General features: G+C 48.4%; 31 protein-coding genes and 1 pseudogene (1 of these 32 cut by a window edge). 6 read left to right on the top strand and 26 right to left on the bottom strand.

Features of this window, described 5'->3' with window-relative positions:
- Both NDA02_RS19525 and NDA02_RS19520 read left to right on the top strand, forming a co-directional pair.
- Positions 1 to 149 (top strand): annotated as a pseudogene (locus NDA02_RS19525) (IS5/IS1182 family transposase); the annotation flags it as partial.
- A gap of 202 nt (positions 150 to 351) precedes the next feature.
- Positions 352 to 1056, top strand: a complete 705-nt coding sequence (locus NDA02_RS19520; protein ID WP_190793572.1) for a GntR family transcriptional regulator — start codon at positions 352 to 354, stop codon at positions 1054 to 1056.
- A 17-nt stretch (positions 1057 to 1073) separates the two neighbouring features.
- Here the strand turns inward: NDA02_RS19520 and NDA02_RS19515 are convergent, their stop codons facing one another.
- Genes NDA02_RS19515 through NDA02_RS19505 form a run of 3 tightly spaced genes read right to left on the bottom strand, consistent with a single transcriptional unit; the run spans position 1074 to position 5662 of the window.
- Positions 1074 to 3551 (bottom strand): ATP-binding cassette domain-containing protein, encoded by a 2478-nt coding sequence (locus tag NDA02_RS19515; RefSeq protein WP_190793573.1) that lies wholly within the window; start codon positions 3549 to 3551, stop codon positions 1074 to 1076.
- A 3-nt stretch (positions 3552 to 3554) separates the two neighbouring features.
- Positions 3555 to 4424 carry a branched-chain amino acid ABC transporter permease gene (locus NDA02_RS19510; RefSeq protein ID WP_190793574.1) on the bottom strand — a complete coding sequence of 290 codons (870 nt, stop codon included), beginning with the start codon at positions 4422 to 4424 and terminating at the stop codon, positions 3555 to 3557.
- 14 nt (positions 4425 to 4438) lie between these two features.
- Positions 4439 to 5662, bottom strand: a complete 1224-nt coding sequence (locus NDA02_RS19505) for an ABC transporter substrate-binding protein (RefSeq protein ID WP_190793575.1) — start codon at positions 5660 to 5662, stop codon at positions 4439 to 4441.
- Positions 5663 to 5883: 221 nt separating this feature from the next.
- On the opposite strand from NDA02_RS19505, the gene NDA02_RS19500 reads away from it, so the two are divergent.
- Positions 5884 to 6819, top strand: coding sequence for a 2-oxoglutarate and iron-dependent oxygenase domain-containing protein (locus NDA02_RS19500; protein ID WP_348248041.1), 936 nt, complete (start codon positions 5884 to 5886; stop codon positions 6817 to 6819).
- 56 nt (positions 6820 to 6875) lie between these two features.
- Positions 6876 to 8123 carry an amidohydrolase family protein gene (locus tag NDA02_RS19495; protein WP_348255674.1) on the top strand — a complete coding sequence of 416 codons (1248 nt, stop codon included), beginning with the start codon at positions 6876 to 6878 and terminating at the stop codon, positions 8121 to 8123.
- Positions 8124 to 8334: 211 nt separating this feature from the next.
- On the opposite strand, the gene NDA02_RS19490 is transcribed toward NDA02_RS19495, so the two are convergent.
- From NDA02_RS19490 to NDA02_RS19475, 4 genes are all read right to left on the bottom strand, one after another.
- The gene (locus tag NDA02_RS19490; RefSeq protein ID WP_348255673.1) at positions 8335 to 9087 is read right to left on the bottom strand and encodes a DevA family ABC transporter ATP-binding protein; all 753 of its coding nucleotides are present in this window, start codon (positions 9085 to 9087) and stop codon (positions 8335 to 8337) included.
- A gap of 39 nt (positions 9088 to 9126) precedes the next feature.
- Positions 9127 to 10284 carry an ABC transporter permease DevC gene (gene devC, locus NDA02_RS19485; RefSeq protein ID WP_348248038.1) on the bottom strand — a complete coding sequence of 386 codons (1158 nt, stop codon included), beginning with the start codon at positions 10282 to 10284 and terminating at the stop codon, positions 9127 to 9129.
- Positions 10281 to 11468: an ABC exporter membrane fusion protein gene (locus NDA02_RS19480; RefSeq protein ID WP_190790634.1), complete on the bottom strand. Its 1188-nt coding sequence runs from the start codon at positions 11466 to 11468 to the stop codon at positions 10281 to 10283. The genes devC and NDA02_RS19480 overlap by 4 nt, the downstream gene beginning before the upstream one ends.
- Positions 11469 to 11566: 98 nt before the next feature.
- Positions 11567 to 13552 (bottom strand): alpha/beta fold hydrolase, encoded by a 1986-nt coding sequence (locus NDA02_RS19475; RefSeq protein WP_206755039.1) that lies wholly within the window; start codon positions 13550 to 13552, stop codon positions 11567 to 11569.
- Positions 13553 to 13972: 420 nt separating this feature from the next.
- Here NDA02_RS19475 and NDA02_RS19470 point away from each other — a divergent pair, with 420 nt between their 5' ends.
- A complete protein-coding gene (locus NDA02_RS19470; RefSeq protein ID WP_348248035.1) occupies positions 13973 to 14227 on the top strand; it encodes a hypothetical protein in 255 nt (84 codons plus the stop codon).
- 28 nt (positions 14228 to 14255) lie between these two features.
- Here the strand turns inward: NDA02_RS19470 and NDA02_RS19465 are convergent, their stop codons facing one another.
- Entirely contained in the window at positions 14256 to 15176 is a 921-nt protein-coding gene (locus NDA02_RS19465) for a LysR family transcriptional regulator (RefSeq protein ID WP_348255671.1), read from the bottom strand.
- Positions 15177 to 15239: 63 nt separating this feature from the next.
- Between NDA02_RS19465 and NDA02_RS19460 the strand changes: the two genes are divergently transcribed.
- Positions 15240 to 15806: an NAD(P)H-dependent oxidoreductase gene (locus tag NDA02_RS19460; protein WP_348255670.1), complete on the top strand. Its 567-nt coding sequence runs from the start codon at positions 15240 to 15242 to the stop codon at positions 15804 to 15806.
- Between the two features lie 244 nt (positions 15807 to 16050).
- On the opposite strand, the gene NDA02_RS19455 is transcribed toward NDA02_RS19460, so the two are convergent.
- The 18 genes from NDA02_RS19455 to NDA02_RS19370 form a co-directional block, all read right to left on the bottom strand.
- Positions 16051 to 16536: a hypothetical protein gene (locus NDA02_RS19455; RefSeq protein ID WP_348255669.1), complete on the bottom strand. Its 486-nt coding sequence runs from the start codon at positions 16534 to 16536 to the stop codon at positions 16051 to 16053.
- A gap of 101 nt (positions 16537 to 16637) precedes the next feature.
- Positions 16638 to 16862, bottom strand: a complete 225-nt coding sequence (locus tag NDA02_RS19450) for a tetratricopeptide repeat protein (RefSeq protein WP_348255668.1) — start codon at positions 16860 to 16862, stop codon at positions 16638 to 16640.
- 82 nt (positions 16863 to 16944) lie between these two features.
- Complete coding sequence (locus NDA02_RS19445) at positions 16945 to 17724, bottom strand: alpha/beta hydrolase (RefSeq protein ID WP_348255667.1); 780 nt, start codon at positions 17722 to 17724, stop codon at positions 16945 to 16947.
- Between the two features lie 67 nt (positions 17725 to 17791).
- Positions 17792 to 19495: a hypothetical protein gene (locus NDA02_RS19440; RefSeq protein ID WP_348255666.1), complete on the bottom strand. Its 1704-nt coding sequence runs from the start codon at positions 19493 to 19495 to the stop codon at positions 17792 to 17794.
- A 135-nt stretch (positions 19496 to 19630) separates the two neighbouring features.
- Positions 19631 to 21094, bottom strand: coding sequence for a hypothetical protein (locus NDA02_RS19435; protein ID WP_190791292.1), 1464 nt, complete (start codon positions 21092 to 21094; stop codon positions 19631 to 19633).
- 120 nt (positions 21095 to 21214) lie between these two features.
- Positions 21215 to 22582 (bottom strand): hypothetical protein, encoded by a 1368-nt coding sequence (locus NDA02_RS19430; RefSeq protein WP_348255664.1) that lies wholly within the window; start codon positions 22580 to 22582, stop codon positions 21215 to 21217.
- Between the two features lie 477 nt (positions 22583 to 23059).
- Positions 23060 to 24535 (bottom strand): calcium-binding protein, encoded by a 1476-nt coding sequence (locus NDA02_RS19425; protein ID WP_190791294.1) that lies wholly within the window; start codon positions 24533 to 24535, stop codon positions 23060 to 23062.
- Positions 24536 to 24723: 188 nt separating this feature from the next.
- Entirely contained in the window at positions 24724 to 26082 is a 1359-nt protein-coding gene (locus NDA02_RS19420; protein WP_190791295.1) for a hypothetical protein, read from the bottom strand.
- Between the two features lie 121 nt (positions 26083 to 26203).
- Positions 26204 to 26953, bottom strand: coding sequence for a DUF6585 family protein (locus NDA02_RS19415; protein ID WP_190791296.1), 750 nt, complete (start codon positions 26951 to 26953; stop codon positions 26204 to 26206).
- 43 nt (positions 26954 to 26996) lie between these two features.
- Positions 26997 to 27335 (bottom strand): hypothetical protein, encoded by a 339-nt coding sequence (locus NDA02_RS19410; RefSeq protein ID WP_190791297.1) that lies wholly within the window; start codon positions 27333 to 27335, stop codon positions 26997 to 26999.
- A gap of 64 nt (positions 27336 to 27399) precedes the next feature.
- Positions 27400 to 28752, bottom strand: a complete 1353-nt coding sequence (locus tag NDA02_RS19405; protein WP_348255663.1) for a hypothetical protein — start codon at positions 28750 to 28752, stop codon at positions 27400 to 27402.
- A 137-nt stretch (positions 28753 to 28889) separates the two neighbouring features.
- A complete protein-coding gene (locus NDA02_RS19400; RefSeq protein WP_190791227.1) occupies positions 28890 to 29165 on the bottom strand; it encodes a hypothetical protein in 276 nt (91 codons plus the stop codon).
- A gap of 170 nt (positions 29166 to 29335) precedes the next feature.
- Complete coding sequence (locus tag NDA02_RS19395; RefSeq protein WP_190791228.1) at positions 29336 to 30088, bottom strand: GNAT family N-acetyltransferase; 753 nt, start codon at positions 30086 to 30088, stop codon at positions 29336 to 29338.
- Between the two features lie 28 nt (positions 30089 to 30116).
- Positions 30117 to 31202 carry a class I SAM-dependent methyltransferase gene (locus NDA02_RS19390; RefSeq protein ID WP_190791229.1) on the bottom strand — a complete coding sequence of 362 codons (1086 nt, stop codon included), beginning with the start codon at positions 31200 to 31202 and terminating at the stop codon, positions 30117 to 30119.
- Positions 31203 to 31329: 127 nt separating this feature from the next.
- Complete coding sequence (locus NDA02_RS19385; RefSeq protein ID WP_190791230.1) at positions 31330 to 34122, bottom strand: ATP-binding protein; 2793 nt, start codon at positions 34120 to 34122, stop codon at positions 31330 to 31332.
- Between the two features lie 34 nt (positions 34123 to 34156).
- Positions 34157 to 40201: an AAA family ATPase gene (locus NDA02_RS19380; RefSeq protein WP_348255662.1), complete on the bottom strand. Its 6045-nt coding sequence runs from the start codon at positions 40199 to 40201 to the stop codon at positions 34157 to 34159.
- 42 nt (positions 40202 to 40243) lie between these two features.
- Complete coding sequence (locus NDA02_RS19375) at positions 40244 to 45175, bottom strand: PAS domain S-box protein (protein WP_348255660.1); 4932 nt, start codon at positions 45173 to 45175, stop codon at positions 40244 to 40246.
- Between the two features lie 138 nt (positions 45176 to 45313).
- On the bottom strand, positions 45314 to 49659 hold the 3' portion of the coding sequence (locus tag NDA02_RS19370) for a PAS domain-containing protein (protein WP_190790276.1). 706 nt of this gene lie beyond the right edge of the window; 4346 of the gene's 5052 nt are visible here — the last part of the coding sequence; its start codon lies off the right edge, out of view; it ends in the stop codon at positions 45314 to 45316.

Raw genomic sequence — 49659 nt, 5'->3', positions numbered from 1 at the left:
AATCGCGAGTGGTCTGTGAAAATGCGTTTGCTGGAGTCAAGCGTTACAATGCGGTGAGCGCTATCTATCGCAATCGAAAAGCGGAGTTTGATGATCACCTTATGCTAACCGCAACAGGATTATGGAACTTCTACCTGACTGCGGCATAGGAAGAACTTGAAAGGTCGCATTGGCTAGCTCTGTTCTTATTTCCCGACAACTCTAATAATTGCTTTTTGGGTTACAGCTATTTTATCTGAATGTAATGGAGATTCTATTAACTGTTGATGTGTGAACGTTCTTCGCCACTCTACCTTCGCAGCAATAAACAAGAAACTTCTGGAAGTTAATCTATTCAAGTAAGGTAATTCAATGGCTGGTAAAACTTCCAAACACACAAAACAAGGAAGTAGCGTTCAACGAATTTATGATCAGCTGAAGCAAATGGCGATCAATTATCGGTTTCGTCCAGGAGAACCTTTAAATGAGGTTGAGCTGGCTACATCGCTGGGTGTTAGTCGCACACCGCTCAGAGAAGTCCTCAATCGCTTAGTCGCAGAAGACCTCCTTGACTTTGTGCCTCGTCGAGGTTTTCTGGGAAGATCGCTCAATACTAAACTCATTTATGACCTCTACGAAATGCGCTGTGGCTTAGAGGTTATTAGCACTAAATTGGCGATCGAACGCGCAACAGAGGATGAGATAACTGGCTTAGCTAACTTTTGGGAGGGTGTATCGGATAAGTTTGATACCTATACACCTGCCGAATGCGTTCATTTTGATGAACAGTTTCACGAGCAATTGGCACTTCTCTCACGCAATACTGAACTACTTCATACTTTACAAAGTATCAATACGCGAATCCATTTCATTCGTCAGATTTTTATGGAAGATTTTGACAAACGCAATGATACCTGTAAGCATCATCGGGAAATTTTGAAAGCAATAAAAGAACACGAGATTGAGATGGCGGCAAAATGCATGTCTTCTCATGTTGAAGTTCGCCGCGAACAGGTTGTTAATGTTATCAAAGAAGGAATTGCTCGATTGTATATGGGGTGGTTTTGTGAGTTTTAGTGATGGATACCTACTCATTAACCGCCTAAATAGGCGTGAGCGATCGCGGGATCTTGTTGCATTTCGGTTGCGCTACCAGATTGAATAATTCGACCCCCTTCAAGTAGATAAGCGTAATCGGCTACTGAGAGTGCTAGTTTTGCCATTTGATCAACGAGCAGAATGGTCATCCCTTCATCTCGTAGTTCTGCTAGCGTTTCATATAGTGCAGACACAAGTTTAGGAGCTAATCCCAGCGACGGTTCATCTAGCAGTAACACTTTAGGACGAGCCATTAAGCCACGGGCGATCGCCAGCATTTGCTGTTCTCCTCCAGAGAGTAATCCGGCTCGTTGATGTTGTCGTTCCTGTAGACGTGGAAAACGTTTGAGAACAGCTTGGATATCAGCTTGAATTGCCTCTTGATCGTGACGACGATATGCTCCTAATCGAATATTGTCATAGACGCTTAACTCGGTAAAAATTTGTCGTCCTTCTGGAACTAACACAATTCCTTGATCGGTCATGTGATGAGCAGGAATTTTTCTGAGATCAGTTCCAGCAAATTTCACGTCGCCTGACCAGGGTTGAAGTAGCCCGCAAATACTCTTCAGGAGGGTGCTTTTACCAGTACCATTGGCACCGATCACTGCCACTAATTCTCCAGTATTCACCGTGAGCGAAATTTGATCGAGAACTTGCAGCGAACCGTAGCCACTCACAAGATTTTGAATTTGTAAAACTGGATTGGATTCAGGGTGAGTAGAACGAGGTAAAGACAGATCAGAAACACCTAAGTAGGCGGCTAACACTCGCTTATCTTGTTGAACTAACTTGGGTTCTCCGGCACAAATTAATTGCCCACCATCCAGAACCAGAACGCGATCGGAGAGACTCATGACCAACTCCATATCATGTTCAATCAGAATCACTTTAATGCCAGTGCTGGCAATCCGTCGAATTAACTTTGCTAGCGATTTTTTATCTTCAGAACTCAATCCGGCAGCGGGTTCATCCAGCAGTAGAACCTGGGGAGATGTTGCCAGAGCGCGAGCAATTTCCACCAGACGGCGATCGACAAAGGGTAGGTTTGCTGCTTCTAAATAAACGTTTCCCTGATAACCCACAAATGCCAATAACTCCAGCAAATCCTTCTCGGGTTGTCGTAATCGCCCAATGCCCACTAGCGCTGTGAGCGGGTTGCCTAATTTGCGGCTGAAGCGTGCAGCTCTCAGGTTGTCTAACACAGAAAGGGAGTTGAACAATCGAGTGGATTGAAAGGTACGGGTTACCCCCACATGGGCAATCGCCAAACTTGATTGATTCGTTAAATCAATTGTTCCCAGCGTAATGTTGCCGCTCTGCGTTCGGTAGAAACCGCTAATTAAGTTCAACAGAGTTGTTTTGCCTGCGCCATTTGGACCGATGACGGCTGTAATGGTGCCAGGTTCAGCGGTTAAATCAACATTTTGTAATGCTTGCAAACCACCAAAGCGAATGCCGACCTGGTTAACCTCGAGTCTGGAACGCTCTTGGTGATGCCCGATTAATGCCGGAATATCGTTAGGAGGAGTGCTAAGAGGATAAACAGGAGCAGTACGTTTGAAGCGATCGGTAAAAAGACTGACTAATCCATTGGGAGCAATCCACAGCGTTAGAATCAGGAGTGATCCAAAGACGATGAGTTGATAGTCGGCAAAATCATGTAGAAATTCAGGAAGAACAACGAGAATAACGGCTCCAAAAATTGCCCCTTCTGCGGTATTCAAGCCACCTAGAATAACAACGAGCAGAAATAAAATAGAACGGTAGAAAGTAAAACTATCAGGACTAATAAAGCCTACAGCAGACGCAAAGAAAACACCTGCAATTCCTGTCAGTGCAGCAGATATCGCGAATGCGACTACCCGAATTTGCAACACGTTTAATCCAACCGAGGCGGCTGCAATTTCGTCATCTTTAACGGCTTGAAAAGCCTTACCCCAGGAGTGTTGTTTCAAAAGGGTAAATGTGACGACGGCCAGGGCAGCACAGGCGATCGCCAGCACCACAACCAAGCGCAGACTCGGTTGCAATCCCAACAGCGATGGCTTGGGTACTGAAATGCCACCAAATCCACCCGTAAGAGACACCCATTCAATTAACACTCGTTCGACAATGATTCCGAAGGCGATTGTTACCATTGCTAGATAAGGACCCGTTACCCGTAATGCAGGAGCCGCCAGTGCAACCCCCGTGACGGCGGCTGTAATTCCCGCTAAACCCAGCGCTAACCAGAAGTTCCACCCCGCCTTGGTGATGAGCAAGGAACCCGTATAGGCACCGATGGCAAAAAATCCAGCATGTCCGATCGAAACTTGTCCAGACAAGCCAATCAGCACATTTAGCCCTACGCCCACCATGGTGGTGATGGCAATCATGGCTAACAGAAATAAGTAGTATGTGTTGGGTGCGGCGATCGCTCCGACAATTGCAACTGCCAACAACCCAATTCCCAACCCGCGACGAATCCCCATTCCCTATACCTTCTTCACTTGCATCCGTCCGAATAGTCCGTTTGGTCTGAGTGCCAATGCCAGAATGACCACCGCAAACCCAACAATTTCGCGATAACTACCGCCCAGCGTCCCGGCTGCTACTGATTCGACCACACCATAAAACACGCCTGCCAGCATCACTCCCCAGGGATTCGCCAAACCTCCAATAATTGCGGCTGCAAAAGCTTTTAAGCCAAGCAACGTGCCCATCGTGGCAGAGACATTGGCAACCGGGGCAATCAAGATTCCGGCGATACCTGCTAAAACAGTGGAAACGGCAAAGGAGAAGGCAATCATCTTCTCCACAGGAATGCCCATAATGCGAGCGGTGTCGTGATTTTCACTGACCGCTTGAAAGGCTTTGCCTAACAGCGTTTGAGTAAACATTACGCGTACTAAAAGTGCCACTGCAAATCCAATGACGGGCGTCAGTAGCTCAATGGGAAAGATGCCAAAACCCAAAATCATCACGGGATCGGTCGCTAAGGCAGAGGGATAAGCCCGCACTTCCTTACCAAAGGTGACCATTGCCACGTTATCGGCAATGATGCCAATGGCGATCGTGGTCAATAACCAGGAGTTAGAGCCACCCTTGGCAAACGGACGAACGATAAAGCGCTCGATTAATAACCCAACTCCAGCACAAAGGAGTAGCGTCAACAGGGCAGCAATCCAAAAATTCCAGCCCCAGGTGATGTTGAGCATGTAGCAGAGAACAGCTCCCAGCATGACGGATGCCCCCTGGGAGAAATTCATGGTGTTAGAAACGGCATAGGTGACTTGAAACCCCAGAGCAATCAAGCCATACATGCTTCCGATCGCAATTCCCGACAAAATAAGTTGTTGCAGCATATTAAATGAAAGCTTTATGCGCTGACGGGAACAATTTCCTTCCCTTTCCACTGCACCAGAATGTAGTCGTCCTCATTCAGGGCATCATGATTTTCTGGCGTAAAGGAGCGATTGTAGGTTTTGATCAATCCCTCGTAAGTTGGCAAGCTGTAGAACGCCTCCCGAACTTTGGGGCCTTCCGTACTGCCAGCCGTTTCGATCGCCAGCGCTGTCAAATGCATTGCATCGTACGCATTTGCTGTACCGACCGGGGCGAGAATTTCACCAGGGCTATTCAACTTGTATTTGTCTTTGAGCGCGGCCATCACTTTCTGACCTGTAGCATTCTGTTCCCCGAAGAAGCTATGGGTTTGCACAAACACTACTTTGCTGGCTGCTTTGCCTGCTAATTCGGGAAAGCGTCCACCAGAAATACCCCAGTGAGACACCACCGGAACATCCCAGCCAATTCGGGTTAATGACTTCATCACCTGTGCACCGGGTGCCGCGTTCCCTACCAGCAATACAGCTCCTACCCCAGCATCTTTGAGGCGTGCCAGTTGGGCTGACATGTCAGTGTCGGTGTCATTAAACTTTTCAATTGCACCAACTTCTACGCCGTATTCAGGTGCCCACTGCTTAAAGCCTGCTTCGTTCGATTCTCCCCAGGGGTTATTGACCAGCATCAAACCGACTTTGGGTTTACCGTAGGCTTCGCTGACATGCTTGATCAAGAAGCGATCGACAATGTTATCGTTGGCAGACACCCGGAACGCAAAGTTGGGATCGTGACCATTCTGAGTAATTTTGGTTGCTGCAGCCCACACTCCCATATAGGGCACTTGCAATTCGTGGATAACGGGCATCATTGCGATAGAGACAGGGGAGTCAATGCCACCAAACACAGCAGCAACCTTCTCCTGCTCAATTAACTCACGTGCTGCCGCAACGCCTCTGGCTGGGGTAGACTCATCATCTCGCGTTACCAGTTCTAAGGAACGCCCTCCCAGAATGCCACCCTTTTGATTGATTTCATCAATCGCGATCGCCAATCCACGGATAATTGACTCACCAGATAGGGCGGAACCTCCGGTAATGGCGGCAACCAAACCAATCTTGATCGGCTCTGAAGACGCTTCAGCAGTGCTGGATGGCTTAGACGAACACCCGGTAAGCTTGGATGTTGCGATCGCCACGCCCATCCCCAATGCTCCACGCAAAACATCGCGACGACGTAGCCCAAATCGATAAAACGACATGGATAACCTTCCTGCTTTTATTGAATGAAATGTGAACTGCGTTTCAACTCAGAAGCAACAGTAATACAGTCTTGTATACAAGCTTGTGTTCAGTAATACCAAATTTTGAATGAATCTGTTGTACTCATGAGCATGGAGTTTTTTTGCGCGTGGAATGGTAGGGGAGCCAGGGAGAGAGTATGGTCAGCCACAAATCGGTAGAGCAGGAGAGTAGGGCTGCAATGCAAGCAACTGAACAAATTCCGGTCATTGATTTCGCAGCGTACCAATCGGGTGATCGCTCCACGCGTCAACAGGTTGCAGATCAAATTCGTCATGCCTGCACCAACGTTGGCTTTTTGTATCTAAAGAACCACGGGGTGTCACAATCCTTGATCGATCGCCTGTTCGCTGAATCCAAACAGTTTTTTGATCTGCCGACTGAGGTGAAAAATCAGATTCCCTGGGACAGTCCAGAATGCAACTGTGGATATATCGGGATGCAAATGCAACATCTTGATCCTAGTGACGCAGGCGATTTGATGGAAGCCTACAATATTGGGCTGTTGCAGCCGCGTGCTAACGAAAAATGGCTGCCAAATCAACTCACCTTGAATCAGGCCCTATTGGAGTTTTATAGAGTAAGCACAGCTGTCTGTCAGCAAATTATGGGAGCCTTTGCCCTCTCCTTGGGGTTGCCAGAATCCTTTTTTGAGCCAACCCATGACCAGCATTACAGCACTGTGCGACTGCTCCACTATCCACCTGCTCCTGCAACAGTCATCCCTGGACAAATTCGAGCCGGAGCCCATTCCGACTATGGCACGATTACGCTTCTATTTCAGGATGACGTGGGTGGATTGGAGATTCTCCACGATGGGGTTTGGCTTCCAGCTCCCTATATTCCCGGTACGGCTATTGTGAATACAGGGGATTTGATGGAACGCTGGACAAATGATGCTTTTCGCTCAACCAAGCATCGAGTGGTCGTTCCACCTGAACCAGCAGCACGGCGATCGCGCTATTCTGCAACATTTTTCTATCGCCCCAACATTGATGCAGAAATCGTTTGTCTAGAACCCTGTTGCCAACCGGGACATGCGCCTCTCTATCCCCCTACAACGACTCGTGAACATTTGATCAATTGCCTGCAAGCTTCTTATCAAGTCGAGTCATAGCAGATCAAGAAAAGACCTCTATTTGCAATCATTGCTCTTTCAATCGGTGTGCATTAATGGATCTAAAAATCACTAACGCTACTCTTCCGGAGCAAACTGGAATTTGGGATATCGGCATTACGGGCGATCGCATCACCGCCATTGCACCAACCCTTTCCGACCCGTCAACCCAAACATTAGATGCCCAGGGAAATTTACTCATCCCAGGGCTAGTAGATGGACACATTCACCTCGATAAAGCCCTTATTCTCGATCGCTATCCGGCGTTAGATGGGACGTTCGACGAAGCCCTGCGTGAAACGCTGAGGTTGAAGCAAGCATTTACGGTTGAGGATATTCAAAACCGGGCAAGCCGACTGATTGAACGGGCGATCGCTTTTGGTACAACCGCCATGCGAACCCATGTTGAAGTTGATCCAACGATTGGACTGAATGCAATCCAGGCACTTCTGCCTCTACGAGAATCCTACGCCTGGGGCATAACCTTACAACTTGCTATTTTTGCTCAGGAAGGAATCACAAACCATGACGGATTAGTGAATCAACTCCGCCAGGCCTTGGCAATGGGTGGCGATGCGATCGGCTCTGCTCCCTATGTTGATCCAGATCCCAAGAAGAACATTGAAATTGTCTTCGATCTGGCTCAAGAATTTAATTGCAATGTTGACTTCCATCTCGACTTTTTGGATAACGATGATCCGTTACTGTTACCACTGGTTATTGAAGAAACGATTAAACGGGGTTGGCAAGGACGAGTCTGTTTAGGTCATATGACCAAGTTAGCGGCATTAACGCCTTTAAAATTAGAATCTCTTGCCCTTGCAATGCGCGATGCGGGTATCTCAATTCTGGCTTTACCTACCACTGACCTGTACATGATGGCTCGCAAAGATACCCACAATGTACGTCGGGGCATTGCTCCTGTGCATCGTTTAGCAGAACTGGGAGTTAGCGTTGGGCTTGCAACTAACAACGTGTTGAATTTATTCACCCCTTTTGGCGATGGGGACGTGCTAAAGCTTTGTACCCTGCTGGCACAGGTACTCCATTTAGGAACCGTATCGAGCCATCAGCTTTGCTTAGAACTGGCGACAAATCGGGCAGCAGAGGCGATCGCCATTCCAAATTATGGAATTGCAGTCGGTAATCTAGCAGATCTGGTACTACTCAATGTTCGTTCAGTCAGTGAAGCGATCGGTTCTGCACCAATGGGACGAACCGTTATTAAAAACGGGATTGTGATTGTGCAAAGTAAAGTAGAACAACAGTGGTTTGCTCCCAAGGTACTGGCAACTTCACTTTAGGGAAGAGATAAGATCCGTAATCGTTCAGGGGGTGCTGCCATGGGTGGGCAAGAGGAATGGGGCAGGCAGACCTTGACCCAAACTAATTGAGATACCCGTCCTGCTCGCATCAACTCAATTGCACAGCGTTCACAGCCAGTTTGTGAACAAGGAGGAACCCCTGCACCCCGTTCAAATCCTGTTAAGGATTGCAGTATTTAGGCTGAACGACTTACTGGTAACTGTTGCTGTGCATCGTGGTTCGTGTGTCTGAGGTAAGATGACCATCCTCCATGTGGACAATGCGATCGGCAATATCTAAGATTCGGTTATCATGAGTCACCATCAGAATCGTGCAGCCCTGCTCTTTTGCCAGTTTTTGCATCAAATTCACGACATCTCGCCCCGACTTACTATCTAACGCAGCCGTTGGTTCATCTGCCAGCACAATCTTAGGATGGCTCACTAAAGCACGGGCGATCGCTACCCGCTGCTTTTGCCCTCCTGATAAGTCATCCGGATAGTAGTGCAGGCGATGCCCTAGCCCAACCGCTTCCAGCATTTCAGCTGCTTTTGTTCCTTCTTCCTCAGGAGACAGATGATGGTGCAGTTGCAATGACATCTGTACGTTTTGCAGTGCGGTCAAACTATTTAACAAGTTATGGGCTTGGAAGATATAGCCGATATTACGTCGAGACTGAATGAGTTGTTTCTGGCTTGCTCCACAGAGTTCCTGATTGAGGAGCTTTAAACTTCCTGATTGAGGCGATCGCAATCCGCCGATCATACTCAGCAGGGTTGTTTTTCCTGAGCCAGAAGGTCCAGTCATAATCACAATTTCGCCTGCATTAATTGTTAAATTGATATTAAACAAGACTTGCTTTCGGAGTTGACCTTGACCAAAAAAATGATTCAATTCTGCGATCGAGATGACGGCATTTAGTGCTGTACATTGTTTAGGTTTAAGCGAATCAAGAGTCTGCATGAGTAATCAGGAAGAAGTTAGAAAGTAATTAAGAAGGAGTTAGAAAATATCTGCTGGATCTGCCAATCGCAATTTTCGGACTGCAACCGCTCCTGACATCACGCACATAATGATCGTGAGCAGCAATACGTAAATCGTGCGAGACAAGGTCATGTAAATTGGCAAATTTGTCGCATTACGGGTCAATGAATAAAGCCCGATCGCAATTAAGTTTCCGGGAATGTAGCCTAAGACCGCTAGGAGCAGGGCTTCTTGCAGGACAACACCCAGTAAGTAAAGATTGCGGTAACCCATCGCTTTCAGCGTGGCGTATTCTGCCATGTGATCGCTGACATCGCTATACAAAATTTGGTACACGATGATCACGCCTACCATAAATCCCATCAAGGTTCCCAGGGCAAAAATAAATCCGATCGCGGTATTTCTACGCCAATACCCTTCTTCAAACTCAATAAATTCTGCACGAGTGAGAACTCGGACATCGTGCGGCAGGCGGGATTTTAATGCAGTAACCACGGCATTTGGATTGGCATTCAGTGCAAGAGTAATCAAGCCAACGCTAACTTCACCTGCTTGACGTTGCGACACAATTCGTAGAAAGTTTTGATCGCTGGTCATCAAGCTGCCGTCTGCCGCGAAGGAAGAACCAACCGTAAATAGTCCTTTCAGGTGAATTGTGCGTCCTTTAATCTCAGTACTGACGGTTTCACCCTGACCAATACGAGCGATCGCCTGTTTGTAGTCTCCCCGCGATGAACGGTCAAATAGTAAGGTATCCGCTTGTTGAAGGGTACCTAAATTTTGATTGATTTCCGGCAGGTTAAATGCGGGTTTTTCCAGGTCAAAGCCAAGCAGTAAAATGGCATTTTGGCTGCGGGTTTGCGGATTTTTCCAATCTGCAAAAGCAACATACAGAGGAGTTGCTGATTCCACTTCCGGCAGGCTGGCAGCTTGAAACAAACGACGACGGGAGAAGGTTGCCATGTTTGCTAAATTGCGAGCCTGGGGACTGATCAGAACAACATCTGCATTGAGATTTTGGTGTAAGCGAGTATTACTGTCATACAGGGCAGACTCAAATCCAAGCTGCATCAACATGAGAATGTCGGCAAACGCAATTCCAGATAAGGCAACAAAAAATCGTCCTTTCTGACGGATTAGCTGAAGCCAGGCGAGGGGAATCGATCGCTTTTTCATTGCCTAATCTCCACAGCAACTTGTAAATTGGTCAATTGTGCTACACGTCCACTGGATGCTTTGTCCAATCGAATTTTGACCTCAACGATTCTGGCATCGGTTGTGGCGGTTGGATCGCTATTGAGAACATCCTGTTTGGCGATCGTCCAACCGAGCTGCTCAACGGTTCCATGCAGCGGTTCTTTGATTGAATCGGCTGTAACGATTGCAGCTTGACCAACCCGAACTTTGCCAATATCTCCTTCATACACTTCAGCAACCGCATACATTTGCTCGGTGTTCCCTAATTCCACAATGCCTTCTGGGCCGACTGCTTCTCCGATGTGAGTGTGAATTCGAAGAATACGACCTGCTTTAGGAGCACGAATAAATGCATGATTTAATTGTGCTTGTGCCCTTGCTGTAGCTGCGATCGCTCGATTCACTTCAGCTTGGGCAGCAGCAATATCAGTTGGACGAACTTCAGCAATCTGACCCAATGTGGCTTTTGATTCCTGAATCTGTTGTTGTAGGGTTTGAATCGTGCGATCGAGTGCGGCTCGTGCTTCATTAACCCGTTGTTGAGCTGTTTTTAGCACGAGTGATTTGCTGTCTAGCACAGATGCAGAAATCGCTCCATTTTGATGCAGGTCTCGATGACGCTGATATTCCACATCTGCATTTTGCAGCTCTGCCTCAAAGCGGGCGATCGTGGCGCGTTGAGTCTCCATTTCTCCATTAAGCTGTGCTTCTAATCGAGCAATGGTGGCTTGTTGGGCTGCAATCTCTCCTTGCTGTGCGCCTGCTTTGACTTGGTTTAACCTTGCCTGAGCCACCTTGACCTGCTCCTGAGCCTCACCTAACTCACTTTGCAAGCGATCGCGAGAATCTAAAATAGCAATAATCTGACCTGCATTAACGCGATCACCCACTTTAGCCCATAGTTCATCAATTCGATAAGCACCACCCTGCCCGGACGGCTCAGAGACTTGAATGACTTCTCCTTGCGGTTCTAGTCGTCCCAATGCATTGACTTTTGTAGGTTGTGTAGCTGTCTCCACGAGAGAGGGTGATGTGGAGGTGGATTGAGATTGCGTATAGTACATGGTTCCAGCAGCCATTATGATTGCTGAACTGACACCTATAGCGATCGCCCAATGGACACGGGGAAACAGAGAGGATTGATCTGAGCTTGTTTGTTGCATAGTGTCTCCTGTTGATCAGTTAAGCAATTAATCATTAGTCATCAAGGCGTTCACAAATAGGTTGTGAAAAAGGAGGTGTGGAGTTCATCTCTGCACCATTACTGATTTCTCATTTCCCTCCGTTTCTTTTTTCTGCCCTGAACTATGAGCAGCCGTATTCCAATTCCAAACGCTGCAATGAGGCTGATAAGGCTCCACCAGCCTTTACTAAAAGAGGGCTGAACTTCAACCGCCAGAAATGTAGTTCGTTCAATGAGTTTGCCGTCCAGGGTGAAGTCGCGTGCTGCAACATCAATGCCATAGGTGCCTGGCTTAAAAGGTCTCCAGGTTACTTGCTTCTCTGTGTTTCCTGTTAACTTCAAGGTTTCTGAGTGACCGTCTGGCTGGCGAATGGTTGCTTCGATCTCAGCCGTTTTGAGTGGTTGATTGACGAGAGCCAAGCTGGCTGAAAGCGTGATAGGTTCGTTAATTTTGGGGGAAAGATGGCTCACTTGAGCTTGTAAAGCAGCATCACCCACCACTTTTGCGGCGATCGCGTAATCTGCGCCAGTTGCTGGTGTTTTAGCGGTGGTTACTAACGTTACATTCCAGGGTCCTGGCTTGGGGTTCTTAAATCCGTATCCTAAATAAATCAGGCTCGTTGGATCATTAACAGTGATGTACCCATGTTTGTCTGCACTCAAGGGAATCACCTTGCCGCTTGCGCCCCGCACAATAACCTGAAGCGATCGCGTGGGATCAAAGAGTGAAAAGCTGGCGATTGTGACTTGATCGAGATGAATCGTAACGCGCTTGCGATCACCTGCGGCAACGTGTCCAGTAAAGATCTTTGTGAATTGAGCCAATTTAGTACTATCGTTTGTCGCGGGTGGATCGGGTTCAACTGGAAACTCATCCACTTCATGTTTAAGCAGTGGTTCCACAAAGGTTCTAAAAACCTCTTGTGACCGATTCATCGCGATATGGAGATAGGGCAGCTCGACCAGGGGTTGACCGATCGTTGCCACACTGCTGAGGTCAACGACCAGATCGCTGGGGACGTTGGTGCAGGGTGCTTTGAACGCCTCAATAATCGGATTTCCTGCAAATAGGTAGAAAGGAACACCACGTCGATGGGTAATTTGCGGGTTAAAGATATGGTTTATATAAGTGGGACGTAGCTCCAGCGTTGCAGGCAGATAAAAGCCGAGTGCGGCTGGTAAATTCGCACAGTTTGAGCCCCCGTGAGGAGATGCAACCATAATCAATTGAGCTACGTCGCGTTCTTCCATCAGGCGATCGATGTAATAGCGTGAGATCAAGCCACCCATGCTATGAGCAATGAGATCTACTTGCTCGGACCCTGTTTTTTGTTTAATGCCAGCAATATACTGTTTCAGAACTTGGGCATTTTCAGCGATCGTGTTCGTCCGTTTGGTTGGTGACTTCAAATCACCAATGGACAAGACTCCCTCTGCTTGACCATCCCCTACCGCATAACCCGAAAGCCCAATCGAACTTAGCCTTCCGTTAGCACCCGTATAAGCACTCCAGGCATTACTGGCACTGGATAAGAAGCCATGCACCAACACAACAGGGCGAGGGGCCACCTGCACTGCTGTCATTCCTGTTTGCGGGAACACATCGGATTTGGCGTAGAGATGGCGATTAGGTGTAGGATTTCCACGCGACCAGTACCATCCCAATGCCGTGAATGGCTCTGTTTTACAGCTTTTGCTTCCCTGCAAAATCGTACAGCCTGCAACTCGTTTTCCAGGAGAATCCAGTTCAAAGGTGACTGGAGTTGCCTGATTGGCCTTCTGCGGGATTTCTACCGTAAGTGAAATGAGATTACCATCCGTTAACGAGCGGATTGGGTTTCCCTGACGATCGTGAATGGTGAGCGTAGTTGAATGATAGCCAACGATAGATGGTGCAACAGGTTGAACTTTTGTTGAACGAGCAATTTCAGCAGCACGAGGTACAGTACCTTTGTTGCTTGAATTTTGCCAACCCTGAAAAAAATGCGGGGCATGATCAGTTCCGACAATGACTAGCGAGATGAGGGATGCGATCGCCAGTAGCATAAGACCTGACTTCATCATGGGCGGTATGCGGCACCAGTGAATGAGCCACCGTTTATTGTTTCGCCCGTATTTCTTTATCAGTTTTGTGACCATGATTAGACGTAATCAAGCTAAAGTTTTGAGATGCTCAGGTGACACATTTTGCCTAGATGGAGCTGGGGTCTGGGGCGATGCCTTAAGGTAGGGACACAGCTTCCTCCACCCCCAAATTCATCCGTTGTTGAATTTCGCCCAGCTACTGACCAACTGAACTTAAGTTAGCGATCGCAGCGTTCCAGAACCGTTCTCAAAGCGTTCCAAAACCGTTCTTAGCTCCAGTGTTGGTTTGTAGGGGTAGGAGCGAACGAAATTGTCAGAACTGGGTACACCCCTTGAGAACAGAAGTCCTGCCTTGATAGACTGGCTACTATCCTCAATCCTTTGCCTAGCTCACGTCTTATGCATTGCCCTCATGGCGGCTCGGCTCCCATCACTCGCCTGAAGCGTGCGACAAATCTAGGGTATGGGCTGTTTCGCTGCAAAGCGCGGCATCCCCTTCAACTTTATCGAAGTGCTTATCGATATCGTGTTTCAAGTTCTACGATGGTGGTTGCGCTACAAGACGATCGGCGAGACTCAAAAGTTTTGACGGTGGATGAACGGGGTCGTTATGCTGGCTTAGCAATTACTAAGATGATTTGGAAAACAGTCTAGATTCAGAGTTTCGTCATTGGTGAAAGGACTAAAGGTGTGAGCAGACCTCAGCTAGTTGTGTTCTGAACCACACCTGTGATGTATTTCCTTGGCTTCGTTCATGCCACATCATCTTTATAGATGTGGGGCTGATCTCGATGGGAACGGCTGTCAAATGAAGCTGAGCGGCAATTGCGCTTAATTGAATAACCCGTGTTGGCAAAACTGCAATGAGATCAGAATTCACCAGAATTTGAGGTGCAACAGAAAACTGATTTACGGTAAGTCCGATGCGCCGATTTAGCCCTCGCTCTTGCAGCAATGGGTCGATTATTCCGGTGGCTTCTCCAGTTAGCGTCACTAGTAAATGTTTTGCTTGAGCATAGCGATCGAGTGTCAGCTTTTTTCTTGCAAGCGGATGATCACGCCGCATTGCGCAGACCCAGGAAGAGGTTAATAAGGTTTGCGATCGCAAGCGTGGAGGTAGGCTTGGAAGTACCCCGATTGCAATATCAATTTCTGCTTGTTCTAATAACATTGAAGCGTTGATGTGAGTGTTAGGGATTGTTCGCAGATTAATATTGGGGGCAACCGCTTCGAGAACTGCAATTAACCGAGGCAAGATTAAAGCTGTACTAAAATCGTTCAAGGCGATCGTAAAGGTAGCCATCTCTGTGGCGGGGTCAAAATCGATCGGCTCAAGCGTTTGGCGAATTTGGTTGAGTGCCTCACCAAGAGGTTGCCAAATTTCGAGGGCTTTTGGAGTTGGGCTAACTCCACTAGGAACTTTGCTAAACAACTCATCATTCAGCAAGTGACGTAAGCGTTTAAGCGCATTGCTAACCGCAGGTTGGGTCATATTCAATCGTGCTGCTGCCCGTGTCACATTGAGTTCTGTCATCACGGCATCAAAGACATTTAGCAGGTTGAGATCAAACTGGTTATAATTCACGCCAGTGATGACCCTCATCCTAATTATTTATTAGACAATATAACAGGGTTTCCAATATCTTGGATTTGTAGAGCAAAGGCAATGCAAGTCATGAAAAAAGTGTTGGTCGTTTTGGCACATCCAAATTTTGCAGAATCTAGAGGCAATAAGGCATTGATAGAAGCCGTTCAAATGCTGCCTTCTGTCAAAATTCACAATCTTTATGAGCGATACCCAAATTGGCAGATTGATGTCCAAGTTGAACAAGAATTATTGCGGCATCACGATTTGGTTGTGTTTCAGTACCCGTTGCAATGGTATTCGGTGCCACCTCTGCTCAAGAAATGGATAGATGACGTGTTGACCGATGGGTTTGCGTTTGGAGCAGATGGAACTGCGCTCCAAGGCAAAGAATTAATGCCAGTTGTAACAACCGGGGGAACGTCAGAGATGTATATTGCTGGGGGTACGGTCAACTTCACGATCAGTGAATTTTTGCGACCGATTCAACAAACCGCTAATTATTGCGGCATGAGTTACAAAACTCCCGTTGCTATTCATGGATTCTTGCCCAAAGAATTAGGAATTGCCGAAACGATTACAGATGAGCAAGTGTTTGAGGAAGCTAAGCAATATCAACATCTATTACAGCAGTATGTTGCAAGTTAAAAGGCTTCTTTTGAGTATTTCAGCAAAATAATTAAGCATCAACGCTATTGTTGTTCTGCTTGCCATCAAATCTTTTGTGAATCAAAGGATCCACAAACAGTTTCTTAGTTTTGTTCTAAGAATAATATGGCGGATTGCTGGCGGTAGATAGACAATGCTCAGTAGGATGCTGCTAAATCGCAGTAATGCTTGCTTCAACAAACACTCACTCCAATGATAGTTCATGCGCTTTTGCTTCGATCGCTCATGAATTAAACACAACTGTTAATGTTTCACCGATTGGCAGTGCATTCCATTGTTCGGTATAAGCTCGCAGCCGAGAGCGTACTTGTTGCAGATTATCGCTTGTGATGTGATCTGGAGTAGGAACGCTGCGCTGGCTACAGGCGATTTGTAAAATCTCCCAAAAGTTTTCGCTGGATTCGAAGCCATTCCACATCTCGGCTTGGAAGCATTCTACGAACGATTCGGCTTGCAGTGCTTCGCTGAGATCGTTTAATTGAAAGTCGGCAGCATCCCAGGGAGGAGCCGAGTTCGGAAACCCAACGCCTATGGATAAAATGCCATAAAATCCCCGTTTGAGTTTGAGCGTATCTTCAACCACGTAATGAACAAAATCGTGAGGCAGAATGCCCTGTTTTGGCATTGGACATCGGGTAGAAGTTCCATTGTCGCGAATGCACTCCATCCAGTCCTGCTTACCTCCATGCTTGGTAAATTGGATCTTCATGGCGATCGTCTCCTATAGGTCAATCGAGTTACTATGTTTTGCGAGTTACTATTTCTGTCGGTTCTGATCCGCACTGCTAACCAAAACCGACAGATGCTTTACTACCGTGAGGTGGTAATCGAAGCGTCTGCATCGCGCCAAGCTTGCTCAAATTGAGTTTGCACCTGTTGCGCTTCTTGTGTTTTGCCCTCTGCCCGTAGGCTCTGCGCTAGCCCATAAAGCGACCAGCCGTTTTCAGGATATTCAGCCACATTCTCCAGATAGGCTTGCTCTGCCTGGGCAGGACGGTTCGCTTGCAGCAGTACTGCCTCTAAAGTTTGGCGCACCACTCAGAAAGCTAGTGCAGTAGAGGATCAGGCTAGATTAAGTCAGGGCAATGGTGGCGACAACGGTCACTAGAACTTTAACCTATTTTTCAAGCAAGAAGCGAAATACTGCCTCGGTGTACAATTCGGGTGCTGTGGTCATTCCTTCGTGTGCCTGACCCGGTAACTCTTCAATGCGAGCATCAGGAAGGACGGCGGCGATCGCATTAGTCACATAAAGGGCACGAGGGCTTTCGCTGCCAATCTGGAGCAGCACCGGGATTGGAAGATCCCGAAAGCGATCGGCTTTGAAATTGTACCTGACCAGTGTCCGAAGATCGCCCAGCGTTGCCTTCGCATCGGCAATAATTGGCGACCAAAGTTCGGTGGCTCGCAGTTCGTCTAGCTCCTCAATCGGGACAAACAGAACATCGCGGAAGAAGGTGATTGCAAAATCCTCCCAGTGGTCTGCCTGCGCCAGTGCCTCCAGCTGCATTAGAGCTTCCTTACGAATGGACTGCGGATAGGGAGCCTCGTAAAGCACCAGTTTCAGCACGTGGTTGGGAACTTTGTTCGCTGCGGCAAGGGCAACTTGAGCACCATAGGAATGACCCAGAAGGAAAACGGGTTCATCAATCGCCTGAATCAGGGTCACGACATCCAAACTTTCATCAATAAGACTGTGACCTTCGGTTGCGTCTGTTTCACCCCGTCCACGACGAGCGATCGCATAAACGGTAAACTGCTTCTCGAATTGGGGTTTTACAAACTCCCAGTTAGTATTGTGATCGCTGAAGCTGCCGTGTACGAGAATTAGGGGTGGACCACTGCCGGATTTGTCGTAGGAGACTGTCGTGAGCGTGGGTGAAGACAGGTACTGCATGAATTGATTTCCAATGAATTAGGTTTCTGAAACAGATTGCAAACCAGGAAAACACTTTGCATGACGACTACTGCAAAGCAGCGATCGAGGTATCGGCATATTGCCAAGCCTGCTCAAATCGGGCTTGTACCTGCTGTGCTTCTTGCTCTTTGCCTTGCGCTCGTAAACTTTGCGCTAGCCCATAGAGCGACCAACCGTTTTCGGGATAGATTGCTAAATCCGCTCGGTAAACTTGCTCGGCTTCTGTGGGGCGGTTGGCTTGGAGCAGCACCGAGCCTAAAGTCTGACGTACCGGAGCATACCAGGAAGCAGGTTCAGTGTATGTGAGGCTATCCTCCAACTCAACGCCTTGACGAAGATGGGCGATCGCTTCCTGATAGTTTCCCTGTTGAGCTGCCAGTTCACCGGATAGCACTTCGATCGCAATTTTTAGCAGATAATCTGCGTTGTTGAGACCATCGACGGTGACAGACTCCAGATCAGGATTGGTGGCGATCGCCTGGAGGGCCTGGAGTTCCCGATCTGCTTGCTGAAGCTGGCCTTTTGCCGTGTATGCCATGCCGCGAGCAAAATGCCAAACGCCTGTGGGATAGATCAAATCCTGCCCTGGGGCAGGCTGCGCCAAAATTTCATTCCATTGCCCAAACTTGACCTGAGTATAAAGCGGAATCAGGGTGAAATGTTGCAAGGGACCATTGCCTGCTTGTTGGATCAGGGATTGATCCACTAAATTTGCCGTTTGTTGGGCAGCCTGCATTGCCACTTCCCGCTGTCCCGACATCACCGCTGCAAACCAGAGAAAGTGATGATTATGGGGCATATAAACTGTGGGATACGTTCCTTCTGGGTTGTGCTGTTGAGCATAGAAGGCATCGGCGGCGGCGGCTTGCTGATTGGCAATGACGGCATCGTGGTAGCGTCCCACCCGAATATAGATGTGACCCGGCATGTGAATCAGGTGCCCGGTGTTGATGTTGAGGTCACGGAGGCGATCGGCGGCTTGTGCTGCCAGTTCTGGACGTTCGGCTTCCACCGCATGGATGTAGAGGTGCAGTGCGCCGGGATGGTTTGGGTTGCGTTGCAGGACAGATTCCAGCGTTGCAATGATTTCTGCGCCTTCAGGTTTGGGCGTGCCGTCTTCTGCCCAATAGTCCCAGGGCATGGTGTCCATCAGTGCTTCGGCAAACAGGGTGGCAGCATCAAGATCATCAGGATATTGTTGTACCACTTGCCGCATCGCGTTCGCATAAGCAAGGTTGAGAGCAGTTCGGTCTTCAACAGGCTCAGGTGCGTAGCGGGTTGCCAGTGCCGCAATGTAGGCGCGTTCTTTAGGGCTGGCAGACGGGCTAAGGGCAATCGCCTTTTGAATCGCTTCCCAGGCGGTGGAAACGGCTCCCGCTTCCATTGCTGCGTTAATATTTGGACCTAGCACATACGCCATGCCCCAGTAACAGATCGCGCAGTTGGAATCAAGTTGGGCGGCTTGCTGAAACGATCGCAGCGCTTCGGCATGGTTGAAACCGTAGGATAGAATCAATCCCTGATCAAAGTAACGCTGTGCCTGCGAATTGCGAGTTGAAATCGAATGGCTGTAGTTGCCTAGGTTATCAAATAGCGGAGTCGTGACAGAATTAATGGTCGTTTGCTCAGGGTAATGGCTTTCGGTATGAGCAATTGCCGTTTCAGCCCAACCGATCGGGTAACTCAGAAGTAGCGTCGTCAGAAGCGAGCCAACAAATAAAGTTCGGTAGGATTTGAACAGTCGATTCATGATGTTTACTCCTCAAAAATTCAAAAGAATGGTGTGGTCGCGATCGCTTAACCTTTAGATGGAATGCAGATGGCATAAAATCTGGATTTCGTTTTTGTACAGGTTTTTGTACAAATCCAGCCGGGCGGCTGATTCCTATGCCAGTACTGGGATGATCGCGCCTGAAACGGCTAGCGTCGTGATCGATCGAAAGTCGGTTGGATCAAGCTGGGTGGCACGAACGCCCGAGAGCTGAGCAAGTTGTTCTTTGCCTGCTTGAACGATCGTGCTGCTGCCCTGTTGAACAAACTTCAAATCAGCAAAAGACAATCCAACTAGTCCAATGAAATCTTGACCATTTTGAAAATCAGTGACGATGTCAGTTCCCTTGCCGCGAGCCAGAACAAAGGTGTCAGCACCCGCACTACCCGTGAGCTGATCTGCGCCTCTACCGCCCTCCAGAATGTCATCCCCTGCATTGCCGAAGATGCGATCGTTTTGATTACCACCAATCAAAATGTCATCACCGGTATCGCCAATCAGCGTGTCTTTGCCCGTTCCACCGTCAATAATGTCATCGCCATCGCCGCCATTCGCGCGATCATCTCCGCCCAGTGCCAATAGAATCCCACTTTGGGAACCTCCCCGCATCGGATCTGCTTTGCTGCTACCACGCACGATCGGCACACGCGGCAACCGCTCAACGGGTATTAATCCCGGATTAGGATCGGCTTGCTTGACCGTGTCATAGCTAACGCGAATGCCGCTGATTGTGCCTTCTCCATCACCCCGCACTGTTTGTCGGATAATTTGATCTTCGCTGCCAAAGAAACCGTTACCGTCTTTGGGCTTCACTTGCCGAGTCAGCGTGTCATAGGTGAACTCTAGTGCCGTTTTGCCTGCTCTCGCGTCCAGATCAAGCGGAATTTGAGCAACTTTTGCCCCCGGCTTAAAAGCCCTCAGGGTGACGCTGAGTTCGCGTTGGCCTGGATCAACCGATGCTGATAAGTTGATGTTTTGTCCGGGTGCTGGCGAAAATGAGGGAGAAGTGACTTGCTGCTGTCCGTTGATATCTGCTTTGACAGTAACGTTCGATTTCGAAGTGAGCGGAATGAGTCGATCGATACCGATCGTCAGGTTTGCAGCCACAACTTGACCCGCTCTGGGAATCAAACTGTAATCCACGGAGGAAAAACCTTCCCTTTTGTTGACCTCTAAGAAATAGGTTCCCGAATCAAGGCGATCGAACTTAATTTCATCTGCACCGGGTTGGAAAGAAGATGACAGAAGTTCATTCAAACCCACTGTGCCATCTCCATTCAAATCTCGAATGAGCCGCATTGCGACATCTTCAGCCTTGGCGGTTCTTAGTGAGACATCGAGTTTTGAGGGGCGATCGACGCTAAAGGAGAATACATCGATCGGATCTCGGATGATCGTGGAAGGTTGAGTTGAGCTAAAAGGCGTGGTAATGATCCGGACATTGCCCTCAATTGTGCTTCTGAAGTTCAGTAGGTTGCCCAGCGAATTCGCTTGCCCCAGCGAGTCATTTGGCTCAGTTTCTTTGAATATGACGATATCGGTTGGGGTGCGTATGCTTTCAATAATTTCGTTCGCCATAATTGAATGTCTCTCATTGAAGTTAAAGAATTAACAAGATGTGAGCAAATTTCAACAAAAATTCCTGTTGACAATCGCGAGCGCCAAAGCCGAATCGATTGTGAAATGCAAGACTACAAATTAGACAATGACGTGGGGTACTTCTACGCCCTTAACGGCGGCAAAATCAACTTGAGCAAAATGCTGGTTAGTGAGTTGATTCGATCGAACGCCTTGCAGCACGGCTAGCGTATTGCCACCCCTTTTAAGGGCAGCACCCAATTGATGTGCAATCACGTCAATCATGTCGGGCTGTAGCGCAAACGGAAGTCCAATGCGATCGCCATTAATCTGAAAATCTTTGAACAGATCTACGCTCTTAGAATTCAAATCCACTACAAAGACATCGCGCCCTGCACCGCCAATATGGACGTCGTTGCCATCGCCGCCATAAGTGATGTCGTTGCCTGTACCGCCATCAAGCAGATCGTTACCTTTGCCGCCATAAACGGCATCGTTGCCGCCTTTCGCAAACAGATTATTGCGGCGATCGTTGCCCACCAAAATGCCACCAACATCGCGTCCGGTGATATTTGTGCCATTGCCTACAATCATTGGGGCACTTTGGAGTGCTGTCGATGATGCGGTGAAGGTGTTGTAATCAACTCGGAATGTCACTTTAGCTTGTTTAGCTCTCTCACTTGGAGCGCCAAACACATCTCTCAGCCGAGCAAATCCATCCCCTTCTACAGATTGGCTGAGTCCTGCACGAGTGGGAAATCCACTGATGAAGCCACTGATACGATCACCTGTAGAAAGCGTGTCAGTACCAGGAGTATACTTTCCAAAAAACTGGGGAAGCTCTGAGAAAAAGGGAACCAAATCCACCGGATCATCTCGATCGGGGTCAGCATCGATCGCTTTAATCTCGAAGGGAATCTCTTTTGCAGAGATATTGACAGGTTGAGTGAAGGTAAAGTTCGGCTTGACATCGTTGCTATCCTTGTCAAATACACCACTCGATCGACTTTGCCCATCGATGTTAATAGTCGTCTTGAAATCTGCCCGATGAGATGAGGAAAAGGGAATTTTGATATCAAATTGCTCTGACGTTGTAATTCGCTCTAGAGTGATGCTCGTTTCTGCCCGATTAATGCTTAAAGCACTGGCACTTAGCTTATAGCCGTCGAATGTGTTACTAAGGGAGCTAAGTTCTAGAAAGTAAGTTCCAGGCTGCAAGTTTTGAGAGCTAACCACTCCCACATCAGATGATGTGCTCAGGATAGAGACATCTAACGTCCGGTTGTTAGCGTCCTGCAATGTCAGCAGATTGACGTTGGAAGAAAATACAACCGCAGAAAATCGAGATGGAGTATTGATGGTAAAACGGTAGAAGTCCAACCTATCGTCTTGACCAATGTTATCTTCTTGAAAGAAGGATCTGTTGGAGCTAGAAAATTGCCCTAAATCCTTAGCAGTACTCGTAGAGTTGTTGTCGTCACGTGCCATGGGAAATACCTTCTCGAGGAACATTAATCATGGGTTGTCAATGGCTCAGCTAGTACATTGGAAGACGAAAACACGGAATTCTATTCCAGCAATGTTGGTATTTCTATTCTCGTGAAGCAAGTGAAATTGACAGCGGTAATCTGATTGGTTTTCAGATTCGAGAGGACAGCAAGTTGTTGTTGCTTTGTGCTGCATTGATGAACTGCGTTACTGGTAGTAGCAGCGATTGTCTTCAACACAGCACGAGGCGCGATCGAGCGATACCTGCAATTCTGTTTCAGAATAAACGTCCTCTTTGAATCACTAGTCAGGAGCGATGCAGTTCTCTTATTGCATCTGAAATCAAGTTAGCGAAAGAAGCGTTCCCGAAGCGTTCCTAAAGCGTTCCGAAGTCGATCGTCTTGCTCTGTTTTGACTATGCAGGGGTAGGGAGTGACTCAGAACTCACGATGGATGAATTCTGAGTTGGATAATCCGCTACGCCACAACAGGGACGATCGTTTCCAGAACGGGCATCGTTGCAATGGATTTGAAATCGGTCAGGTCTAGCGCAGCGGGACGAACGCCCTGCACAACGGCAAGCTGCTCTTGACCTGCTTGAATGACCGTGCTGCTGCCGCGTTGGACAAACCGCAAATCGGCAAGGCTCAAATCTGCTTTTAGCCCGATAAAGTCCTGCCCATCGCGGAAGTCTTGAATGATATCGGTGCCGTTGCCGCGAGCGAGAACAAAGGTGTCACTGCCTGCACCGCCATTCAGCACATCTAATCCTTTGCCACCATCGAGCAGGTCATCACCTGCATTGCCGAAGATGCGATCGTTTCCGGTGCCGCCAATCAGAATGTCATTGCCACTGCCGCCAGTCAACGCATCTTTGCCGCTCCCGCCATCCACAATGTCATCTCCGCCACGGCTGTTCACGCGATCGTCTCCGCCCAGTGCCAGCAGAATGCCGTTATTGTTACTGCCCTGCATCGGGTTTTTGCCGTTGCTGCCTCGAATCACGGGAATATTGTTGGCTTGCAGCACAGCAGGCTGATTGCCCACAATTACATCGGGAACCGTGAACGTGTCATAGCTGACTTTGATGCCACTAGATGTTCCTTCACCGTCTCCCCGCACCGTTTGCCGTATTGTGGCGTTCTCTTTGCCAAAGAAGCCGAAGCCTGTTTCGCCTTTCACCTGACGAGTCAGCGTGTCGTAGTTGAACTCCAGTTCCGTCTTGCCCAATTTGGCATTGAGATCGAGCGGGGATTGCCTGCCGTTCGCATCCACTTTAAAGGCATTCAGTTTAACGTTGATTTCTCGCTTATTTGGGTCAACAGGTCGACTGAGAATGATGCCTTGATTGCCGCCCGATCCGAAAGGCTGCGTTTGCTGAGTGAATCCCTCAATGTTCGCCTTCAAAATCACGTTGCCAAGACTGTTGAGCGGAATGATACGATCGATCTCAACGTTGAGTCTGGAATTCGCGATCGGAGACGCTTTGGGTGTTAGCGTATAGTCGACCGAAGTCGTGGGGTCAGTACTCTTGATGACTTCCAGAAAATAAGTTCCTGGTTCCAGGCGATCGAACTGAATTTCATCGGCTCCCGGCATGAAGGAAGCATTTAGCAAATCTTCAAAGCCTGTGCTAAAGCCCTTTTTGCCGTCATTATCAAAGTCTTTGATCAGGTTAAAGGCAATATTCTTCTCGTTGTTTGACGTGAGTTTGGCATCCAGTCGAGTGGGGCGATCAACGGCAAATGAGAAGTTATCGATTCCATCGTTTGAGCCAATATTCCCCAATCCCCTGACGTTGCCGACTGCGCCAATGCTGCCATTGGGCATATTGCCAAACACCGCTTCAGCAGTGCTTAGAAAACTATTCCGAGTCCCAGAGACGTTGGTCTGCTCTTTCTCCTGAACAAGGGTTGTGGGATTAAGCAATGCGTTAATGATTGCGTTCGCCATGATTGAATTTCTCCTGAAATTGTGAATGATGTAAATAAAGATAAAGGTGACGTTCCGATCGGCGTTTCTTTGCAACGGTGCTATACGACAAGACACCCGTTTAGACTCAGAAAGTATGAATCGCGACCGAACTGGATGATATTGAAAAGCCTATTGAAAACTGCTTCGTGTTAATTCGCCTGCAACGGCTACGCGACTAACGTGGGTACTTCCATTCCCTTAAAGTGAGTGAAATCAACGGTGACAAAATCGGCAGCCGTAATCTGATTGGCTTTAACGTTGGAGAGAACGGCAAGCCGCTGATCCCCTACCCCGACGACAACGTTTTTGCCTTGCTGCACGATGTCGAGAATTTCAGGATTTAGCTCGATCGCCAATCCCAATTTGTCTTTGCCCTTCTGGAAATCCTTGACTACATCGACCCCATTGTTGAGTGCCAACACGAAGGTATCTTTGCCAGAACCACCCATGTGCGTGTCGTTGCCCGCACCGCCAAAACTCATGTCGTTGCCTGTGCCGCCGATCTGAGTGTCGTTGCCTGTGCCGCCGCAGAGGGCATCGTTGCCGCCCATACCGGAAAGGGTGTCGTTGCCGCCTTCGCCGCAAAGAATGCCGCCCTGATTTTTTCCGGTCAGGTCTTGGCTGGCGTTGGTACCGCGAATGATAGGGGTGCTGTTGCTAAATGTAGCGAATGAATTGGTAAAGGCATCATAGGTCACTTGAAACGATACGACTGCCCGCTTTGTTCCTCCCTGCCCTACTGGTGCACCTTTCCCATCGCCTTCCAGAGTAATGACTTCTCCTTCTAATCTCGGTACGCCAAAGCCGCCAGAATTGTTGCCAAATTGCGATCGCAGTCTTCCAGTCGCTGCGTCGAACTCAAACGATGAACCGATTTGAGTATTGCTAGGATTAAAATCGGCGAAATCATCAAACCTGCTGGGAGCAGGATCGTGATCTGTTACGGCGAGGTTAACGGGAACAAATCGCTGGTTTAGATCAACACTTTTGGAAACAATGAAATTGGGACTAATTTGATCGTTGTTGCCAAAGACCTTGCTCTTGCGAGATTCACCTTGGATATTTGTGAAAATTTGAAAGTCAGCCTGCTGGAAATTACCAAAGATTGTCCTGGGGTCAAATCGTTCTAAAGCTCTGATCGCCTTCACATTGACTGATAAATTGGCTTCGCTCACTGCAAGCCCGTTCAAGCTTAGATCGTAAGCGGTGCTACCGCTATCTGGCTTTTGCACTTCCAGAAAATAAACGCCAGGGGCAATGGTTTCAGCATTAAGTGAATCAACGGCAGTACCTCTATTTCGTGAGGATGAAATCGCCTGTCCATCTGCGCTTCTCAGAAACAAATCGACGTCTGAGTTCTTCGGAATTAAGGTCGCACCTAATCGAATGGGTTTAGAAACATTAATGCGATAGAAGTCTGACAAGTCATCGGTTGAGCTGACCGTATCGCTAACAATTCGACCGCTGAGTGGAAAAACGCCTAAATCTCTTGCATTACCAAGTGAATTATCATTGTCGCGTGCCATAAAACTATCTCTTGCAATTGAATTGTGAACTGTTGTTTATTGGGACAGAAACTTGCATTACTTTGTCAGGTGTTTCTATGCCATGAATTGAGGTAAGTTCAACTTGAATCGCGATGTCTACCTAACTGACCTGAATATCGTCACGCTCTGCTGAACCCTGAATGTAATCAAGTAGCACGAAAAAAAGGGGCAGGTTTGGAAATGTCTTTTGATCAAGCAGTGCCCAGGGCTTCTTCTGACCTTTTTGCTTAATCTCAACGAAGGTGTGAATGGTCGTACGAGTTCGAGTTTGAATTACTGCCGCACCATCAAACTCTTGCCAAGAGAGATGTTGCATACCCATGACAAGACCACTATCTGTGACTGCAAGCGGCTTGAAGAAAACAAGCAGTCCTCGATGATAGGTGTCGATCGCATTCGGTAATTGATGCTGCACGACCTGCTCCTGCAAGATGTATCCCAGTTCTTTAATCTGTGCTAGATGCTCATCAAATTGAATCTTGCGATTGTCTCGGGTTTGAATGGTATGGGTATAGCTCGTTATTTTTGCCAGACGGGTTACGGCAATGAGTAGGGTATCAACGTCGGCGTAGGGCAAAATTATAGGATCAGATTTACGCCGATCGACTAAACCATGTTGATAAAGGAGGACAACACTTTGAGCTGATCGCCATCGTTGCCACGATCGATGAGCAAAGTAGATCGAGAAGATTGTTGCAGGAATACCGACCAAGAACAAGCAACTAATCAGTGAGGGAATAATCATCAAACCCCAAGTCACAAATAGCTGTTTAGCTTTTGGTTTGTGCCAGTTAAATTCTCCGAGGAGTTGACCAAGTTCTTGAGGTGGGAATGAGGCGGAATAATTCATAACTACACTTCAAATGAATCAAATTTCTGGAACGTGGAAAACTTCAACTTCTTCTCCAGCAAAGGCTAGTTAACCCTGCTGAGAGCAGACCCAAACCCGGTGCAAGACCAAAGCCAAGCCAAGCTTTTAATAAGGCAAGGGCATCATCCGGGGTAGGTGCTCCACCATCTGGAGGGGTAATTGTTTGGAACTGCGACTGACTCCACAACAGAGTGAGCAGGAGGGTGGCGATCGCACTCATTCCACAAAGGGCAGCGCGAACTAATCGTCGAGATCCGCTATGTTCTTGCAGCCTAGTTATTAACAGCGATACGCTCAATGTACCTATCACAATGCTGCCGACTAACCCAAGCAACAAAGCAAACAGAATAAATAGTGCCATTGTGGATTCTCAACTGAATGGGAAGGCATCAACACACACAAGGTAAGCAGATGAAGCCATTTTTTTAGGACACTAACGTGGGTACTTCCATTCCCTTGAAGTGGGAGAAGTCCACGGTGGCAAAATCAGCAGCATTAATTTGATTGGCTTTCACATTCAAGAGAGTCGCAAGTCGTTCACCGCCCACGCCAATCACGGTGTTTCTGCCCCGCTGCACAATGTCGAGGATCTCTGGGTTTAACTCCATCGACAGTCCCACTTTGTCTTCGCCCTTCTGGAAGTCTTTGACGATATCCACGCCGTTATTCAGTGCCAGCACGAAGGTATCTTTGCCAGAACCGCCCATGTGCGTGTCGTTGCCTGCACCGCCAAAGCTGATGTCGTTACCTGTGCCGCCGATGTGAATGTCGTTGCCTGTGCCGCCGCAGAGGGCATCGTTGCCGCCCATGCCAGAGAGTTTGTCATTACCCCCTTCGCCGCAGAGGATGCCGCCCTGATTTTTTCCGGTCAGGTCTTGGCTGGCGTTGGTGCCAACAACCAGAGGTGTGCTGTTGCTGAAGCTGGATGTTGAGGAGGTGAAGGTGTCGTAGTTGACGCGGAAGGAGATTCTGGCTTTGTTGGTAGATATATCCAGAAAGTCACGACCACCATCTCCTTCTAACGTAATGACTTCATTCTCACGCGCTCGCACATTAACACCATTAACGACAACAACTTCGTTTCTAAGGACATCAAACTCTAAGGGTGCCTGATTGAAAGCTCTAAAAGGATGGATATCTGCATCATCATCAATACGCAGGCTACCATCTGAGTCTTTCGGATCGAGGAATACAACAGGTTTTAGCTCACTGATGTTGAAATCTTGAGTGAGAGTCAAGTTAGGGCTGATGTCATCATCATCCTTGAAAACTTTGCTCCTTTTAGGATCGGTATCTTCTCCAAATCCCTTATTGAGTTTAAAGTAGAAGTCAGCCTCTCCCAATCTTGTGAACGGCACTGGAGTGTCAAAACGTTCAAGTGCGGTCAATCGATCGACCGTCGTACTCAATTGAGCACGAGTAATTGCATTGCCACTTGCACTCAGCGTATAGCTGCCACTGCCCGTTGATTTACTAACTAGCAAGTTGTATTCGCCCGTCGGCAAATTGTCAAACGAAATTCCTTCTGTTGCGGTTCCCGGCTTGAGGGAATTCCTGATTTGTTGACCGCTGCTATCGAACAGAACCAAGTTGGCATCAATGCCTTGAGGTACAACTGCAATACCGCCTTTAACAGGAACATCAACCTGAAATTTAAAGAAATCAAAGTTGTCACCATTCAGGAGAGAACCTCGGACAAACGGGCCATTGCGAATGTTGCCCAACTTCGTTGCAGTTGCGAATGTGTCATTATTAGCGGTTTCAAATACCTGTGCCATGATTCGTCTTCTTGAGAATGTAGTTGAGCTTGAGCGAAATTTGGACGCAAGAACTCTGGACAATGAATATGAATTCATTGCTGCAATGCAAAGCGTGGAGTGGTGAGATCGAGTCGGATTCGAATCAAATCATGAATCTATTCGTAGTAGCGGCGATCGAGCCATGCCCGTACTTCTGTCTCTGAATTGAAGAATACTCTGTGCCCTAGCAGCGGATCGTGAACCACCCAGTAAGGATTGCCAGATTTATCTTTGCGTGAATGAATGATGGGTTCATTTGATGCGGCGATCGATCTAACAATTCCATTCCAGATTCGATTCAGAATTGATGCAAAGCGAGATTTTGTTTGCTTGTCTGATTTCTTGTGAATCATCAACTCAAGCTCGTGATAATTGATAAGTTGCTCTTTCATAGCGATTTCTCCTGAATTGATGGGGTTGATTGTTTCTGAGATTGCTCGGCTGGCGGCTTAGCAGCAATGACAGTCGCGAACTGACTGAGATTAAAGACAAGGGAATCCTGACGAACGCGAGGATATCGCGCCGCGAATGCACAGATTTTGCACATATTAATTTGAGAGATTTAGAACTGAACGGGAGCGGTCATGAGAAGAATATCGCCCGTGTGATGAATGAGAGGATGGGGCACAACTGGGTTGAAATTGATCACTTTAAATCCGTTGCGCTGATACAGGTTCAGTGCTCTGGTATTTTGCTCAAAACACAGTAGGCTTAGCTCTGAGAATCCTCGCGCTGCGGCTTGCTGATGGGCGATCGAGAGAAATTGTGTGCCAATTCCCTGTCCCCGAAACTCTGGAAAGAGAGCGAGAGCGCAGATGTACCAGGTTCCGGGAGCCTCCAGGTTATAAGGATCTAACACATCCGGCTCTGACGGCTCGAATAGAATGCTTGTCGGCTGTTCAATCTGTGTTTCTACAATTCTGGTTTGCTGCAAATTAGTAAACAGCACATGATGTCCAGCATGCCAAGTTCCAGGAGCTTCCACAACTTCAGGGGTTAACGCAAGGGGAATTTCCTGAGGAGCGGCATGACCTGATGTCGCTTCTTTGGAATCTTCAATAGGAAAGGTCAGCATCATACCCGCGATTTCACCTGCTTGCTGTGCTAGCACGCAATTTTTGTAGCTGAACAGGCTCTCCTCATTGGCGTAACGCTTCGCTCCAATTTCGATCGGCGTTAGACCCGGATAATCATCTGCTAATGTACTCCACACATAATCAGACACGCCCTCAGATGAAATTCTAAAGAGTTGAGCGATCGTATTACAGTCATCACGAATTGCGGAACGAAATATCGTTCGAATTTCAGTCTTCAATTTTTTCTCCATTTATGATTTACGAATACTATTTACGAACGATGTAATAGTCGTTCTGAAAGTCGTGTGCAAGCTGCTTGATTTCAACCTGCTTAAATCCTGCATTCGCGAGCAATTCCAGTGCTTTTTCTTTGCCCCACATTGCTCCCAGCCCCATGCCGCCATAGGCGAGGGAAACCGTCATGCAGTGCATACAGGAAATGGTGTAGAGCAGGGAGGCAATCGGATGCTCCAGATTACCGTCCACTTCTGTCGTAGCGTGGATGTCCTGCATTAGATACACCCCATCTGGACGCAGGGCATTGTGAATGTTTTGCAGCACCACATCCGGTTTCGCCTGATCGTGAATCGCATCAAACGTCGTAATGAAATCGTAGCGATCGCATTCATCGAGCGTGGCAGCGTCCTTGACCTGAAACTGAATGTTGCTGAGCTTTCGCATCTGAGCATCCGCGTTGGCATTGGCAACTGCCTCAGCCGAAAAGTCGTAGCCTGTGAAGCGGCTATTGGGAAAGGCTGCTGCCAGCTTATTCAGGGCACGTCCACTACCACAGCCCACATCCAGAACGTCAATGCCTTGCAGCAAGTCTTCGGTGAGTCCGGGAATGAGCGGCAGCACATGGTCGAACAAGGCAGACACCGTGCTTTGACCGCTATCTTCTGCCATCACCGCATGAAAGCGTTTGTATTGAGAGTAGGGAACGCCACCCCCTTTGTAAAAGCAATCAATGATTTGTTCTTCGACTGAACCCAGCAGCGGAATGTATTGGGCAAAGACCGCGATATTGTCCGAGGCGGCAGCCCTGGTCAGCAGTGCAGCGTGTTCCGCAGGCAAAGTGTAGGTTTTGGCGATCGGGTCATACTCCACCACGCGACCTGTGACCATTGCACCGAGCCATTCGCGCACATAGCGTTCGTTTAGCCCAGCAGCATCAGCGATTTGCTGGCTGGTAGAAGGCGGCAGTTCTGCCAGGGTGTCAAACAGTTCGGTGCGATGCCCGATCGAGGTCATGAGGGAAACTGCGCCACTATTGAGAATCGTCAGCATCCTTTCGGCAAAGGCTTCAGCTTTCGTACTGTCGAAGGGGGTCGTGTCTAGCAATTGGGATGTCATCGCTGTCTCCTTAACTCACTGAGGGGTTGATGCCGTTCACTTCCTGCATCTGAACCTAAGTTAGCGATCCGAGCGTTCCGAAAGCGTTCCAAAAGCGTTCCTAAACCATTCTGAGCCTAAATGCCTGTCAACTTTGATTAACCACTTGAACGATCGCTTTTACTAATTCATCTGGCTCTACGGGTTTAGAGATATGGCGTTGAAACCCAGCAGCGAGTGCCTGACGGCGATCGTATTCTCCAGCGTAAGCAGTGAGGGCAATGGCTGGTATCTTTCCCCCTGCTTCTGGCGATCGGGCTCGGATCTGCTGCATGAGGGCATACCCATCCATTTCTGGCATCCCAATGTCGCACAGCAAAACGTGGGGAACAAACTGAGACACAGCTAACAATGCTTCTGCTGCAGAACTGGCAACGGTAACTTGAGCACCTTGCTGTAACAGAATGAATTCTGCCAGGTTACGCATATCGGGTTCATCATCCACCACAAGAATATGCAGCCCTGCTAGATTTGCAGTTTGAGCAAGCGGTTCTGGAGCCGTGGGGCTTTCGGAGGTGACCGTGGCAACGGGTAAGCGAACTGTGAAGGTTGCTCCTAATCCTTCCCCTGGGCTCTCTGCCTGAATCGTTCCGCCATGCAGTTCAACAATTTGACGAGCGATCGCAAGCCCCAATCCTAATCCGCCAAACTGACGAGTTGTGCTGCTGTCGGCTTGCCGGAAGTATTCAAAGATATGGGGAAGGAAATCAGGATTGATGCCTTTGCCGTTATCGCTAACCTGGATTTGAATCTGGCGATCCCAATCTTCCAGCCGAATCGTAATTTGTCCTTGATTGGGTGTAAATTTGACGGCATTTGAGAGCAGATTCCACACGACTTGCTGGAGCCGATTCGCATCTCCTAACAAAGTTTTCTTGGGCAGTTGCAGAAGCGTTTGAATCTGAATGGACTTACTAGAAGCGGCAAGCTGTACCGTTTCAATCGCCCCTTGAATCACGGCGGCTAAATCAACGGGCGCAATATTGAGACTTAGTTTGCCCCGCAGCATTCGAGAGATATCCAGCAAGTCTTCAATAAGCTGTGCCTGGAGTTTGGCGTTTCGTTCAACGGTTGCCAAAGCCTGATCGACTTTTTCAGGCGACAACTGCTGAGTTCGCAGGAGTTTTGTCCAACCTAAAATCGGGTTCAGGGGCGATCGCAGTTCGTGGGACAGCACCGCCAAAAATTCATCCTTTACCTGGTTTGCCTGTTCCGCCTCAGCTCTAGCATTACGTTCTGCCTCATACAACTGGGCACGGAAAATTGCCTGAGCGCATTGACGGCTGAGGGCAATAACAAAGTCGCGATCGTCCTGGCTTGGATTTCTGAACTTCATGAAGCTCAGCAGTAGCCCACCTACTGATCTCCCTTCAACCACCAGGGGAAGCGCCATCCAGGATTCAAAATCATAGCGTTTGTAGATCGAAGCCAAGTGCGGATAGCGGGCAATCCGATCGAGGAAACTTTCGACCCAGGCTGGCTCTCCGGTTCTGACCGCCTCCGCTAAAGGGACATCCAGATTGATTGAAAATCTGCCCCAACTCTTCACCAGGTCTTCTGCATATCCAACCGATTTAACAATTTCAAGTTCCGTCCGGTCTTTGCTAACTAAAACCACCAGGGCAGCCGTCGCTTCTAAAGTTGCCATGCTCTGTTCCACAATGACCTCTGCAACCTGCTCAGGCGTGAGAGATTCTGAGAGCGCAGCGGTCACGGTTTGGAGGCGGGCAGTGCGATCGGCGGCGGTTTCGGCAGCGTGCTTTGCCTGTTGGGCGCTGTAGTAGAGGTAGGCATTATCAATCGCGATCGCCGCGCGACGTGCCAGATCCTCAGCAAGCTCCAGATCTTTCAAACTATAGTGGCGATTAGATTCGGCAAATACAAAGGAAATGGTGCCCAGCACTCGTCCACGGGCCTGAAGGGGAGCAGTGATAGCAGACTTCAAGCCTAATCCGCGTAAAATTTCCAGATATTCAAGGTTTGTGACAGCCGCCGCGAGCTGCTCATCAGTAATGGCGATCGCAATTTCGCTCTGTCCAGTTTTCATCACTTTAGAGATGCCATACCCGTCATCCAAATGTCTGGGAAAGCGATGAGCCACCTCCCAGCCCAACTGAATTTTTTCCGAGTCAGAATGAGCAACGGCAACCCGGTTAATGCTACCGTCGTCATTTAAGAAATCAACAGCACACCAGTCAGCAAAATAAGGTACCGCTAACTGTGCAACGCTTTGCAGTGTTTGTTCGTAGTCCAGCGAGGAAGCAAGCACTTCACTCACTTCCGCCAGAAATGCTGAGCGACTTTGGGTTTGTTCTGGCTCATTGAGAGACAACTGTGCTACCGAATTAAGCAGCTTCGGTTGTTCCTTGATGTCAGAAGCATTCATTCCTGCTTGAACGTTGTCTAACCGCGTTCTCAGCAACTCCTGCTGCTTTTGCAAAGCGGATTTTATTGCCTTGCGCTCGGTAGTGTTCAGAAAATAGGCAGCTAAACCTTCTGGGATTGGCAATAGCCGCACTATGAACCATCGATTCAAGGACGAGTAGAATTCTTCAAATTCCACGGGCTCAAATTCTACAGATAGCAGTTGCCTGGTAATCGCTTGCTGGCTCTGCTGATAGAGCTGAGATGAGGGGTCAACCCGGAAAACATCCCACAGGGTTTTGCCGAGCAGATTGGTACGATCGACACCAAACAGTCGTTCTGCCCTGGCATTGAGAAAGGTACAACGTCCGGTTAAGTCCAGCGCAAAAAATGCCTCCGCCATGTTTTCCACCACAGCGGCAAATGGTTCCCTAGCCGTTTGAGCCTGAAAAGGAAACTGCGCCAATGGTTCTGACGACAGGCGATCGCTGTTTGCATTCATCGGGTTCAGTTCCATACACGCATCACTTTCAGAGAATTCAGGACAAATATCAGCTCATTGAACGAACGACCAGACTAGCAATCTTAGAGATAAGATATTCAGGCTCAATAGGCTTTGAAATGTGCATCTGAAACCCAGCAGCCAGAGCTTGTTGTTGATTCATTTCTCCAGCAAAGGCAGTGAGGGCGATCGCCAGAATGGTTCCGCCCTGTTCTGGAGGTAGGTTTCTGAGTTGACGAATCAGCATATAGCCATCCATTCCTGGCATTCCAATGTCACTGAGCAGGAGATTTGGCAGGGACTGCGATAGTGTTGCCAATGCTTCGGCGGCTGAAGCGGCTGTTAAAACGTTAGCTCCTGCTTGTTCTAATATAAAGGCAACAAACTCGCGAGTGTCGGTATCGTCGTCAACCACAAGAATTTGAAGCCCACTTAGGATAAATGCGGGTGCTAGGGGTTCAATATCTACATCCACTGTTGATTGAGTAGGCATCAATGGGAGTCTGACCGTAAAGGTAGCTCCCAACTCTTCTCCCTCACTTTCGGCTTGAACCGTGCCCCCGTGTAGTTCGACCAAATGACGCACGATCGCTAACCCCAACCCTAAGCCTCCATGCTTACGAGTTGTCGTACTATCAGCTTGACGGAAATATTCAAAAACATGGGGTAGGAACGATGGGTGAATGCCTTTACCTGTATCAGTCACAGTAATTTGAGCGTAAGCAAGCTGAGAGTTCGCTCCATTTTGAATCTCCAATTCGTTATGCTCAATTTCGACTTGCTCTAGCTTAACCTCTACCCGTCCTCTGGCTGGCGTAAACTTCACCGCATTGGAAAGGAGATTCCAGACAACCTGCTGTAAGCGATTTGAATCTCCCAGCACTAGTCCAGCATGAAGAGCAAGACTCATCTTAATCTCAATTGATTTTGCTTCTGCTGCTAAGCGCACTGTTTCAACGGCTGCTTGTATCGTTGGCACTAAATTCACTGGAGCAGTATTGAGACTCAGTTTCCCTTGCAGAATTCGCGATACATCTAACAGGTCTTCGATCAGTTCAGATTGTAGTTTGGCATTACGCTCGATCGTCTCCAATGCCTGTACTCTTTTTGCATCAGGCAAATTTTGGGTACGCAGTAGCCGTGACCAGCCTAGAATGGGATTAAGGGGCGATCGCAGCTCATGGGATAGCACTGCCAAAAACTCATCTTTCATCCGGTTCGCAGATTCTGCTTCAGCACGGGCAGTTTGCTCCTGGACAAGCTGTAACTGTCGTTCTTCTGCTAATTTACGTTCGGTGATATCCAGTACAATTCCTGTCATCCGAATCGGCTGTCCCATTTCGTCAAAAAAGGGACGACCTCTTGCTGCAATATAGTGAATCGTGCTATCAGGAAAAACAACTCGATATTCCAGCTTATGTTCTACTCGATCTGCCAAAGTTTGGCTGAGCGTTTGGGTGAAATAGTCGCGATCGTCGGGGTGAATACAGCCCAGAACAGCCTCTAACGTACAGCTAAACGTTTCACGGCTCACGCCGAATGCTTGATACATCTGGTCGTCCCATTCGATCCGGTCGTTCATCACGTCCCAACTCCAAACGCCGATTTGCCCAGACTGCAAAGCCAGATTGAGCTGTTCTCGGCTTTCGGCTAATTCCTGATATAGTTGAGCGTTTTCCAATGAAATCGCGATTTGAGCTGATAAGATCTCCAATGCAGAAAGCTGGGTTTGCGTGAACGCTTTGGTTGCTAAATTATTTTCTAAATACAGAATAGCAATGAGTTTAGATTGGCGAGCGATCGGTAGACACAGGACAGATTTGGGCTGATTACGAATAACATACTGATCTTCTGAAAAAAGAGTAGATGTTGCAGCATCTTCTAAAATGACTGTTTCTTGGGTTCGCTGCACATAGTTGAGAATCGATTGAGGAACAAGCGATGAAGTTTCAGCATTTGCCATAAAGTGTTGAATACTCAGTTGCTCGTTCGCGCGATTTGCTCTAGCTTCGACTTCAATCACTAGCCGATTGCGACGAAATTGCAGCACATAGCCCACTTCGGCTCCCGCCTGCTCGATCACAATCTGCATTAGCGTTTTTAGCAGTTCGGATAGAACGATCTCACTGGAAATGGTTTGTGATGCTTTAATCACCGACAAAATATCAAGCTGTGCTCCACTGCTGACAAACGTTGTGCTAGAGGAAGTTACAGGATCTTTAGGAAAAGCTGGTTTGAGCCGAGGCAGCAGAGCTGGATAGCGGTCTTCAAGATATTTCACTTTGCCCACTGCTCCCCAGCGCAAGTAGGCATTTCTCGCTTCTTGAAAATAAGTTTTGGCGATCGGTTCAAATTCTCGATTCAGGTAGAACTTTGCCGCCAATTCATACGCTAATGCCTCATACTGCACAAACTCATGCTCCTGAGCAGATTTGATAGATTGCTCGTACAAACGCATTGCTTCCAAATCACGTCCTTCAATTCGAGCAACTTCAGCCGCAACTAACAATGCTTTATGTAAGAAGTTAGCAGGACAATAATCTGCCCAATATTGGAGCTGCTGTTGCTGTTGCTGTAATGTTGTTAGATATTCAGTCTGAACCTCGCTGGATTGGCTTGAATAAAGTGCTGTTAGGACGAGAGAGTGATGCAATAAGTAATTGGCTTCGATCGGCAGCGATCGCACTGCACCTAGAACTTTGAATGCTTCCTGAGCAGACTGAAGTGCCTCTTGATATTGCTCATAGGTGAAAAAGACAATCAGCTTGATGATGTAGTAAAAAACAATGCCGCTAGCAAATTCTGTTCGTTTCAAGATTGCCAGAGCCTGCCCCTCATCAAATCCATCGCCATTTAGCGTATGGGAGTGAGGCGTTTGTCCCTGTAAATTGAGAATCAATTGCTGCTGCAAGCGAATCGTCTGGTAGGCTGCTTCGTGCTTCGACTGGTGGGCAAACGCAAGATATTTTTGAATGGCGCGATCGGCATCCATTAGTGGAGTAATGGCTTCAATCATTTGCCAGGAACCCTGGAAGCCATTGTAATTTGCCATTGTGATGTCGCCCGCTTCCACACAACCCAGGAATCCCTGTTCTAGAAACGGCAAATCTGTTGCCATATGATGTCTCCAGACGTTGATATGGCTCCCGTGAATGTGGAGAACTGTGCCCTTGTATTTGGGGTCATTTAGTTTCTGATTTAATCGAATCGTCATTTCTGAGAAAGCATAACCTGCAGGAATATCTCGAAACATCGAGACCAGCAGCATGGAATACATACTGTAGGCAAAACAGGATTCTTCGGTATTACCAAATTTCAACGAGTAGTTGAGAGCTTTGAGTACAACCAGGGGAAATAAGTTAGGCTTACTAAGATAGGCAGGGGGTCCCATCGAGGTGAGGAGACTAATAATGGTTCTTAGAGTTGGGTCTTGAATGACTGGAGCATCAATTAAGTCAGCAATTTGACGATCGCCCAGATTTACGGTTGCCTGTTGCTTCTCTAAATCAATTGCCTTCTGTACCTGTTCATCTGTTTCGGGAAACGTAACTTCAAATAGCCTAAGCGCTGTTAATCCAACTCTAAATGCCTCGTCGAATTTCCCTGCAACTTGATAAAGCCTGATTTGAAGCATATAGATCGTTGCCCGATCTAAATTAGTTTGAGCTTTGCTTAGGAGTAATTGAAACAAAGCCTCTGCCCGATCTAAATTTCCTGTTAAATACTCACACTCTGCCAATTCGGTGAAGAGATTGAAGACCTTAGGACCGTCAGTATTCCAAGCATCGGGCGAGAGTTGATGACTTGCTGTATCAAAAAATCTTAACGCTGGAATGTAGGCAGTTGAAGCTTTTGCCCGCTTGCCTGCTGCAATATTTAATTGCACAAGGTGATTAATTTCTTCTGGGTCAGAGATATGGTCATGACTGAGATTGAGATGATTCACGACCTCAAATAATCGCTCTTCTAACTGTTCGGCATTCAGGTTTTTGAGCAACAATCGCCCAATCTGGAGGTGAACCAGTTGCTTCTGGGCATCAGGAATTAGCACGTAAGCCGCTTGCTGAATGCGATCGTGAACAAAAGAGTAATGCTTTTCAGCAGATTCAATTTGTTCTCCGATAGTAATCAAGCCTCGCAGCACTGCTTCCCAAAGTGCTTCTGCAATTACACCAGCAGGTTTTTCAGCAACGATCGCCAAAATCTCTAAATCAAATTGATTCCCAATACAGGAAGCAAATTTAAGAAGCTGTTGAGCCTCTGATGATAGCTTTTGCACTCGCTCAATCATCAGATTTACCACATTGTCGGTAAACCCCTTTGTTTCAATCTGGTCAATGTCCCACTGCCAAGTTTTCTCAAATGAATTGAAGCGTAATAGATTTTCCTGACACAAAGTTTTGAGAAACTCATTTACAAAAAAAGGATTTCCACCAGTCTTGTGCAATACTAATTTTGCTAAGGGCTCTGATTGCTGAAGTGAACATTGAAGAGTCTCTGCAATTAGCTGATTCACACAGCCAAGATCAAGCGGCGACAATACAATTTTTGTCAATGGAATTCCCTGCTGGTGCAGTTTCTCTACCATTAAGTTAAATGGATGAGAAATATCGACTTCGTTATCTCGATAGGCAAGCAAGAAGCAGAGAAACTGAAGACTTGAACCTGTAGCAACCGTCTGAATCAGGCTCAGCGTCGCGCTATCTGCCCATTGCATATCATCTAGAAAAATTGCCAGAGGATGGTCAGCTTGGGCAAATGCGCTAATAAAATTTTGAAAGACCAGATTGAAGCGGTTCTGCGATTCGGTTGACCCCAGTACGGGAATGGAAGGCTGTTCGCCAATAATCAGTGTGACTTCTGGAATCACATCGGTAATCAACCTGCCATTGTTGCCGACAGCAGATTGAATTCGATCGCGCCAAATCACTAACTTTTCTTTTGGCTCAGCCAGAAGTTGACGGACTAATCCCTGAAATGCCTGAACAATTGTGGTGTAGGGAATGTCGCGTTTGTATTGATCAAACTTACCCGAAATAAAGATGCCTCGCGTTTGCACAATTGGCTTGTGCAATTCATTGACAAGAGAAGATTTCCCGATTCCAGAATAGCCAGAAACTAAAATCAGTTCCGGCTTTCCTTCTGCCATAACTCGGTTAAATACGGTCAGTAGCTGAGTAATTTCTGGCTCGCGTCCGTATAGCTTTTGGGGAATCTGGAGGCGATCGGAGATATCCTGTTCGGCAATCGGAAATGGAAGAATTTCTCCTGTCGTTTCCCATAACTGCAAGCAACGCTCTAAATCCGCCTGCAACCCGAGCGCGCTCTGATAGCGATCTTCTGCTACCTTTGCCAACAGCTTTAGAACAATGTCGGATATGACCTGAGGAATGGCTGGATTGATAGCAATAGGAGCAATCGGTGTTTTAGCAATATGACAGTGAATCCACTCCAGCGGATCATTTCCCTGAAACGGCAACTGCCCAGTTAGCATTTCATAGAAAGTCACACCTAACGAGTACAGATCGCTGCGCTGATCAATGCCGCGATTCATGCGTCCAGTTTGCTCTGGTGACAAATAGGGCAAACTGCCTTCAATCCGGTTAGAAGCGCCAACAATTTGACTCTCATAAGGAAGGAATGCAGCTAATCCGAAATCGCCAATTTTGACTTGATTTTGATCTAAATTGACAATGATATTTTGGGGTTTAATATCTTTGTGAACGATGTGTCGCTGATGAATTTGTGCCAGGGCAGCTACAATTTGTAATGCCATGTTGAGAAAGGCAGCAGGTTCTTGAAACTGGCTCAAAAGTTGATCGAGCGGTTGTCCCCCAAAGTCTTCCAGAATAAGATAGGGAACTCCTCGATTGAATTCTAAAGCTAATGCCCGCACCGTTCCTGGCAAGTTGAGCTGCTGTCCGATCGCGTATTCATGCTTGAGTTGCTCAATATTGCGAGCACTGTACTGCTCTGGACGCAAGCTTTTAATGACCACGGGACAACCGTCTTCTCTCACACCCCGGTAAATGAGCGATTTTGTTCCTTCTTGAATTAAATCGGTAATCGTCAATCCAGATAATGTGAATGTCACTCTAGCTGCTCCTCTGCCGTTCCCATTGTGAATGATAAAACCCTAATTATTTTTCAAAAGACTAGGAGGCTGGAATGATTCTGCCATTACCTGCGCGATCGTTTTCAAGAGCTGTTCTGGTTCGACTGGTTTGGCAAGATGGCGTTGAAATCCAGCAGATAGGGCTTGTTGCTCGTTGACATCCCCGGCGTAGGCAGTCAAAGCAATGGCCGGAATCATTTTTCCCTGCTTGGATAAGCTCGGGCGAACTTGTCTCATTAAGGCGTAACCATCCATTTTCGGCATTCCGATGTCGCTAATTACAATATCTGGCAATGACTCAGAAATTTGCTGCAAGGCTTCGGCTGCGGATGCCGCTACCCTAACCGTTGCCCCCTGTTCTTCCAGGATGAAACGAATTAGCTCCCGCATATCCGCTTCATCATCCACAATCAGAACACAAATATCATTCAAATGATGCGTTTTTTGAGTGGGTAAGGGTGACTCTAAATGAGGTGTTAGCGTCGATACTATCAGGGGGAGTTGAACCGTAAAAGTGGTGCCCATTCCAAGGCCCGGGCTTTCCGCTTTCACTGTACCGCCGTGCAGTTCAACCAGATGACGGACGATCGCCAATCCCAACCCCAATCCACCAAATTGACGGGTCGTGCTGCTATCCGCTTGACGAAAATAGTCAAAAATATAAGGCAGGAAATCAGGGCTAATTCCCTCTCCTGTGTCGCTCACCTGAATTTGAGCATTGGTTCCTATGCGATCGAGTCGAACCTGCACTCGACCACCTGACCGAGTAAATTTGACTGCATTCGAGAGCAGATTCCATACAATTTGCTGGAGACGATTCGCATCGCCATTCGTCTGTGCAACCCCAGGATTGAATGCAGTCTGAATCTGAATGCCTTTTGCTTCCGCTGACAGTCGCACTGTTTCAAGGGCTGCTTCGATTGTGGTCACCAGATCAACGGGGCGAGCATCTAGTCTTACTTTTCCTTGAAGAATGCGAGAGACATCTAGCAGATCTTCGATGAGCTGAGACTGAAGTTTTGCATTGCGTTCGATCGTGTCGAGGGCGCGGTCGGTCGCTGTCGCATCAAATGAGCGAGTGCGGAGCAGTCTCGTCCAGCCCAAAATTGGATTTAAAGGGGTTCTTAATTCATGGGACAGCACCGCAAGGAACTCATCTTTCACCCGGTTAGCAGCTTCTGCCTGCTCACGAGCAAATTGCTCTCGTCTCAAGAGCTGTTCTCGCTCTGCTTCGATCGCTTTGCGCTCTGTAATGTCGATTGTTGCCCCCAGCATTCGCACCGGGCCGCCCTGAGCATTGAAAAAAGCACCTCCTGTCGTGGAGAGCCAACGAATTGCCCCAGAAGGTTGGACAACCCGGAATTCAATTTCATAGCTCGATCGCTTTTCTAGCGCCTGCTGAATGGCTGCCGAGACTTTTGCACGATCTTCAGGATGAATTAGCTCTGCAAAATCCTCTACTTTGCCGCTAAAGGTGTCGGGGGTTAAACCATGAAACTGATAAATTTGCTCTGACCAGGTAATGTGATTGTTGATGATATCCCAATCCCAAATTCCTGATTGACCTACTGATAAAGCCAGGCGCAGTCGTTCTTCGCTCTGACGTAACGATTCCTCTGCCTGCTTGCGATCGCTCAAATCTAGAACAAAGGCAACTGCTTCTTCTCGCACTGCATAAACCAGACTAAAACCGATTAAAACTGAAACTCGGCGACCGTCTTTGCGAATATATTCTTTTTCGTAGGGCGCACAGGCTCCCCGTCTCCGCGCCTCAGCAATTGCTTCCTCATCTAATGACTGATACTCAGGGGGAGTAATATCACTCCATCTCAGGTTTCTTGCCTGTAAATCTTCACGGGTGTATCCCACAATCCTGAGAAATTCGTCATTGGCTTCCTGAATGCCGCCCTCTAAATCTCCGAACAAAATTCCAATGACGTTAGCAGCCACAAAGCTGTGTAACCGTTCTTCGCTGAGACGCAAAGCCGCTTCGGTTTGTTTGCGAGCCGTAATATCCGCAACGACCGATACACAGCTAATTCCGGCTTGGGTTTCATCAACTGGAGCAGCCCATAGTTCTACATCAAACAGGACATTGCCCTTCTTTTGACGCTGTGCCTCAACTCCGGCTAAACCTTGCCCCTGAAGGGTGATTGCCAGGTTGTTTAAAAACTCATTCCGTTTACCATCCGGGATTGCGGGTAAAAACTTTCCTAAAACTTCCTGTTGACTCCAACCAAAGATGCGTGCGGCGGCAGGGTTCCAAATTTGCACCGTGCCATCTGAGCGCAAGCCCATAATTGCCAGCGGGCAGGCTTGGATGATCGCCTGTAGGGTTTGATTGCTCTGGGCTAAGGCGGCTTCTGCTTGCTTGCGTTCCGCTTCACGCTGCTTTGTAGGGGTAATATCCAGCAATGTGCCAAAGAAGTCAACCGTTCGCCGAGATTCTCCCTCTCCTTCAAATTGGGCTTGCCCCTTCGCAAGTACCCAGCGTTCAGTGCCGTCATTCCATATAATTCGGTACTCAATTTCGTAGCTCCCAGTTGATTGTGGATCGATCGCTGCACTCACCGCATTAGCGACGCGCGATCGATCGTCTGGGTGCATCCGCTCCAATACGCTGGGCAGGGAAATCATCACCGCATCTTCCGGCTCGCCCCATATTTCACGCATTCGCTTGTCCATTTCAACCAGGTTTGTATTCAGGTGCAGCCGCCAGCCGCCGAGCCGACCCACCTGAATTGCCAGCCGCGCCCACTCTTCGCTTTCTCGCAGGGCTTGTTCTGCCTGTTTGCGCTCGGTAATGTCAATTAACAAGCCATCCCACACCATGCCGTCTTCAGTTTGCTCTGGACGAGATTTGCCCTGAAACCACTTGAGCCGCCCCGATGGGGTAATCAAGCGTCCTTCCCATTGCCAGGGCAGCCGATTGTTGATGGCGATCGCCACTGATTCTCGTAACGATGGCAGTTCATCCGGGTGAATCAGATTCCAAAAGCAGTCTGCATCCTGGATAACGTTTATTGGTTCTAATTCAAGCAGTTCACGCGAGCCAGAGCTGACGTAGGTAAAAGCTTCAGAACCATCAGCCTTGGGCGCATAGCGATAAATCATTCCCGGTACGTTGCGGGCAATCACCTGAAACCGGGCTTCGCTTTCTTGCAGTGCTGTTTCTACCTGCTTACGCTTGGTAATATCCAGCGCAATTCCGGTCATGCGGATGGGCTGTCGATTTTCATCATAAAATGTTTGTCCGATCGCGGTTAGCCACCGTTCTCCTTGGGCTGGATGAAGGATACGAAATTCAACGTTGGTATCAATCTGATGCTCTAATGCTTGACGGGTTGCCCGATCAACGCGATCGCGGTCTTGGTCAACAATAGAATTGAGCCAATTTTTATAGGAAGGTTGAGTGACGGCTGAATCTAGCCCATAAAGACGGTAATATTCTTCTGACCAAGTCACCTGATTGGTTGTAATATCCCAGTCCCACACACCCGCATTCGCAGCCTGTTGAGCAATTCTCAGACGTTCTTCACTTTGTTGCAGCGTTTCTTCAGCTTGCTTGCGCTGGGTGATATCGCTCACCAATGCCACAAAACCTTCGACCTTACCCTGCGGATCAAACCGAGGCACAAAAGTAGCACTAATAATCTTTGTCTCAACATCTTTGTAGTGCATTTCGTTCTCAAAGCTAACCGCATGTCCGGCTAACACCTGCTCGACATAAGGACGAACGCTTTCATAGGCGACTTCCCCCATCACCTCCCAAATATATTTGCCACACACTTCACTGGCACGTCGTCTAAACCACTGTTCGTAGGTTTGATTGATGAAGCGATAACGCTGCTCAGTATCAATAAACGAAATCAAAACCGGGAGCGAATTGGTAATCAGGCGCAGTTCGGCTTCTCGTTGCTGTAAGGCAACTTCGGCTTGAATCCGTTTGCTCACATCGATCGCCACCCCCGCCAGAAGCTGCTGCCCACTCGCATTCCAGAAAGGAAACTTAAAAGCCATATAGCTGTGTTCGCCATCCTCGTGGTGAATGGTTTCCAGCGTTTGCATTGGCTGACGACTGGTCAATACAGCTAAGTCATTCTCGCGAAGCTGTTTTGCAATGGCAGGTGGCAACAGCTCAAAATCCGTTTTGCCAATCAAATCTGCCTGCGATCGCTGACAGGCTCGCTCAACCCACGAATTGGCATAGACATATCGCCCCGCTTCATCTTTGATAAATGCCGCGATCGGACTGTGGTTCATGAAGCTTTGGAACAGCTCATGACTTTCTTTGAGGGCTGCTTCTGTGCGCTTCCGCTCCATAAACTGACCAATCTGGCTGCCGATCGCCGCCATCATATTCAGTAAATCTGCATCTGGCTCTTGAACACGATCGCAAAAGCACTCAATCACACCCAAGACTTGATTGCTCAATACAATGGGGAATCCAAAGACAGCCCGTAAGCCTGCCTCTGCTGCCTTTGCCGCCCTCGGAAAATTGCTGTCTTCCTTGGGGTCTGAAATCCACATGGGCTGACGATTGAGCCAAACTCGACCGGGTAGCCCAACACCAGGAGCGAAGGTTGTTTGCAATTTGGACTCAATCAGGGCCTGAGCAGAAGTTGTGGGCGATCGCCAGTTATCGCTATAGTGCAGGCAATTCGTTTGGGGATTGACACTCCAAAACATCCCTAATTGCCATCCCAACGTTTCACAAATCGCTTGTAGAATCGCTGGCAGGGCATCGGACACCGTAGTTGCTTCAGCCAAAATTTGGGCGATCGCATACTGAATATCGCGCCGGCGTTCTGCTTGCTCCTGGATTAACTTTTGGTGCGCTGTCTGCTCTCGCTGCCTGCACAGTTCCTCACGCTGTTCCAACTCCTGAACGCGTTGGCGTAATTGTGCTAATTCATCCAGCAATTGTTCTTTTGTCTTTTCCGCATCTAACATGAACGTAGCCGTATAAAAAAGGGAATTAATTGAAGTCAGCGGTTTTAATGCACGTTGGGATTAAGCAAGGAACTGAGACTTCGGTTTGGGAATAACGTACTGCCGCTATCCTGATACCCGTTGTTGCTCAGGATTTTGCTAGGAGCCAATGAAGCCCAGGATTGCCTGTAGGAGCACCTCTGGCTCAACGGGTTTAGGAATATGCTGTTGAAATCCGGCTGCTAGGGCTTGCTGCTGATCGACTTCTCCGGCGTAGGCAGTGAGGGCAATCGCTGGAATTGGACGATCGCCCTGTTCAGCCTCCAATGTTCGGACCTGTCGCAGCAAGGTGTAGCCATCCATCTGCGGCATTCCAATGTCGAGAAGGAGAATATCAGGTTTCGCTTGAGCCAGCACTTGCAAGGCTTCTGGGGCAGAGGAAACCGCAACGACAGAAGCCCCTGCTTCCTTCAGGATGAAGGTCGCTAATTCTAGATTGTCAATTTCGTCATCCACAGCAAGGACTTTAATCCCCTGCAACGACAAGGTGTGATTAACCACGGCTGCCTCCTGGTTTGGGACGGTTGAGGTTGATACGAGGGGGAGTTTGACTGTGAATGTTGCACCTTGCCCTTCTCCGGCACTCTCCGCATGGATTGTACCCCCATGCAGCTCAACAATGTGCTGGGCGATCGCCAGTCCTAGCCCCAATCCTCCAAATGTTCTAGTTGTACTGCTATCTGCCTGACGAAAAGTATCAAAGACAAAAGGTAAGAACTCTGCACTGATGCCTTTTCCCGTGTCTTTGACTTGAATCTGGGCTTGCCCACCCATCGCAGCGAGCTGGATCTCGATTTGACCCTGCTCAGGCGTAAACTTCACCGCATTGGATAATAGATTCCAAACCACCTGTTGCAGGCGCGCTGCATCTCCCAAAACAGGACTAACCTCTGCGGCAATTTGGGTTTGGATCTGAATGTGCTTATCCTCGGCATTTAAGCGAACGGTGTCAATCGCTGCGCTAATAATCGAGGCGGGACTGATTGGACAGCGATTTAAAATCAGCTTGCCTTGCAGGATGCGAGAAATGTCCAGCAAATCTTCGATCAACTGCACTTGTAATTTGGCATTGCGCTCGATCGTTTCAAGGGCGATCGCGGTTCTGTTCGCATCCAGGTTGCCTCGCTGCAATAATTTTGACCATCCCAGAATCGGATTCATCGGCGTTCGCAGTTCATGGGACAGCACTGCCAGAAACTCATCTTTCATTCGATTTGCAGCTTCGGCTTGCGCTCTGGCTCGTTGTTCGGCTTCATAGAGCTGGGCACGCGCGATCGCCTGGGCACACTGCTGCGCGAGCGAGAGCATAAACGCCCGATCGGCTGGCTCAAGCTGGGGGAGCTGGGCAAATGTGACGGATATTCCACCAACTGCCTGCCCCTCAATCATCAAGGGCAGAGAGACCCAGATCGGGTACTTGGCTTGAACGTAGCTTTTTGCCAGGTGCGGATAGTGAGCAATGCGTTCTTCCAGCGTTTCTTCCCACATGGGTTGTCCGGTGCGAACGGCATCCGTTAACGGGGTAGCAACGGTGAGCGAGAAGCGTCGCCATTCTGGAGCAATAGCAATTCCATCGCCGAGATGGTGAATAATCTCCAGTTCGTCTTTTTGTGGAGTGACCAAAGCGACCAGAACTGAGGCAGCATTCACCACCGCCATGGTTTGGTGGGCAATGACTTCTGCAACTTGAACCGGAGTTAATGACTCGGAAAGGGCAGCCGTTACTGCCTGGAGTCGGGTGGTGCGATCGGCAGTTCGTTCTGCTCGCTGGCGTGCCTGTTCTGCCTGCTGATAGAGTCGGGCATTGGCGATCGCCATCGCTGCCCGGTCTGCTAAATCCTGAAACAGGTTTAAATCCTCTTGCGTGTGTGGATCGGCAGGCGCATGACGGGTGAGGCTTAATACCCCGATCGGCTCTCCCTGCACCTTCAATGGAACGAGCAGGGTACTGCGAACTTGAAACCGTTCTAGATAAAGGCGGTATTCCGGTTTAATGACCGCACTAAGCTCTTGCTGCGAAGTGACAGGCATCAGCAGGGGTTCTCCGCTCTGCATCACCCGTCCCCCAATGCCTTCATCAATGCGACGGGGATATTGCTCTAGCAAATCCTTCAGAAAGGCTCGAATTTCTGGGTCGGCGTGATAGCACGAGACAGAATTCAGCGATCGCTCATCGTCTCCAATCAGATTGAGGACACAAACATCCCCCGCTAATTCGCTGGCGAGCCGAGCCACTGTGTCTAGAATGGTTTGCAAGTCCAGGTTGGCTGCCGCAAACGTCTGGGAAGCCTGAGCCAAAAATCGCTGGGTTTGCTCCATCCGCTTCCAATCGTCAATATCGGTGCAGCTGCCAAACCATTTCGTGATCTCGCCGTTCTCGTCCAGCAAAGGGTAAGCTCGCGTTAAATGCCATCGGTAGACCCCATCGGCTCGTCTCAGACGTTGTTCGGCTTGTAGCGTATCTTTATCTGTGACGGCTTTGATCCAGGCGTTAATGAAGCGATCGTGATCACCCGGATGGCGGAAGCTGCCGTTTGCATTCTGGCTTTCTTCCAGAGTTAAGCCTGTGTACTGGAACCACCGCTGGTTGTAGTATTCGGTAAATCCATTCGCTTGAGCCACCCAAACGATCTGCGGAATCGATTCTGCCAGACACCGGAAGCGTTGCTCACTGGCTTCTGCAAATGCCCGTGCCTCTTGCTCTGCCTGATAAAGCTGTGCCCGACGAATCGCTTGAGCACAATGATGTGCTAGGGCAAGGATAAATGCCCGATCTGCTTCGTGGATAGAGTGGGCTTCTGTAAATCCAATGCCTAGCGAACCCAAAACTTTATTTTCAGCAATGAGCGGAATGGCGGCGATCGCACCTGAGGAAATACTGTTTTGCAAAGAAGCCAGTTGAGGATAGGCGGCGATCGCCTCATCTAAAGATTGCAGGAAAACGGGAGTTTGAGTTTGCACTACATGAGCAAGCGGCACAGCAGACGTTATCGGAAACCGCTGCCACATCGACAAAGCATTGGGAGGATGTCCGATTGAACCAAGCAGTTCTAGCTCTTCTCCATTGGTGCTTAGCAGCATCACTAAGCCGCGACAGGCTCCCAGCGCAGCTAAGGCTTGCTCAACAATTACCGTTGCGACATCACTGGAAGTCAGGGCTTCGGAAAGGGCGGCAGTAATGTTTTGTAGGCGAGCCGTGCGATCTGCCGATCGAGCCGCTGCCTCTTCGGCTTGTTTACGATCGCTAATATCAACCGAAACTCCAACGAATCGGGTTGCCTGCCCCTGCTGGTCAAAATAAACTCGCCCCTGGCTGTTAAGCCAACTGATTGTCTGGTCAGGACGAATAATGCGGTATTCCTGGCAGTGCTGTTCCTTCCCAGCTTTTGCCCGCTCCAAGCCTTGAATGATCCGTTCCCGATCTTCAGAATGAATGCTAGAGAAAAAATCTTCTGCGGTTCCAGCTTGAATTCCCCAAACGTTCAGCGCATTGGGAGAGCAAATGACCTGATTTGTCTTCAAATCCACATCCCAAGCCACGATTCGAGCCGAGGAAAGAGCAAGCTGAAGTCGCTCCTCCGTTTGTTTCAGATCCTCTTCAACCTGTTTGATATGAGTGACATCTGAAATTGCTCCCAGGTATCGCTCTGGTGTTCCGTCTGCATTCCGCAAAATATAGGCGCGATCGATAACGTTTGCATACTGTCCATCTGCTCGCTGATAGCGGTATTCATCTCTCCAGCGTTCATCGCCTCTTGTTAAAGCTGCTTCAAAGCTTATCGTCACCCGATCCCGATCGTCTGGGTGAAGGTGCTCAATCCACCACCGGGAAGAATTGCATTCCAGAGGTCGCTTACCCACCAGTTGATCGTATGCCTGGTTCCACCAAACCGAATCTGTTTTGAGATTGCGATCGTAAATCGCGTCATTGGTTGCCTGTAATACCAGAGATAGGCGTTCTTCTGTAATTCGCAAACTTAATTCAGCCTGCTTGCGGTCAGTAATATCGTGGGAAATGCCAATCACCTGGTGGGGTGTGCCTGCTTCCGTTCGCGAGAAGACCAGATCTCGGCTCCATAACCATCGCCATTCACCATTGGCGTGGCGCATCCGGTATTCCCACTCAATGACTTCGCCATCCTGGGCACGATCGAATCGCTCTAGGTGAGCTGGCAGCGTTTCGAGATCGTCTGGGTGCATCAGCGCTGAAAACAGCAAGCTGCCCATTGCCTGAACTTCGTCAGCAGGATATCCCAGAATTTCTCCAATCTGATGATTGACATAGACATTGTGCTGTTTAATCAGGTCATAAATGTAGAGAATTCCGGGGGTTGCATCTGCAACTTGCTGAATGAAGCGTTGGCTTTCTTTGAGTTGTTCCTCGATTTGCTTTCGTTCGTGAATGTCTTGAAAGACGACAACGCTAATGGGTGGACGATCGTACA

It is taken from the genome of Leptolyngbya sp. ST-U4 (genome assembly GCF_039962215.1).
GTDB lineage: Bacteria > Cyanobacteriota > Cyanobacteriia > Elainellales > Elainellaceae > Leptolyngbya_A.
This window is presented reverse-complemented; position numbering and strand designations above follow the sequence as displayed.

Bases quoted from the DNA above. Each gene is read 5' to 3' on its own strand.
- NDA02_RS19425 (WP_190791294.1), bottom strand. From the start codon at position 24,535: ATGGCGAACGCAATCATTAACGCATTGCTTAATCCCACAACCCTTGTT.
- NDA02_RS19435 (WP_190791292.1), bottom strand. From the start codon at position 21,094: ATGGCGAACGAAATTATTGAAAGCATACGCACCCCAACCGATATCGTC.
- NDA02_RS19510 (WP_190793574.1), bottom strand. From the start codon at position 4,424: ATGCTGCAACAACTTATTTTGTCGGGAATTGCGATCGGAAGCATGTAT.
- NDA02_RS19390 (WP_190791229.1), bottom strand. From the start codon at position 31,202: ATGACATCCCAATTGCTAGACACGACCCCCTTCGACAGTACGAAAGCT.
- NDA02_RS19385 (WP_190791230.1), bottom strand. From the start codon at position 34,122: ATGGAACTGAACCCGATGAATGCAAACAGCGATCGCCTGTCGTCAGAA.
- NDA02_RS19495 (WP_348255674.1), top strand. From the start codon at position 6,876: ATGGATCTAAAAATCACTAACGCTACTCTTCCGGAGCAAACTGGAATT.
- NDA02_RS19500 (WP_348248041.1), top strand. From the start codon at position 5,884: ATGCAAGCAACTGAACAAATTCCGGTCATTGATTTCGCAGCGTACCAA.
- NDA02_RS19455 (WP_348255669.1), bottom strand. From the start codon at position 16,536: ATGAAGATCCAATTTACCAAGCATGGAGGTAAGCAGGACTGGATGGAG.
- NDA02_RS19505 (WP_190793575.1), bottom strand. From the start codon at position 5,662: ATGTCGTTTTATCGATTTGGGCTACGTCGTCGCGATGTTTTGCGTGGA.
- devC (WP_348248038.1), bottom strand. From the start codon at position 10,284: ATGAAAAAGCGATCGATTCCCCTCGCCTGGCTTCAGCTAATCCGTCAG.
- NDA02_RS19400 (WP_190791227.1), bottom strand. From the start codon at position 29,165: ATGAAAGAGCAACTTATCAATTATCACGAGCTTGAGTTGATGATTCAC.
- NDA02_RS19480 (WP_190790634.1), bottom strand. From the start codon at position 11,468: ATGCAACAAACAAGCTCAGATCAATCCTCTCTGTTTCCCCGTGTCCAT.
- NDA02_RS19515 (WP_190793573.1), bottom strand. From the start codon at position 3,551: ATGGGGATTCGTCGCGGGTTGGGAATTGGGTTGTTGGCAGTTGCAATT.
- NDA02_RS19460 (WP_348255670.1), top strand. From the start codon at position 15,240: ATGCAAGTCATGAAAAAAGTGTTGGTCGTTTTGGCACATCCAAATTTT.
- NDA02_RS19490 (WP_348255673.1), bottom strand. From the start codon at position 9,087: ATGCAGACTCTTGATTCGCTTAAACCTAAACAATGTACAGCACTAAAT.
- NDA02_RS19470 (WP_348248035.1), top strand. From the start codon at position 13,973: ATGCATTGCCCTCATGGCGGCTCGGCTCCCATCACTCGCCTGAAGCGT.
- NDA02_RS19420 (WP_190791295.1), bottom strand. From the start codon at position 26,082: ATGGCACGCGACAATGATAATTCACTTGGTAATGCAAGAGATTTAGGC.
- NDA02_RS19475 (WP_206755039.1), bottom strand. From the start codon at position 13,552: ATGATGAAGTCAGGTCTTATGCTACTGGCGATCGCATCCCTCATCTCG.
- NDA02_RS19410 (WP_190791297.1), bottom strand. From the start codon at position 27,335: ATGGCACTATTTATTCTGTTTGCTTTGTTGCTTGGGTTAGTCGGCAGC.
- NDA02_RS19520 (WP_190793572.1), top strand. From the start codon at position 352: ATGGCTGGTAAAACTTCCAAACACACAAAACAAGGAAGTAGCGTTCAA.
- NDA02_RS19375 (WP_348255660.1), bottom strand. From the start codon at position 45,175: ATGTTAGATGCGGAAAAGACAAAAGAACAATTGCTGGATGAATTAGCA.
- NDA02_RS19405 (WP_348255663.1), bottom strand. From the start codon at position 28,752: ATGGCACAGGTATTTGAAACCGCTAATAATGACACATTCGCAACTGCA.
- NDA02_RS19440 (WP_348255666.1), bottom strand. From the start codon at position 19,495: ATGAATCGACTGTTCAAATCCTACCGAACTTTATTTGTTGGCTCGCTT.
- NDA02_RS19415 (WP_190791296.1), bottom strand. From the start codon at position 26,953: ATGAATTATTCCGCCTCATTCCCACCTCAAGAACTTGGTCAACTCCTC.
- NDA02_RS19465 (WP_348255671.1), bottom strand. From the start codon at position 15,176: ATGAGGGTCATCACTGGCGTGAATTATAACCAGTTTGATCTCAACCTG.
- NDA02_RS19445 (WP_348255667.1), bottom strand. From the start codon at position 17,724: ATGCAGTACCTGTCTTCACCCACGCTCACGACAGTCTCCTACGACAAA.
- NDA02_RS19430 (WP_348255664.1), bottom strand. From the start codon at position 22,582: ATGGCACGTGACGACAACAACTCTACGAGTACTGCTAAGGATTTAGGG.